We start from the raw sequence: 57,671 nt of genomic DNA, 5'->3' as shown, positions 1-57,671 counted from the left end.
TCATTTTTTCTGTCGCCTTTATTCGCTGACATTTTACGGTTAGCAGCCTCTTTTTCGTCGAGAATCATTGATAGTGAAACCCTGTTCTTTGCTGGGTCAGCTTCTATAACACGTACATCTACAACATCTCCGACACTCACAACATCAAGCGGATGCTCAACTCTTCTGTCAACACACATCTGTGAAATATGAACAAGTCCGTCCTGATGTACACCGATATCCACAAAAGCACCAAAATCTATTACATTTCTTACTGTTCCTTTAAGAATCATTCCCGGTTTTAAATCTTTCATATCAAGGACATCTTTTCTGAGTATTGGTTTTGGCATCTCTTCTCTTGGGTCTCTTCCAGGTTTCTCCAGTTCTTTTACTATATCTTCAAGTGTTATCTCACCAATGCCGACTTTTTCTGCCATTTCGTGGAGATTACTTATTTTTTTACCAAGTCCTATTAACTCACCTGAACTTATAGAGTTAATATTATATCCTAATATCTCAAGAAGTTTTGCTGCAGCATCATAACTTTCCGGATGTACACTTGTGGCATCAAGCGGATTATCACCTCCGCTTATACGCATGAAACCTGCACACTGTTCAAATGCCTTAGGTCCTAATTTTGCAACTTTTAAAAGCTGTTTTCTGTTAGTAAATCTTCCGTTAGTTTCTCTGTAATCCACAATATTTTTTGCAACAGCTTTTGATATTCCCGAAATATATTCAAGAAGTGATGCAGATGCTGTATTTAAATCAACGCCTACTTTATTAACGCTGTCTTCAACCACACCTGTAAGTGTTTCGCTCAGCTTTTTCTGGTTCATATCATGCTGATACTGTCCAACACCGATTGACTTCGGATCTATCTTTACAAGTTCAGCAAGCGGATCCTGAACTCGTCTTGCTATTGACACCGCACTTCTTTGTGCCACATCAAAATCAGGAAATTCTTCTGTCGCAAGTTTGCTTGCAGAGTACACTGATGCACCTGCTTCATTTGTTATTACATAATCTACATTTTTCAAATCGTACTCTTTAATCATATCTGCTATGATTTTTTCTGACTCTCTTGATGCAGTTCCATTACCGCATGAAATGAGCGTTATATTATACTTATCTATAAGTTTCTTAACTTCCTGCTTTGACTGTTCAACTTTATTGTGTGGCTCTGTAGGATATATAACTTTTGTATCAAGAACCTTTCCTGTAGCATCGACAACTGCAAGTTTGCATCCGGTTCTGAATGCAGGATCCCAGCCAAGTACAACTTTACCGGCAATTGGAGGCTGTAAGAGAAGCTGTTCAAGATTCTTACCAAATACCCTTATAGCTCCGTCCTGTGCCGTATCCGTGAGTGTACTTCTTATCTCTCTTTCTATGGCAGGTGCAATAAGCCTGTCATATGCATCGCTTACAACTTCTTTGATTAATGGTGTTGTATATTCATTATCTGATGTAAGCGTCTTTGTCTCCAGATACCTTAAAATTCTGTCAACAGGTGCCTCTATTTTTATAGCAAGGAACTTTTCTGCCTCACCTCTGTTTAATGCAAGTATTCTGTGTCCCGGAATTGTTGAAAGTGCTTCACTGTAATCATAATAATTCTCATATACAGACTCTGCATCAGCATCTTTGGCAACAGAAACTATCTTTCCTTCCTTGAAAGTTATATCTCTTATATATGTTCTGTAATCAGCGACATCTGAAATCTGTTCTGCAATTATATCAAGTGCTCCCTGTATCGCTGCCGCTGCATCCTCAACTTCTTTGCCTTCCTCGCTGCTTATATACTTCTGTGCTTCATCTTCAACAGGCTTGTCTGTATTCTGTGCAAGTATGAACTGTGCAAGAGGCTCAAGCCCCTTCTCTTTTGCAATCGTTGCACGAGTTCTTCTTTTCTGCTTGTACGGTCTGTATAAATCTTCCACAAGCACCATTGTCTGTGCATCTGTAATCTGTGCCTTTAACTCTTCTGTAAGTTTACCCTGTTCTTCTATGCTTGCTATTACCTGTGCTTTTCTATCCTCAAGATTGCGAAGGTATTTGAGTCTGTCATCAAGGTTACGAAGCTGTTCATCATTAAGTGAACCTGTAACTTCCTTACGGTATCTGGCTATGAAAGGAATCGTACATCCTTCATCTATCAACTTTACTGCCGCTTCAACCTGTGACGGCTTAACGCTTAACTCTTCTGCTATTTTCTTTGTGATTTCCATTCTCTGAATATTACTCCTTAAACATTGTCATTTTTATGTTATGTTTTCTTTTTTATTTTACCATTCTAAACGAAGTTTAGCAAGCTGTATTTATTTTTTGTTTTTTTATTATTTTTATTGTATATAACTTTCCATTAAATATTTTCACAAAAATATCCCGGCAGGAAAACATCTGATAACAAATGCCACCATTGCTTTCCTGTCGGGATAAAATTTAATTTTTCGATTTGTTTTACTGCTCTTCTTCCGGTACAAATACGCTGTAAATTGTCTTGATTGCATCTTCAAAATAGCGATTGCGTACACCAATAATGATATTAAGCTCGCTTGAGCCCTGATCAATCATCTTAATGTTAATCTTTGCCTTTGCAAGTGCTGAGAAAATATTAGCAGCAATACCTGAATTATTCTTCATTCCTCGTCCTACAACAGCGATAAGTGCAAGATCTGATTCAAGTTCTATCGAATCAGGATTTACTGCACGATGAAGCTGTGCAAGAACTTTCTGTTCTTTTTCAACAAATTCATCCTGATGAACAAATACTGTCATAGTATCAATTCCTGATGGCATATGTTCAAATGATATGCCATTATCTTCAAATACCTGAAGAACTTTTCTTCCAAATCCGATTTCTGAATTCATCATGTCTTTGTCGATGCTTATTGATACGAACCCCTTCTTACCGGCAATACCAGTAATTACACAATCCGGTCTGTTACATGTTGTCTCAACAATCATTGTACCCGGATCTTGTGGTGCATTTGTATTTCTGATATTAATCGGAATTCCTTCTTTTCTTACCGGGAAAATTGCTGATTCATGAAGAACGGAAGCACCCATGTAAGACAATTCTCTAAGTTCCCTGTATGTAATAACTTTGATTGGCTTTGGATTTTTTACTATTCTTGGGTCTGCTGCAAGGAAACCCGAAACATCTGTCCAGTTTTCGTACACATCCGCTTTGATAGCTCTTGCAACTATTGAACCTGTCACATCAGAACCACCTCTTGAAAATGTCTTAACTTTTCCGTTTGGCATTGCACCATAAAATCCCGGAATTACAGCATTTTCTGTAGCAGCAAGCTTTTCTGAACATACTTCATTAGTCTTTTCTGAATCGAATTCTCCATTTTCATCAAAACAGATTACATTTGCAGCATCAATAAACTGATATCCAAGATAATTTGCCATTATAATACCATTAAGGTATTCTCCTCTTGAAGCAGCATAATCTTTTCCTGCTTTTGCTTCAAAGTTTTTCTTGATTGTCTCGAACTGTTCTTCTAATGAAAGTTTGAGTCCAAGACCCTTTATAATCTCATTGTAACGCTCTTTGATTGCTTTTAACTGTTTATCGAAATTTTTTCCTTCTTCTGCTTCTGCATAACATTTATAAAGCATATCTGTAACTTTTGTATCCTCAGAAAAACGCTTTCCCGGAGCTGAAGGGACAACATACTTTCTGCTCTCCTCTTCTCTTATTATGTTACCGACTTTTTTAAACTGTTCTGCACTGGCGAGTGAGCTTCCGCCAAATTTTACAACTTTAATCATTGTTATTATTACCTTTCCATCTTCTTTTTATTTTTCTTATGCAACTATTTTTCAAACAATCTGTTTATTATTGTATGACCCTCAGCAATATAATTTCCACTTGCCTCGCCATCTTTTTCATTATATGACCATGTATTATTCTTTTTGTCTGTGCTGTCATATAACATATATGGAACAGGGTCAGAGACATGTGTTCTTATAGCCACCGGTGTAGGATGATCCGGAAGAACTAACATCCTGAAATCTTCTCCTGCCGCTTCCATCTTTTCTACAACACGTTTTATGATTCTCTTATCAAGGTTTTCAATTGCTTTTACTTTGCGTTCATAACTTCCCTGATGACCCATTTCGTCAGGTGCCTCAAGATGAATATATGCAAAATCACATCCTCCGTTTAAAAGCACATCAACTGCCGCGTCAGCCTTGCCCTCATAATTAGTATCAAGACCGCCGTTTGCCCCCTCTACTTCTATAACTTTCATGCCGGCACCGACTGCAATTCCTTTAAGAAGATCTACAGCGGAAATCATCGCACCTTTATGACCTGTCTTTTCTTCAAATGATGTGAGCATCGGTCTTGTGCCCGCACCCCAGAACCAGAGCGAATTAGCAGGATTAAGTCCACTTTTCATTCTCTCAACATTAATTGGATGATTGCTTAAAATATCATAGCTTTTCTTCATCATCTCTCTTAATTTATCATCTTTTGGAAGATACTGTCCTATTTTCTGTCCAAGTACATCATGCGGAGGAGTAAGGTCTACAACTTCGCCTTTATCCCATATTGTAAGATGTCTGTAACTTGTTCCCACATAAAACTTGTATATATCATTTTCAAGCTCTTTTCTTACTGCCTCAAGAAGAACAGCCGCATCTTCTGTTGAAATTTCGCTTGAGCTGTGGTCAATAATTGTCTTTTCTTCATATGGAAGCTCATCTGTTGAAACTGTAACTATATTACATCTTAACGCAACATCTGTTGTCTTCATGTCAACACCGATGCTTAATGCTTCAAGTGGTGAACGTCCTGTGTAATAATCCCTTGGATTATAGCCAAGAACTGATAAATTAGCTGTATCGCTTCCCGGTGCCATTCCATCAGGTATTGTATGTACCATTCCTATCTCTGACATCTTTGAATACTTATCCATTGTCGGTGTATCCGCATACTCAAGCGGTGTTTTTCCTCCAAGTTCAGGAATATCCTTATCTGCCATTCCATCGCCAAGAATAATTAAATATTTCATTTTTCTTCCTTTCCCGTGCAAGTATATGCACTGACGATAATTTTTATATAAACCATAAATTACAGTTAATCAGGCCGACAATTAAATTGTAGTCTCATCGATTCTTATTCTATGAATCATATCTATCTTTTTTGCTGCTTCAGCAAATGCTCTTTCTGACATAGGCTCTGTAATAAATCCAAACTCTCCGTCTATTCCATCTACAGTAACAGTCTGCACATTTCCAAATGCTGCATTTACTGCTGATAAATCTGAGACATTACCTTTTACTCTGACGAAGAACTTTCTTACTTCATCATCTGCATCACCAAGTTCAAGTTTCTCTACGCTCCATACTGTCATGACATTCTTGCCTTTATGCTTTACACAGTCTACAACGTCAGCTACAACAGCACTTGCCGTAGGAAGTTTTCCTGCTCCGGCACCAAAAAACATTACATTGCCGATAACATTACCATGAATATATATTCCGTTTAACACATCATTTACATTGTATAACGGATGTGTTGAATTAATCATAAATGGTGCTGTTATAGCATATACTTTGTCATTTTCTTTGCAGCTTGTAGCAAGAAGCTTTACTACATAGCCAAGTTTTTCTGCATACTTGAAATCTTTTGTTGTGATTTTTGTAATTCCCTCTGTACGGATTTCTTCAAATTTTACTGTTGAGCCATATGCAAGCGATGTAAGAATTGCAATTTTACGGCAGGCATCAAAACCTTCAACGTCAGCTTCAGGATTTCTCTCGGCATAACCAAGTTCCTGTGCTTCTTTTAATGTTTCTTCGTATGTACTGCCTTCTTTATCCATCTTTGTAAGGATATAGTTTGTTGTTCCATTAAGAATTCCTGTTATTTTTGTAATCTCATCCGCTGTAAGAGACTGGTTTAATGGTCTTATAATAGGAATACCGCCGCCAACTGATGCCTCAAACATAAAGTTAAGATTTCTTTTCTTTGCCATCTCAAGAAGTTCAGGTCCATGTGCAGCAACGAGTGCCTTGTTTGATGTACACACGCTCTTTCCTGCCTCAAGTGCTCTCTTTACAAATGTAAATGCCGGCTCAACACCGCCCATAACTTCAACAACTACTTCTATTTCAGGGTCGTTGATGATAACGTCCACATCATGTACTATTTTTTCCTGAATCGGATCACCCGGGAAATCTCTCAAATCGAGAACACTCTTTACTTCAATTTCTCTTCCTGCTCTTTTTGTAATAGAGTCTTTGTTTGTCTCTAATACTTCAACTACTCCGGAACCAACTGTTCCATAACCTAAAACTGCAATTTTAGCCATCTTAATTTCCTCTTTCTCATTATTTATTTCATCTTGTGCGATTACTCTCTGCTTAAAATTTTCAAATATCTGACACCTGAAAGCTGTTCTATCTGCTCTATCATCTTTGCTGAATCTCCCGTTGTCGGAAGTATATCAACACTTAACGTCAGCGAGGCAACACCATTTACAGGTATTGTCTGATGTATAGTAAGAAGATTAGCTTTATATTCTGCAATTGTCTTTAATACAACCGACAGAATTCCCGGCTCATCATCCATTGATAATACAAATGTTATTGTCTTGCCTTTTACATTATCTCTAAAAGGAAAAATATCGTCTTTATATTTATAATAAGAACTTCTGCTGATTCCAACCGATTCAGTAGCTTCAGCTATAGACATTCTCTTTGTCTCAATTATTTTGTTGACCTGTGCAACTTTGAGCAGAACTTCCGGCAGTGCCTTCTGTTTGACAACGTAATATTTACTGTCCTCAGTCATATCCTCATACCTTTCTGACATCAGTCATAATTCACAGGATGTCTTCCTACAAAAGACACATGTGTTTTGTTGTTCGTGTGTGAAACACATGTGTTTTTCACAGAAAGAATCTTATCATATTATTTATAACAATGCAACCTTATATGTGATTTTTAGAAAAAAAGACACATAATCTGATTGTACAGTATAGCCGGATACCGCATTCTCAGATTATGTGTCTTTATATTAATTATTATGATTCTCTTCCAAATACACTTGCCAGATATCTCATCTCATTAAGACGGTCATTATTAAGTGACCCTGCTCTCATTCTCCATTTCCAGTTATTTCCAAAGCTTGAAGGCATATTCATTCGTGCTTCATTTCCAAGCTTTAAAATATCCTGAACTGTAAATATTGCAAGACATGCAACACTTGAATATGCTGCACGGAATACGTTATCTACCATCCTTGCCCTGTCTCTTGTATCAAGATAATCAAAAGCATAGCCAAGCTCCCACTCATTGTGTTCGGTAAAATATCCCATAAGTGTTTCATTGTCATGTGTTCCGCCATACACTACGCAGTTATCACTGTAATTATATGGAAGATGCGGATTTTTTCTGTCGCCGCCAAATGCAAACTCAAGGACTTTCATTGAAGGATAATTGTTTTCTCTTAAAATCACATCAACCTCTGGAAGTGATACTCCTAGATCTTCTGCAATAATTTTTTTATCACCGATAGCTTCATTGATAACATCAAGAAGTTTCTGTCCCGGTCCCTGCTCATATGAACCTTGCCTTGCATCAGGCATATCAGCCGGAATTGTATAATATTTTACTATTCCTATAAAATGATCAATTCTTATAACATCATATAATTCAGCAGAATGTGCCATTCTGGCTCTCCACCACCTGAATCCGTTAGCTTCCATCTTATTCCAGTCGTAAAGAGGATTTCCCCATTTCTGTCCAAGTTCAGAAAAAGCATCAGGCGGAACCCCTGCAACTTTAACAGGCGTAAGATTCTCATCCAGCAGAAATTCACCTGCATCCGCCCACACATCTGAACTATCAAGCCCCATATAAATAGGAATATCTCCTATTATATCTACATTATTTTCATTGGCATATTCTTTGAGTTTTTTCCATTGTTTATCAAATTCATACTGGACAAACTTCCAGAATCCGATTTCGTCTGCAAGCAGTTCTTTATACTTCTGCATGCCCTTCTGTGTCCGGAATTTAATATCTTCATCCCAGTCCTGCCATGACTTCTGGTTAAAATGCCATTTGAGAGCCATAAAAAGTGCATAGTCATCAAGCCAGTATGCATTTGTTTTATTAAAATTATCAAACTTCTTATATTCCGGAAGTCCGGCAGCAAGTTTCACACGGCTTTCACTGAGTTTCTGTCTATAATTTTTGTATGCTTCATGCAAAACAGTGAACCTGTTATTGTAGACTTTTTCGTAATCCACATAATCGCCGCTGCCCCAGTCTATATCTTCATATATATTTCTGTCTAATATTCCGTCATCAGTCAACATCTCAAGATCCACAAAATATGGATTTCCTGCAAAAGCAGAATATGACTGATATGGGCTGTCTCCGTATGTAGTTGGTCCAAGCGGAAGCACCTGCCAGTATCTGTGTCTTGCCTGTGCAACAAAATCCACAAATTCATACGCTGTTTTTCCGAATGTTCCTATACCAAATGGCGACGGGAGGCTGCTTATATGCATAAGTATTCCCGCTGACCTTTCTATTTTACCTGAATTTTCCATGTTAATCACCATCCTGTGATATTAGCTGATTACTTCATATCTTCCGCCATCTGCTTTACAACAGCTTCCTCTTCCTCACTTAAAAGTTCTGTAACGTCAAGAAGAATTATAAGATTACCATCAACATTGGCAACACGAGGCATATATTGTGTCTGTGCATTAAGAGCAATCTCCGGCATAGGAACAATATTTTCAGGTTCAATATCGCCTATCTCAACTACCTCATCAACCTCAAGTGCAAGTTTAACATTTTTTGTATCAATAATAATTGTATTTTCGCTCACACCATTATCAACAAGTCCAAATTTCTTTTTGAGACTGTATACAGGTATCACCTCACTCCTTAAATTTACAATGCCTTTAATATACGGCATTGAATTTGGAACCGGAACAACCTGAATCTCTCGTTCTATTGACTGTACAAGATTAATGTCTACACCATACATTTCGTTACCGACTTTAAACACTACAGGTTTAATGTAATCTGACATAAAATACCTCCTTATCATGCTTTTGTATATGCATTATATTTTTAATCTGCTTTTTTACCTGTATTAACCCAATTAAGATATGCATTAATAAAAGGATTAATATTTCCGTCAAGAACGCTTTGTGCATTGCCTATATCTTTGTTTGTTCTATGGTCTTTTACCATTGTATATGGCTGCAAAACGTAGCTTCGTATCTGATTACCAAAATTAATATCCTTGACATCACCTCTGATATCTGATGTTTTTTCAGCATTTTCCTGCTGTTTCATAAGATACAGCTTTGCTTTGAGCATCTGCATAGCTTTATCCTTATTCTGGTGCTGTGAACGTTCATTCTGACACTGAACTACTATTCCTGTCGGAATATGTGTAATTCTGATTGCAGATGATGTCTTGTTAATATGCTGTCCACCGGCACCGCTCGAACGATAAGTATCTATTCTTAAATCATCATCATTAATCTCAATATCAACATCTTCATCAATATCAGGCATTACATCACATGATACAAACGATGTCTGTCTTTTTCCTGCCGCATTAAATGGTGAAATTCTTACAAGTCTATGTACACCATGCTCTGATTTTAAATGTCCATAAGCATTATCTCCGGAAACTTCTATTGTAACAGACTTAATTCCGGCTTCCTCACCTTCAAGATAATCAAGAGTCTGTGTTGTATATCCGTTAGCCTCTGCCCATCTTGTATACATTCTGAAAAGCATCTGACACCAGTCGCAGGCCTCTGTTCCGCCTGCTCCTGCATGCAATGTAAGGATAGCATTATCTTTGTCATACTCACCTGAGAGAAGTGTTTCAATCCTTAAATTTTCAAGTTTTTCTTCAAATGAATTAATTTCATTCTCAACTTCCGGAATAAGAGAAGCATCATTTTCTTCATCTGCCATCTCTATGAGTGTTTTGGCATCCTCAAGCTCTTGCTCAAGCTCATTGTATTTTTCAAATGAGCTTTTGAGCGTTTTTAATTCTTTCATGGCATGCTGTGACTTTTCTGTATTATCCCAAAAGCCAGGAGCCTCCATATCAGCTTCTAGTTCTTCTATTCTTTTCTTTTTATTTTCTAAATCCAATGACTTTTTTATCTGTTCCATTGGCTTTTCAAATCCCGAAATCTTATATCTGAACTGGTCTAATTCTACCACAATTACTCCTTTTTTCCGATTATGCCTGTCTTCCGCAACAGTTTTTATATTTCTTTCCACTTCCACATGGACAAGGATCATTCGGATATATCTTCTTTTCTACTCGTTTTACAGGACCTTTTACAGATGGACCATCATCCTTATTAGTTCCTGTTACTTTGGCAACCTGTTCACGTTCAACTTTCTGTTCAACCTGAATATGCATAAGAAGTCTTACTGTATCTTCAGTAATTCCCTGTGTCATGGTATCAAACATGTCGTATCCCATCATCTTGTACTGGATTACAGGATCCTTCTGACCATATGCCTGAAGTCCGATACCCTGCTTTAACTGATCCATATCATCAATGTGATCCATCCACTTACGGTCGATAACTTTAAGAAGAACTACACGCTCAATCTCTCTTATCTGTTCTGGTTCTGTAAATAATGCTTCTTTATCTTCATAAAACTTTACTGCCTGCTCTTTCAGACTGTGAAGAAGCTCATTTTTATTCTTTATTGTATCATTGTATTCAACCGGTGCAAGAGGTATCGTTGGAAGAAGAAGTTCGTTGATTTCTTTATAATCCCACTCTTTTGCATCTTTATCATCATTGATACAGCAGTTTACAACACTTTCAACAAAATCTGTAATCATCTTGAGAACTGAATTACGCATGCTCTCACCATTGAGAACTCTGTTTCTTTCTGCATAGATGATTTCACGCTGTTCGTTCATTACCTGGTCATACTCAAGAAGATGGCTTCTTATACCATAGTTATTAGTCTCTATCTTCTTCTGTGCACTCTCAATTGCATTACTTAACATCTTATGCTCAATCTGTTCGTCTTCACCGACACCGAGCTTGTTAAATACATTCATAAGACGTTCCTGTCCAAACAAACGCATAAGATCATCTTCAAGTGAAATATAGAATCTTGATTCACCCGGGTCACCCTGACGTCCGGCACGTCCACGCAGCTGGTTATCGATACGTCGGCTCTCATGTCTTTCTGTACCAATAATCTTTAATCCGCCTGCTGCTCTTGCCTCATCATCAAGTTTAATATCAGTACCACGGCCAGCCATGTTTGTCGCAATTGTAACTGCACCATGCTTACCTGCCTCTGCTACAATCTCAGCTTCCTTTTCATGGAACTTGGCATTAAGTACATTATGAGGTATTCCTTTCTTTCTTAACATCTCACTTACAAGCTCTGATGTCTCGATTGTAATTGTACCTACAAGTACAGGCTGCCCTTTTTCATGTGATTCTATAACAGACTGCACAACTGCATTAAACTTGCCTTTCTTTGTCTTGTATACAGCATCATCATAATCAATTCTCTGAACCGGCTTATTTGTCGGAACTTCAACAACGTCCATGTTATAAATTTCACGGAATTCCTTTTCTTCTGTGAGAGCAGTACCTGTCATACCTGCCTTTTTCTCAAACTTATTAAAGAAATTCTGGAATGTAATAGTTGCAAGTGTCTTACTTTCTCTCTTAACTTTTACATGCTCTTTTGCCTCAATTGCCTGATGAAGACCATCTGAATAACGGCGTCCCGGCATAATACGTCCTGTAAATTCATCTACAATCATTACCTCATCGTCTTTGACAACGTAATCCTTATCTCTGAACATAAGATTATGTGCACGAAGTGCAAGCGTAACATTATGCTGGATTTCAAGATTTTCAGGATCGGCATAATTATCTATATGGAAGAACTGCTCAACTTTATGAATACCCTGTTCTGTAAGATTGACAACTTTATCTTTTTCATTGACGATAAAATCACCATCTTCTTCTATCTCTTCCTGCATGATAGCCTGCATCTTTGTCATCTCGCCCTTATACTCACCTCTTACAAGCTGACGAGCAAGTACATCACACAATTCATAAAGCTTTGTTGACTTGCCGCTCTGTCCTGAAATAATAAGCGGTGTTCTGGCTTCATCGATAAGAACTGAATCGACCTCATCGATAATACAGTATTTAAGCCCTCTAAGAACTATCTGTTCTTTGTAAATAGCCATATTATCACGAAGATAATCAAATCCTAATTCGTTGTTAGTAACATATGTAATATCACATGCATATGCTGCTCTTCTTTCATCATCTTTCATATCATGAAGAACAATACCAACACTGAGGCCAAGGAACTTGTGAATCTGACCCATCCACTCAGCATCACGCTTTGCAAGATAATCATTTACAGTTACAACAAGTACGCCTTCTTCTGTCAAAGCATTAAGATATGCCGGAAGTGTTGATACAAGCGTTTTACCTTCACCTGTACGCATCTCTGCTATACGTCCCTGATGAAGAATAATACCACCGATAATCTGGACTCTGTAATGCTCCATTCCAAGCACTCTCTTACCAGCCTCTCTGACAACAGCATAAGCTTCCGGAAGAATATCATCAAGTGTCTCGCCTTTTGCAAGCCTTTCCTTAAACTCTTTTGTCTTTCCTTTTAACTGCTCATCGCTTAATGCACCCATAGCATCACGGTAGCTTTCTACCTTATCTACAATTGGATATATTCGTTTTAATTCATGTTCGCTGTGTGTACCAAACAGCTTCTGCATTAATCCCATTCCATAATCTCCTTAAAATGCAATATTATTAAACTCAAATTATTCATAATTGTAACACCAAATAATAATATAAGCAAGTAGAACGCCTTATATATGCGACATATCTCAATTATGTTTTTAAAAATTTTGTCGAATTTTTTAGTAAAAGTTCAAAAGCCGGATGTTATATTTTCTGTATAGTACAGCAACATAACATCCGGCCAGCTTAAATCATATTAAATTGTCATGTTAATTAATCAAGTTCAGGCTCTATCAATCCGTATGTATTGCCTTTTCTCTTGTAAACAACGTTGACTTCTTCTGTCTCTGAATTGAAGAATACGTAGAAATTATGTCCGAGAAGTTCCATCTGTACGCATGCTTCTTCAGGATCCATCGGCTTGATTCCAAATCTCTTAGTTCTGATAATCTTTACATCATCTTCATCATCGTAATCCTTGTCCACAAATTCCTGTGCAAAAGCTGCCGCATTCTGCTGCTTTGAAACTATCTTGTTCTTATATTTCTTCAGCTGACGCTCAATAACTTCTTCAACGAGGTCAATTGATACATACATATCACTGCTGACCTGCTCGCTACGGATTATATTTCCTTTCACCGGTATAGTAACTTCAATCTTCTGTCTTTCCTTCTCAACGCTAAGTGTTACATTAACTTCTGTTTCAGGAGCAAAGAATCTGTCAAGCTTGCCAAGCTTCTCCTCGACTGCTGATTTCAAACCCTCTGTTACATCGATATTCCTTCCAGTTATAATAAAACGCATGATGTCCAACTCCTTTATTAATAGATTATCAAGATACGACGGCACATTAATCTGTCACCTTATATCCTTATCTTCAATATTATTAGCCGTTCCTCATCTGATGTGATTATTATAACATAATTTCAGATATTAGCAAGTAAATTCTTGCAATTTATACTTTTTTCATTTATTAATTGTTCAACATTCCATTTCAAGCCACTACTAGACAATCATTATTTTTGTCAAGCAAAATACGGCTATTTTTTTGTCCAAAAACACGATTTATGATTTATTAACAAAACATTTATTCTCCTGTTACCAACATAATCCACAATGTGGATTGTGTATATTTTTTGTGGATAATGTGCATAACTTGGTGCATAACTTAAAATTTGGATAAAATGAGGGTTATTCAGTGTGGATAACTTCTGTATATTTTGTAGAATGATGTCAATAGATTTTTATCATTTTTTTAATTTGTATTATTTTTTCGTCATGATGCACAAGATTGATTTTGTCAATATGCTTATGCCTACATTTTTTATAAAATATTTCTGATTGACTTAATATCTGCTTGTAAAAAATAGTTTTGCAGTTTATTCTAATATTCAGAAAATAAATATTTTACGGAGAATGTGGATTATGAAACAGACTGTTGTTATAACAGGGGCATCAAGAGGAATTGGCAGGGCTGTTGCACTTGCTTTTGCTGAAAAAAGTGCTTCTAAAAATGATCATGAAGAATATAATATTTTTGTTAATTGTGCAAAAAACAGTGAATTGCTTGAAAATGTAAAGAAACAAATAAGAGATTTGGGTGTATGCTGCGAAAGCTTCACTGGCGACATAAGTGACTATAACACTGCTATGGAAATGTTTGATGAGGTTCACCGGCATTTTGGTAATGTTGACATTCTTGTTAATAATGCCGGTATTTCTATTATCGGACTGTTTCAGGATATGACAAGAGACGAATGGGACAGAATCATGAATGTAAATGTCGGTTCTGTATATAACTGCTGCCATTTTGCAATCCCGGACATGATTAATGCAAAATCAGGAAGAATCATTAATATTTCTTCTGTATGGGGAAATGCAGGTGCAAGCTGTGAAGCCGCATATTCTGCAACAAAAGGTGCTGTCAATTCTCTCACAAAAGCACTTGCAAAAGAACTTGCCCCAAGCGGAATCTGCGTAAATGCAATTGCATGTGGAGCAATAGATACTGATATGAACTCCTTTTTAAGTGACGAAGACAAGCTCAGTCTTTTTGAAGAAATCCCGGCAGGAAGAATGGGAAGACCAGACGAAGCCGGAAAGCTTGCTGTTATGCTTGCTGATGCACCTTCTTATCTTACAGGACAGATAATAACACTTGACGGAGCCTGGATATAACAGGCTCCGTCGTAATTCACACATTATTTTCAGAATTTTCTTCTCTCAATTCCCGCTTTACGATAATATTCGGATTTATCTATATACATATTATGTTCTGATTCTGTCAGTAACTTATCAAGACCCTCATAGAAATTTTCTCTCCACGCAGCACCAACTGCCATAAGTGAATTGCTTTTCTTCGAACATTCTTTTAACTGCTCTGTTTTTTTATATAAATCATCTTCTGTAATTTCAGGACATAATACGAGAAATTCATCTCCTCCTATCCTGAATATTCCATAATCACTAAATATTTTTTTTAAACAATCACTGGCACGAAGAATCAGTTTATCTCCCGCTTCATGTCCTTGTGTGTCATTAACATTTTTAAGTCCTGTAATGTCACAGTAGACTGCACCGATACATTTATTCTTATCAAGACGTTTCACAAACTTTTCAACAAGAAATCTGTTGCCAAGTTTTGTAAGTGCATCTTTATAACTCATATTCTCAAGCTGCATTAAAAGATTTCTTCTCCTGATACATGAAGAAATAAAATATCCTACTATCTGAAGCATATTATGTGCATACTCCATATATTTTTGAGGAGGATTGTCAACACCGTAAAATCCACTTATTTTTCCATCTGTATAAAGAGGCACGGCAACAAGTGCCTTGATATTCTGCCGGCTTAATATATCATACACATCGGCCTCTTCTACCTTTAATTTATCAATATCAGCTATTACAATGTCCTTATCTTTGCCAAACATATCATACCAGCCTCTGCATATATCCGGCTCAAGATTCTGAAGACTGTCTTTTTCAGGTTCCACGCCGTCTGCACACCACTCATATGTGTTATTATCAAAGTCTTTCTCGTCTTTCTCAACAATATAAACACGGTCGGCATTTAACGCTTTCCCCATATATTCAAGTATAATATCAATTTCCTCATCAGGTGATGTTGCCTGAAATGCAACACGTATGCCATTATTTACGACAAGTTCAAGATCTCTGTAGTTGTCAACCATTCCTTTCTGCTGCTCCTCGAATGTAACATCAAGTGCAAGCTCAGCACGGCATCTTCTTCCTTCGTCCTCGATAATTGTATCTTTTAAAATAAAATGTTTGTTGAGAATCGGATTAAAATAACGCCATTCCTTAAACTGTCCAACTGATAAATCTTCATTGTTACAGATTTTGCACGGACTTGATGAGTTTTGCAGAATTTCATAACATTTTTTACCGACAACTTCATCAACACTTTTAAATCCATATATATTTAATGCTTTTTTATTCATGTATATAAGCTCATGTGTATCAATATCAGCTACATACATACATTCATCCATATTTTCAAAAAATTCCCAAATTTTTTTCATACTAACGCACCATCGCCCTATCAATATTTATAACCGCATAACAGTTATCATCATAAATTTTTATATATGAGTTGATTTTTTTCTTTAAAACATCATCAGAGATTTCAAAATCATATGGAACTACCACGTCAAACATCAGCTTTTTCATCATCGGTCCTCTCATAACCCTGAAATCATGCATTGAAAGCCTTGCATCTATTGTACTGATAATCTGATTTGTTATTTTTCTCAATTCGTTAATCTGTTCATCATCAGTTATAACCGGGTCAAGATGTATTGAAATATCGCATCCCAGATTATTTTTCACACGTTTTTCTGCTGTATCTATAATCTCATGTGCATCAAGCATATCCATGTTGTATGGAAGTTCTGCATGAAGTGACGCGAATCTTCTTCCGGGACCATAATCATGAACAATCAGATCATGCACACCTATAACATGTTCATCTTCTTTGACTGTATCTTCAATTTTATGTGCAAGTTTCTCATCTGCCGGCTGCCCAAGAAGCGGCTGCAAAGTATCTCTTGCTGCCTGTACGCCCGCAACAAATACAAATATGGCAACTATTGTTCCCGCAATACCATCTATATTAATTCCTGTAATTTTCCATAATAAAAGTGATAAAAGAACAACAGCTGTTGCAACGCAGTCTGAAAGACTGTCTGTGGACGTTGCAAGCATAGCTGCCGAATCAAGTCTTTTTCCAAGTGAACGGTTAAATAAAAACATCCATGTTTTCATCAGTATCGAACCAACAAGTATTATTACCGATAAGATGCTGAAATACATCTCATCAGGATTAAATATCCGTGCAACAGAACTTCTGAAAAGTTCAACACCCATTACTATAATTGCCGCCGCAACTATAAGACCCGATATGTATTCTATTCTTCCATGTCCAAACGGATGCTCAGTATCTGCGGGCTTTCCTGAAACTTTAAATCCTATAAATGTAACAATTGATGAGCCTGCATCTGACAGATTGTTAAACGCATCTGCTGCCACTGATACTGCACCTGTAATAATTCCTGCCAGAAATTTGAGTAAAAATAAAATTATATTGCATGTAATTCCTACAATTCCTGAAAGCATGCCATATTTTTGCCTTACAACAGGATTGTCGGTATCATTGCTGTTTTTTATAAATATTTTCAACAACAGTTCTGTCATAGCTCTACCTCAAAGTATTTTTTCATAGTATAATATGTAATGTTACATCAATCGTGAAGAAATTAAAAGTATTTTTTGACGTTTTGTGGTGTATGAATTATAATTATGAATAAAAACAAGGAGGCCAAATCCTCTGCTCCTGCATAGGGCAGTCGCATTTTGCTTCGCAAAACAAGGAGGCCAAATCCTCTGCTCCTGCTTGGGGCAGTCGCATTTTGCTTCGCAAAACAAGGAGGCCAAATCCTCTGCTCCTGCTTGGGGCAGTCGCATTTTGCTTCGCAAAACAAGGAGGATTTTATGATTTTTGAAACAGCTTCACCTGAAAGCACCGGCATACCTTCTTATGCTGTTAAAAATTTTCTGACACGGCTTGAGAAGCAGCAGCTTCCTCTTCACAGTGCAATTATTATGCGTCATGGAAAAATATGTGCTGAAACTTATTATGCACCATATAATAAAGATTCTCTTCACCGCATGTTTTCAATTACCAAAAGTTTTGTTTCTATGGCAATAGGATGTCTTGCAGAAGAGGGCAAACTTAAACTTGATGATAAAATTGTTGACTATTTTCCGGAAAAGCAGCCAGAAAGCGGAACTTACAAATACACAGCAATGCTCACTATCCGTGACATGCTGAAGATGAAAACATGTCATACAAAGACTACTTATAAAAATCCAGGTGTTACAGACTGGGTCGGCTCATTTTTTACAACTAAACCAACTCATGTTCCCGGAACTGTTTTTTCATATGATACTTCTTCAACACATGTACTTGGTGCACTTGTTGAGAAATTATCGGGAATGACTATTCTTGATTACCTGAGAAGCAAGGGGCTTGACGAACTTGGCTTTTCTAAAGATGCCCATATTCTTACAGACCCTCAAGGCATTGAGATGGGCGGTTCCGGAATGTGTGCATCTTCAAGGGATATTCTTCTTATGATGATGCTTATAAAAGGTGATGGTGCTTTAAACGGCAGGCAGTATTTTCCAAAAGACTATGTCAAAGCTGCAAAAAGCCTCCAGAGCGATACATATGGAAAACAGGGCACGTTTGAAGAAATGCAGGGTTACGGATACCAGATATGGCTCACCAGAAACGGTGGTTATGTTTTATTTGGAATGGGAGGACAACTCGCATTATATGTTCCTGATAAAGATATTTTTATGATTACAACTGCCGATGCACAGGGGCGTCAGGGCGGTGTACAGCTTATCTATGATGCATTCTGGGATGAGATTTATTCTGCAATTGACAGTGATTCTCTTCCCGAAAATAAAAAAGCACATGATGAACTTATAAAATACTGCGAAAGCCGCACTGTAATGAATATTACCGGCAGCAGCACAAGCAGCCTTGAGTGTGATATAACAGATAAAATTTATATATGTGATGAAAATGCATGCGGTGTTAAGAGCATACAGTTAAACATAGATAAAACAACTCACACAGGCCATCTTTCTATAAAAAACAACGATGGCATCCAGGTTATTGATTTCGGAATGTGTACAAATGAATATGGCATTTTCCCTGGATATGACCTTGAATATGCTGCATCAGCCGCATGGCGTATGGAAGATTATCTTCTTATAAAAATACAGATTATTGACAGTGCTGTCGGTAATCTTTATATCGGGCTGTCTTTTAAGGATTCATACCTAACTGTTATGATGCGTAAAACAGTTGAAGATTTGTTTAACGAATATGATGGTATTTTCAGCGGAAGAACAATGTAAACTGTAAAAACGGGCTGCACACTTTCTAAGTGTGTCAGCCCGTTCATAATACATATTCAAGCATCTGCTTTATTCTTATATCATACGTGTGTAATTCTTTTACCTTTTTATGTCCGTTTTCGGCAATCTGCTTTCTTTCGTCCTCATGCTCAAGATAATAAAGAGCTTTTGCCTGCATATCGGAAAGGCTGTCATAAAATACAATATCTTTTCCATTCTCAAAAAATGATAAAAATTCCGGCTGGAAATTAGTCAGAAGAAATCCACCCGCACCAAGCACGTCCCACACACGCAGCGGAATTCCGCTTCTAATATTTCTTATCGTAAAATTCATATTGATTTTACTTGCAGCAAACACTTTCGGCATATCATTAAAATAACTGACCGTTCCACGAATAATTACATTTCTTAGCCTGTCCTTTGCCGGGTCATCTGTATACAGGTCAACCTTTGCAGCCTTTGCAAGCAGATTAAGACACTCTATTCTTTCTGTCTGTGCCATTTTATAGCCCAGGAATGTATTGGTAAATATAAGTTTTATATCGGAAAAGCTGTTTTCATCCTGCCTGAAATCCACACACTCAGAAAGTTCTGCAAGAATATCTGGCGTCAGTATTCTGTCAAAAATGTTATCGCCGAAAATATCAAGCTGTGCCCGAAACGCCGAGTCAAAATATCCTCTTAAATAAGGTGGAAGGCTTTCATAAATATCATCATACGAATTCTTGTCATACAATCCTCCGACAAATGAAATATCGGAGCTGAATTTTTCCTTCTCGTCCGGTTTGGTATTTTCAAGCAGATGCTCAAGTCTTTCCGAATCCACTGCAAGCGGGAGATAATATACGTGATTAAGCTCCATTGCCTTAAATTGCATATAATTAAACTTGTCAAATATAAATATGTAATTGCACGGATTGTATACAGAATCGTGATACATCGTAAGCATCGGACTGTCTACAGTCCATGAAATATACTTTTTCCCTGCTTTCATGCAGGCACCCGAAACTTCCTGAAAATAATTTACCGAAAATACAATGTCATATCCAGCAAATTTTTCAGCAAGCATATTTTCTATTTCTTCCTGTTTTTCACGCACAAAATCGACAGCATTAAATACGTGCACTTCATGCCCTGCACGTTCTAATGCTGCCTTTATGTCTTCCTGATTAAATACTTTCCATTTGTACAATAAGAATCTCACTTTTTAAAGCTCCGTTTTCTATGGGTGATTTACAATATTTACAGGAGTTTCGCCTGCACATACTTTTTTGAAATTACTCCATATTGTACCATATATTTTGTCAAATGTCTGTACTGTAAGACCACCTATATGAGGAGCTAACACTATTTTTTCTGCAAGTTCGCCGTCATTTTTCATTGCCTTAACTACAATATTGTCTTCTTTTACAGGCTCCGGAGCAAGAACATCAAGTCCTGCCGCCGCAATCTGACCGCTTTTTAAAGCTTCCAGAAGTGCCTCATTTTTTACAACTTCACCTCTCGCTGTATTTATAAGTATTGAACCTTTTTTCATCATTGCAAAACGCTCTTCGTTCATATACTCAAATGTTTCCTTATTTGACGGAATGTGAAGACTTACAATGTCACAGTTTTTTAAAATATCATCCACACTCATGTATGTTACGTTATATTCTTTTTCTTGTGAAGGCGATAACGGATATCTCTTGTTATAGCTTACACGACATCCGAATGCATTCAGAAGCTTTGCTGTCTCAATGCCAATATCGCCCATTCCTATTATTCCCACATGCATACTTCCAAGCTCGGAAATTCCCTCCATGCTCCAAGATGCTTTTGCTTCAATCTGTCTTCCCTCAAGCACGCGGTTATGTCCTGTAACGGCATGTCTTAAAACCATGAGCATAAGCATTACTGCCTGTTCCGCAACAGCGGTCTTGTTGGCACCTCTGTTATTACATACATAAATATGCTTTTCGTCTGCCGCTGCAAGGTTTATTCCTTCGTAACCTACGCCCTCGGAATGAATAATTTTAAGATTCGGCATCGCTTCTATAAGTTCTTTTGGAACAGGCGTAATGGCATCAGCCAGTATCGCATCGGCATCACCACCCATTTCAAGAAGCTTTGCCGTATCTTTTTCATATCCTGCAAAAACATACTCCCAGTCTTTTGAAAGATTACTGAAATCTGTAAATCTCTCCACTCTGTCACGGAGTGTCATAAACATAATTTTCATATTTTTTTAAGTTCACCGCTCTCAATTATTTTTTTGATAATTCCGACCATTTTTTCATTCTGGTCCATTCTGCCAACTGTAATTCTACTATAATCGAAATTACCTCTTATAATCAAGCCATATTTTTTACATTCTTCTGCAAATTCAGCAGCATTGTATCCTGTATTCACATAAAGGAAATTTGTCTCGGAAGGATATACGTAAAATCCCATTTTTGTAAATTCATCAGTAAGATATTTTCTGCCCTCAAGCATTGCTGCTTTTGTCTTTTTGATATATTCTTCATCGTCAAGTGCAGCCATTGCTCCTGCAAGTGCAACCCTGCTTCCTGTAAATACACTTGTGCATTTCTGGAGAATCGCATGCATTTCCTTATTACACATTGCATATCCTAATCTAACGCCTGCAAGACCATATAATTTTGAAAATGTTCTCGCAACAACAACATTTGTATCATCGCTGATTTCAGAAACCATACTCTTTACATCAGGATTGCTTGAAAGCTCGATATAAGCTTCATCAACAACAATGATTATATCTTTCGGAACTTTATGTATAAACTCTTTTAATTCTTCACTGTCAACAACCGTACCTGTAGGATTGTTCGGATTACATATGCAAATCATCTTTGTCTTATCAGTGATTGCGTTATACATTGCTTTTAAATCAAATTTCAAGTCTTCTGTGAGAGGAAGGACTACAGGTGTTCCGTCATTTCGGATTACTGCTCCCGCATATGCTCCAAATGTAGGCTCACAGAATATTACTTCATCGCCTTTTTTGATAAATACTTCTCCCAGAAGCGATAAAATTCCACTCGCACCGACTGCAATAACTACATTATCGCCGCTGTCATCAAATCCATTCATAACACCGATTTTCTTTCTTATCTCAATACAGAATGGGTCAGGATAAATATGTACTCTTCCGACTTCCTTTGCCATTGCCTCAATTGCTTTCGGCGAAGGTCCGAACTGGTTTTCATTAGAAGCAAGTTTTAAAATATCTTCAGGTACGATTCCATATTTTTTTTCAACACTTTCTGCTGTATCTCCCGGTATGTATGCAGGTATATTCTTAATTCCGTCTTTTACTAAATCTTCTAAGCTCATAATAATCCTCCTTGTTTTATAAGGAAAATACGTCTGCCCTTGCAGGAGCAGAGGATTTACCCTCTTTGTTATAAAAGGCTGCCGCACTTATGTGTGGCAGCCCTCATGTCATGCCTTTAGTTACTATTAATTATTATCTTTTATTCTGCTGCCTTGATGAACTTGAGAAGAATCTGACCGGCTGAATCAAATGAGTAACCTGTGTATTTTGGATTTAAGAGGCAGATTGTCTTATTTGTTGCAAGCGGTGCAACATATGCCTTGTCTGTTACAAGAAGCTTTTCTGCATCATGCATTATAGTATTTCTCTTTGTCTCATCAAGTTCTGCTGTCGCATCCTCACAAAGCTTGTCATAATCAGCGTCTTTAATTCCTGCATCATTAAGTCCGGATGTTGATGTCCACATAAGCAGATAATCCATTGCATCATCATAATCGGCTGTCCAGTTATGTCTTGTCATATCAAAGTTTCCTGATTTTCTCTCTGATACACATACCTGTGATTCCATACCGTTAAGTTCAACATTAATGTTAAGTGCTGACTTTAACTGTGCCTGTATTGCCTGTGCAATAAGTTTATCCTGTTCATTATTAGGATAGTTGTATGTAACAGTAGGGAAACCTGCTCCGTTAGGATAACCTGCCTCGGCAAGAAGTGATTTTGCCTTTGCAATGTCCTCTGTTACCATCTCTCCTGATTCATCACTGAATTTCTTACCTGTTCCGAGATTAGAAAGCATGTATTTTGCAATAAACTGTGTTGATGCCTCGTAGTCATCACCGACTGTCTTACAGATTTCTGCTCTGCTAAGTGCCATAGATATTGCTCTTCTTACCTTATCGTTGTTAAATGGTGCCTTTGTCACGTTGAAAAGTATAAATCTTGTTGTGATATTAGGCTGTAATACCAAATCGCTCTTGCCCTGGTACTCTGACATTACATAAGCCGGAAGATTTGTTGCAAAATCAACTTCGTTTGTCTTATAAGCTGAAACTGCTGCTGTCGCATCATCTATAAACTTAACTGTAATATCTTCAAGATATACCTTATCAGCATCATAATAGTTAGGATTCTTCTTTAACTTATAATACTGGCCCTGTACATATTCGGTCATGTAAAATGCACCATTTGCAAGGTTTGTCTTAGGGTCTGTATACCATGTCTCATTTTCATTTGTTGCAATTCCTGCCTTTGAAGGATAACAGCACTGCATTGCAATGAGCTTTAAGAAATATGAACAAGGTTTTACAAGTTTGAATTCAATTGTGTAATCATCAGGTGCTGTAACACCGACATTATCTACAGATGCAGTTCCTGCATATGCTTCTGTGGCTCCCACAATCGGGCTTAACATATCCGCATATATTGATTTTGATGTCTTTCCATCAAGTGAACGCTTGATTGTGTTTACAAAATCGGCTGATGTTACTGCTGAACCGTCACTCCATTTTGCGTCTTTTCTAAGATGGAATGTCCAAGTAAGTCCATCCGAACTTTCCTCGTATGACTCAGCCATCGCCTTACTTACCTTACCATCTGAATCATATGTTACAAGCGGTTCGAGACAAAGTCTTGAATACTGGATAAACATACCGAGTGCAACACCCGCAGGGTCTAAGTCACCTTCGGTATTACCTCCCTGAATTGTAATAGATTTTGTTGAAGCTGATGTGCTTCCTGCACCGCCGCAGCCTGTAAACATTGTCATTGTGGTTACGACTGCCAGCACTACTGCTGCCATTTTCTTAAAAAAACCTTTTCTCATATTAATTCCTCCTTTTTTGTTCGGGGTATCTATTAACAGCCTTATGGCGTGTTAATCAATTTGTTTTATGCCGGCACAAGTGTGTGCACAATATTTTGACACTGCAATTATAAATAATCAAAACAGGCAACCTTTCTGTCTCCAACATTTACCATGATTGGCGGTCCTGCGAGACATTCTTCTCTGCATCTCGGACACCTTGATGCAAAAGGACAGCCTGTCGGCATATCAAGAGGGCTTGGTATTTCGCCCTTTAACATGATTCTCTTACTTTCCCTTGCCAGCTTAGGGTCAGGAATAGGAGCGGCTGACATAAGTGCTTCCGTGTATGGATGAAGCGGGTGATTATACACTTCATCGGCATCTCCGAATTCTACGAGATGTCCCAGATACATAACTCCTATTTTATGGCTTATATGTTTTACCATTCCCAGATCATGGGCGATAAACAAATATGAAATTCCCTGTTCGTCCTGAATCTTTTCAAGAAGATTAATTATCTGTGCCTGAATTGAAACATCCAGTGCTGATATAGGTTCATCGCAGACTATAAAATCAGGATTTAATGCAAGAGTTCTTGCAATTCCAACTCTCTGTCTCTGACCTCCCGAAAACTCATGCGGATATCTTCTGATATGGTCGGGCTTTAATCCAACGAGTTCAAGAAGTTCATAAACCTTTTCTTTTCTCTCAGCCTTTGTATACATGTTATGGATTACCATAGGTTCTTCGATAATGTCACCGATTGTAAATCTCGGATTAAGACTCGCATATGGGTCCTGAAATATCATCTGCATGCTTTTTCTTAAATTGTGCATTTTTTTGTTACTGAGTTTCGTTATATTCTGTCCGCGGTAAAATATTTCTCCGCCTGTAGGCTCATATATTTTCATAATTGTTCTGCCGAGTGTTGATTTGCCGCAGCCGCTCTCACCGACAAGACCTACTGTTTCGCCTTCCATAACATCGAGTGAAATTCCGTCAACAGCCTTAACATATTGGCTCATATGGATATAACCTCTTTTTGCGAGGAAATATTTTTCAAGCTCTTTTACACGAATAATCGGTGTATTTTCCTTTACATTTTCTGTCATAAGCCCTGCCTCCGTTTCTTTGTCCCTGATTTAAGCTTTTTGATTTTTAAGTATTATAATCTCTGCCAATCATCCATTCACTGCTGCTGACTGTTCCTGAACAATTTTGTCTGCACTGTCTTTGCAATATTCCCAGCAGCTGCAATATTGGTCTTCTGAAAACTGCGTCCTGCATGGCATATAATCCTTACAGATTTTCATTGCCTTACTGCATCTTGGCATAAACGCACAACCCGAATTAAGCTTTAACAAATCAGGCGGTGTTCCCGGAATCGGGATAAGTGACTGACGTTCACCGTTTGTATGAGTTCCTATACTTCTTAAAAGTCCCATTGTGTATGGGTGCTTAGGATTATAAAAAATCTCATCTGTTGTTCCGTGTTCAACAATCTGTCCGCCGTACATAATGTTAATTTTCTGACAAAGTGTTGCAACTACGCCGAGATCATGTGTTATCATAATAATCGCTGTTCCCGTTTCCTCGGCTATCTGTTGTAAAAGTTCCAATATCTGGCTCTGAACTGTAACATCCAGTGCCGTTGTAGGTTCATCTGCAATAATCAGCTTAGGATTGCATGAAAGTGCAATCGCTATGATAATTCGTTGTCTCATACCACCTGAAAACTGGAACGGATACTGGTCGATTCTCTTTTCCGGACTTGGTATTCCGACTTTTTTCATAAGCTCTATAGCTCTTTCTCTCGCTTCCTTTTTACTGCACTTTGTATGTCTTAAAATCTGTTCCTCAATCTGTGTTCCGACTTTCAATATCGGATTTAAGAATGTCATCGGGTCCTGAAAAATCATTCCTATATCATTGCCCCTTATTTCCTGCATTCTTTTTTCATATGCTTTTTTATTGTTTTTGTATTTTTCGCTTATTGGAGAAATCTCCTCACCATCAAATATAATGCTGCCAGATACGATTCTTCCGTTGTCTGCCAAAAGTCCCATTAAGGAAAGCATTCCGACACTTTTTCCGGAACCGGATTCACCGACAATTCCTAATATTTCTCCTTTTTCAAGACTGTAATTGACATTTCTTACTGCCTTTACAATTCCCTGTCCTGTTTTAAATTCTGTTGTCAGATTTTTTATTTCCAAGAGTTTCATAGGCGTGCCTCCTTATCTCTTTCCCTTAGGATTTAATGCTGAGTTCAAACCTTCACCGATGAAGTTAAGGCTGAAGATTGTTACACAAATAGCCGCTACAGGAAACAGCATCTGATATGGGAAAATCTCAAGATATGTTCTTGCATCCTGTGCCAGTGTACCGAGACTTGCCATCGGTGCCGAAATACCTACACCTACGAAGCTAAGAAAAGCTTCCATAAATATTGCCTGAGGTATCATAAGTGTTACTGTTACAATAATTGTTCCGAGTGAATTGACAATCAGGTGTTTAAATAAAATCCTTCTGCTATTCGCTCCCAGAACAAATGCGGCAAGTGCAAATTCCTGTTCTTTTAATGTAATAATCTGTGACCTTACCATTCTTGCCATTGAAATCCAGCCTGCCACGCAGACACCAATAATAATGCTTCGCACATTTGAACCGAATATCAGCATTATGAGGATTATGTAGAGAAGTTCAGGTATTGAATAAAGAATATCCGTAAGTCTCATCATCCACATATCAACACGTCCTCCGACGTATCCTGCGATACCACCGTAAATAACACCGATTATCGTATTAATAGCTGCTGTAACAATACCAACCATAAGACTGATTCTTGCACCATAAAGAACTCTTGTAAAAAGGTCTCTTCCGAATCTGTCTGTTCCAAACCAGTGTGCTGCACTGGGACGCTGGTTCATTATTGCTGTATCCATTCCGTCATATGAATATGGGGAAATCATCGGTCCGAATATTGCCATAAGTGCAATTATTAAAAATATTACAAGTGCAATCATTGCTCTTTTATTTTTTACGAACCTCTCACAGACATCTTTAAAAAAGCTCTTGCTTTCAATGGCGATAAATTCATCATTCTTTTCGTCTGGGTCTATCGGTTCAAAATATTCTGATTTATTTAACATGGCACTTACCTCCTACTTTGAAAGTTTTATTCTAGGATCAACAACAGCTGATATAATATCAACCAGAAGATTGCATACAATAATCATCGCACCGATAAAAATTGTCATTCCCATAATAATCGTATAATCTCTGTTGGAAATCGCATTTACAAACTCGCGTCCGATACCTGGAATAGCAAATACATTTTCAATTACAAAACTACCTGTAAGAAGGAATGCTATCATTGGACCTGCGATTGTAATTACAGGTAAAATCGCATTTTTCAAAATATGCTTAAAAGTAATAGTGCTCTTTTTAAGACCTTTCGCCTTTGCCATTACCACATAGTCCTGATTCATTGCTTCGCTGTAGCTTGACTGTACAAGTCTTGAAATCTGTGAAATCGGATATGCCGACATCGCAAGAACAGGAAGTATATAATGTCTCGGTGTTGTAAGTCCCGTTGCCGGAAGCACTTTCAGGTAAACACCAAATACAAGCATTAAAAGAATCGCAAATACAAAGTTTGGAATACTTACACCAAGTGTAGTTCCGGTAAGAAGAATACCTCTCACCCATTCTTTTTTCGTTGCTGCCATCCATATTCCCATTGCAACTCCTACAATAAGTGAAAATACAAATGCACTTAATCCGAGTGAAACCGTATTCGGAAGTCCCTGTGCAATAATTGTATTTACTGAAACACCTGTCTTTTTGTAAGACACTCCCAAATCTCCATGTAAGAGATTCTTCATATACAGTAAATACTGCTGGTCAAGCGGCTTATCCAATCCATATTTTGAATTGAGCTGTGCAAGTGCCGTAGCTGAAATATTGTCTGATGAAAACGGATTGCCGGGCATCAGTCTTGTCAGAAAAAATGTTATTGTAATAAGAACAAACAGGGTAACTATTCCTAACCCCAGTCTTTTTAAAATATACTTCAGCATAATTTTCTCCTCCTTTTTTCTTTTCTGAATTAGTATAAAAAAAGACCCTGTTGTTTTTTCATTCAACAGCGCCTTTGCTATATTCCTCTTTTTCTTTTTTATTCAATTGTAAAATTCCATTTATGTATATAGTTGATACAAGTATAAGTGAACAGAAATCTGAAACACTTGAACTGTATAAAACTCCATTCAGTCCCAAAAATCTTGGAAGAATCAACAATGCCGGAATTAAAAATAATCCGTTCCTGCTGATTGAAATAAATGTTGCAACCTTTGGTTTTCCTATTGCCGAAAAGTACATCGAAGCCAATGTCTGAAATCCCAAGAATAGCATAAACATCTTTGATTTTCTCATTGCCATTGCTCCATATTCGGCAAGTTGGGCATCGCCGCTTGAAAATATTGCAAATAATGTTTTCGGTACAATCATCATCAGAAGCCATACCACCGTGCATATCACAAATGCAATTGCCTGACCAATCAATGCTGCATTTCTTGTCCTTTTGTACTGTTTTGCTCCATAATTGTAACTTATTATTGTAGATATTGCATTGTTCATTCCCAGTACAACCATAAGTGCAATGCTCTCAACAGTATTTACTACTGACAGTGCTGAGATTGCTAAATCTCCTCCGCCGGCTCCCATCTCATTATTACCATATATCATAAGTGAATTATTGGTTATGAGATTATTTACAAGACCAAAGCCCTGAAAAACTGCCGGTGCTGCACCAAGACCTGCAATTTCAAGCATCTTTTTAAATCTGACACTTTTTAATCCTGCCCATCTTAGTACACTTTTTTTCCTTGTAAAATACAAGGCACTTACCGTGGCTCCCACAACCTGGCTTAAAGCTGTCGCGGCTGCGGCTCCCTGTAATCCTGCATTGAATACTATGATAAAGAGTGCATCCAGACCAATATTTAGGAGTGCTCCTATCATTGAAACAACCATCGAATACCTGACATTTCCTTCTGCTCTTATTGCTCCTGCAAGTCCGAGATTCATAATCTGGAAAAACTGCCCAATTGCTATAATTCTTAAATAATCAACCGCCGGATTATGAAGTGCTGAACTTTCCCTCGCTCCACATAAAGATATAAGCTGACTGGCGAATATGAAGAAAAATAATGTAACAATAAATGCAAGTATGGCTCCCATTGAAACAATATTCGTAAAAGCTTCGTCTGCTTTGTCTTTTTCTTTTCTTCCAAGTGATAAGGAAATAAGTGCCCCGCCTCCTATAGTAAGAAGAACGGTAATTGCTGAGGTTACATTGTTTAACGGAAACATAAGTCCAATTGCTCCCAATGCATTTCTTCCAACAAACTGACCTACAAATAATCTGTCAACCACATTATATAATGCAGTTGTTATATTGCCGCATATTGCCGGAATCGACATAGAAACAATTAAGGGAAATAATTTTTTTGTACCGAGTGCATTAACCCTTTCACCCGCTTCCATGTCATCACCTCACTTTTTTGTTTTATGCTTTTGTTTTGCATGAGCTTATATTACACACGTATAATCATTTTGTCAATATGTATTTTTATACTTCATACACAACTTTAGTGTTTTTTGATTTTTATTTAACATAATTAGGTTATTTTCCATTTTCACCATATTATATTAAGTTATATATGATTTTAATTGTCTTTAAAACTTTCTTTAACGCGTTAAAACAGTATCTTGACTTTTATACATGTATAATTTAAACTCTTTTATATAAAGCAGATGGACAGCTTTTAACAGCTTCTGCTGCTGATATAAAATAATATAAAATAAGAAAGGACTGACTGCTATGAAAGTACAGGTATTAGTAAGTAAACCAAAAAGTTTGGACATAACTCTTAATGAAATGATGGAAAAATGGCATATGCTTGAATTAATTCCCGGTCTTGAATGTCATTTTTATACTTATGACAAATCTCTTACATCTGAAGAAATAAGCAATATTATTGATTCAGATACCGAGGCCGTAATCGGCGTTTATTTAAGGAAAGACCTTATCACTGAGGATTTCTTTATTAAACATGCAAAGCTTAAATATATGGCCGGAATGGCTCACGGATATGAGGAATTTGATGTTGAACTTACACACAAATACGGTGTTACGATAACCAATACAGCCTATGGTGCTTCTACAATCGCAGAATTTGCATTTGCTCTTCTTCTTGATATATGCCATAAGGTTGAACTTCACAGCAGCTATGTTAAGACACATGACTGGGTAAATGATCCATCTCCACGTTACATGTTCGGATTGAGTGACCAGATAGAACTTAACGGTATGACTTTCGGCATCATCGGTCTTGGAAAAATAGGTTATCATGCTGCACTTATTGCAAAAGGCTTTGGTATGAATGTTATTTCTTTCAACAGACATTTAAAAACCGGTGCCGAATATGATTTTATAGAGCAGGTAAGTCTTGATCAAGTTTTGTCACGCTCGGATGTAATATCGCTTCACACACCTCTTACCGATGCAACTAAAAACATTATTAATAAAGAAAGCATTGCTAAAATGAAAGACGGCGTTATATTAATAAACACATCCCGTGGTGGTCTTATAAATGAGGATGACCTCGTTAATGCCTTAAATTCAGGCAAAATTTATGCCGCCGGTCTTGATGTCATAAGTGAGGAGCCCCCACGCCATGACCTTGGAATCCTTCACTGTGAAAACGCTACGATAACAGACCATATCGCATACCTGCCAAAGACATCAAGACTGCGTTCAGTTTCGGTTGCCATATCTAATTTCAAGGCATATCTCGACGGCTGTCCTACAAGTGTAATCAATAAATAGTACAATGTTCTCATTTTACAATGCATCATTGACACCATATATCATCAGTGGTATACTAATACTAAATTAGTATAAGAATTGGAGAGTATCATGTCAAAAGGTGAAGAAACAAAAAACAGAATTCTTTTTGTGGCAAGAGATTTATTTTATGAATATGGATTCCATAAAACAACTGCCCGCATGATTTCTGAAAAAGCCAATACTAATCTTGGACTTTTGAATTATTACTTTAAAAATAAAAACGAGATGGGACTTATAATATACAGCAGTATCCGTGACAGGTTTGATGAACTTATCGCAGAATATTTTCCTGATATGGACGAGCTTACGCTGTTCCTGTTCTCTAGTACACTTGAACTTTATCTTTGTATTACAAATGAAAAATATGGCAATTTTTTTCATGAATTTATCGGTGGTGAACCAAAAAACAGACGTTTTATCCAGGAACATATCTCCGATGTATTCTGCCGCTATTCTTCAGAATATGCACAGACACCGGAATATACAATGCTTGCAACAATAAGTATATCGGCCATCAAACCTGCCGTTGTAGATTACGTTCTCAATCACAAAGGTGAGATTAAGACAGATACCTATTTAAGATATTATCTTGAACAGCAGCTTCACTTCCTTGGTCATAACAAAAGTGAAGCTGACTCATATATTGAAAAAGTTCATAAGTTTTATATAAGTGTTGCACCACGTTTTACACCGGTTATGACACCACTTGTTTAAAAACAAAAATGAAAGGACCTTTACACAGATGTTCATGTTACTTAAAAAGTTATCCACATCACGCATTATTGCTCTTGGATTTGCTATTGCAATACTTACAGGCTCAATACTTCTTATGCTGCCATGCAGTGTACGACCGGGCGTGCATCTTGAATATATAGACTCGCTTTACACATCAACAAGTGCTGTCTGCGTAACCGGACTTGTAAGTGTTGATGCCAAAGATACATTTACTCCTCTTGGACAATTTTTCCTTGCTATGCTCATTCAGATTGGCGGTCTTGGTGTTACTGCCATCGGTGCCGGAATTATCATTGCCATGGGAAAAAAAGTTAATATGAAAGGACGAAGCCTTATCCGTGATGCTCTTAATGTTGATTCCGGAAAAGGCATGATTATATTTATCCGCGATATTTTTATGACAACAGTTTTTTTTGAGCTGGTCGGTGCCATGTTAAGTTATATTGTATTTTCTAAGGATTATCCGCCCGTTGAGGCTCTCGGAATAAGCCTGTTCCACTCAATTGCGGCATTTAACAATTCCGGATTTGATATTCTTGGCAATTACCGGAGTCTTACAGGATATTATGATAATTTTACACTTAATATTATAACTTGTGTGCTCATATTCTTTGGAGGTATCGGTTTTCTTGTAATCCGTGAATTAAGAATTAAACATTTTCACTGGAAAAAGCTCTCTATGCATTCGCGTGTTGTAATTTCAATGAGTCTGTTCCTTATTGTTTCAGGTACACTTCTCATTAAGACAACTGAAAATATTTCATGGCTTGGTGCTTTTTTCCTTAGTTTTTCAACAAGAACAGCCGGTTTTTCAACATATCCACTCGGTAACTTTTCATCAGCCGGACTTCTCGTTGTGATTATACTTATGTTTATAGGTGCATCTCCAGGTTCAACCGGCGGCGGTATAAAGACGAGCACATTTTTTGTTTTATTGCAGGGAATCAAATCTGCAGCTACAAACAAATCTGAAAAGGCTTTTCACTATGCTGTTCCAAAAAATGCTTTCAGCAAAGCTGCAATTATAACAGCTATCGGAGCTGCCATAGTTCTTACCGGAACTTATATTATGCTTGTTTTACAACCCGAGCTTTCTTTTATAGATGTATTTTTTGAAGTAACAAGTGCATTCAGCACATCAGGATTATCAACAGGAATAACTCAGCAGTTAGGAATGGGGGCAAAGCTTCTTTCAATTATAATAATGTATGCCGGTCGCCTAGGTCCGCTAACGATTGTAACAGTATGGTATTTCAGCAAAGGTGAGCGTGTTTCTTACCCGGAAGGAAATATATCTGTCGGCTAAAACTGACGCATCTTTGGCAGTCCATAACATGCGAATACGGCTCACAGCCTACATAAACTTAGATACAAGGAGATTTATAATTTTATGTTTAAGAAATCAAAAAGTAATACAACTTCATACGGAATTGTCGGAATCGGTAGATTTGGATATGCTCTTGCTATTGAGCTTGCAAAAGAAGGCAATGATATTCTCATAATTGACTGCGATGAAGAAAAAGTTGCAGAGCTTCGTGAATATACTGAAAATGCATTTGTCGTTAAAAATATAGATAAAAAATCACTTCAATCCACTGGTATACAGAATTGTGATGTTGCTGTCGTGTGTATCGGCGAACAGCTCGACACTTCAATACTTACAACTCTTAATCTTGTATCAATGGGAATTCCACATGTAATTTCAAAAGCCAAAAGTGCTGAACATGGTGAGATTCTTGAAAAACTCGGTGCTGAAGTTGTATATCCGGAACGCGATATGGCTATAAGACTTGCCAACCGTCTCATTACTTCAAGTGTAATCGATTTTGTACAGCTTAGTGAACAGATTAATGTTTCAAAGATGAAAATTCCTGCCAATGCTATCGGAAAAAGTGTAATTGATCTCAATCTGCGTTCACGTTTTAACCTGAATATTATTGCAATTGAAAAAAGCGGTGTTGTTTCCAACACCGTTGACCCTCATTATACTTTCCAGAAAGATGACGTATTATATATATGTGGCGGACGTGACAGTCTCACTCAGTTTTCTGACTGGCTTTACAAATAATATTATTTTCAATCTTTTGTGCTGTTTTGCAAAAGCTTTCGAGTTCTTCTTCACTTATATTTTCGCAGAATACTTCGTCAGCCATAGCAAATATATCTATTACATCTTCGGCCTTTTTCCTTCCGTTATCTGTAAGTGATATAATAAATGAACGTCTGCACTCTGGATTGCTTTCACGAACAATCAGGCCGGCAGAAACAAGCCGGTCAATTGTTCTTGACATTGTTGTCACATCAAGGAAACATGCATCTGCAAGTTCTCTTTGATTCATCGGTCCCGACAGATATAACTCCCTTAAAATTCTCGGCTGTCCCTGCCCGACTGTGAGACCTATTTCTATAAAATACGGTCTTAAAAAATTTCTTCTTGAAAGCTCTATTTTAAATAATATATTTTTGATATCTTCATGTTTCATAAAGTAAAAACCTCTTTTTATATTTAATATATTGCATCTTCAATACCCAATTGTCTATATCCACATTATTATATAACTTATTTTATTCAAGTTCAAACTGCCCTGTATACAATCTGTAATATCTTCCTTTTTGCTCCAACAGTTCCTCATGGCTTCCACGCTCAATAATTTCACCTTTTTCAAGCACCATAATTGCCTTGGAATTCCTTACTGTAGAAAGCCTGTGTGCTATTACAAAGACTGTCCTGCCCTCCATAATGGCATCCATGCCTTTTTCGATAAGTCTCTCTGTTCTCGTATCAATTGAACTTGTTGCCTCATCAAGAATAAGTACAGGCGGCTTTGACACAGCGGCTCTTGCAATCGCAAGGAGCTGTCTCTGTCCCTGTGAAAGATTGCTTCCATCTGAATAAAGCATTGTATCGTATCCATCAGGCAGTCTTTTTATAAATGAATCTGCATTGGCAATTATTGCTGCCTGTCTTACTTCTTCATCTGTCGCAAAAAGATTTCCATATCTTATATTATCAGCAATTGTGCCTGTAAAAAGATGTGTATCCTGTATTACCATTGAAAGTGAATGACGTAAATCATCTTTTTTTATCCGCCTTATATCTATTCCGTCATAATAAATTGTTCCTGATGATATTTCATAAAATCTATTAATAAGATTGACAATCGTAGTCTTTCCTGCACCTGTCGAGCCGACAAAAGCAATCTTCTGACCCGGCTTTGCATAAAGCGATATTTTATTAAGTATCGTTTTTTCGGGTGTATATCCAAATACAACATTATCAAAACGTACATCACCCTTTAATTCGATATATTTATATGTGTCATTTTCAGGCACTTTCCATGCAAATATTCCTGTTTTTTCTTCACATTCACTAAGTGAATTATCCTCATTACGTCTGACATTACACAATGTGATATTTCCCTCATCAATCTCAGGTTCTTCATCCATCATGTCAAATATACGCTCAGCACCTGACAATGCCGACAACAGAAAATTTATCTGCTGTGTAAACTGGTTAAGCGGCATGGCAGACTGTCTTACATATACAAGATATGCAGAAAGACTTCCAAGATCCATAATTCCTTTTATTGTAAATATTCCTCCGACGCACGCTGATACTGCATAATTAAGATATGAAAGACTGACTATAACAGGTATCATAAAACCTGCATATGTCAATGCACTTGTTGATTCTTTCCTGAAATTTTCATTTAATCTGCAAAATTCCTCAAAATCTTTTTCTTCATGGTTAAATACTTTTTCCACTTTCTGTCCGGCAGTCATTTCCTGAACAAAACCATTTATTTTACCAAGTTCTTCCTGCTGTCTGTTAAAATATTTTTTACTGTGCTTTCCGTTGTATTTTATAAAGATAAACATAATGATTAGAAATATGACTACTATCATTGAAAGTCTTATACTTAAAACCATCATCATGGTAATTGTTCCAAAAAGCATCATGAAACTCTGGATAATCATTGCAAAACTATTATTCATAGCCTCCTGTACTGTATCTACATCATTGGTGAAACGGCTCATAAGTTCACCATGTGTATGTGCGTCAAAATATTTCAAAGGAAGCTTTTGTGTATGATTAAATAAATCCTTTCTGATTTCCTGAATTACTTTCTGAGATGTCTTTACCATAAGCCTGTTATAAAAAAGCGTCGCCATTGCACCACAAAGATACATGATACCCATTCCTGCCACAGCTTTAAAAAGCCCATGCATATCTCCCGGAGTAATGAATTTATTGACAACTGGTTTTATAAGATATGTACCCATTATATTAGCACCTGCACTTATAAACACAAGGACCGCTACGGATAGAAATGCCCATTTGTGCATTCCAAGATATGCAAAAAGATGTTTTAACGTTTTCTTTGTATCTTTTGGTCTTTTATATCCTACATATTTTGCCATTATAAATCAGCTCCTTCCTTCTGGGATTCATATATTTCCTGATAAATCGTATTTTCTGCAAGCAGGCTTTCATGTGTTCCGATTCCGTTTACCCTGCCTTTATCAAGAATAATAATCTGGTCTGCATGACGTACTGATGAAATTCGCTGTGCAATTATAATCTTTGTCATGTCAGGAAGTTCCTTAGCAAGTCCTTCCCTGATTTTTGCTTCTGTCGCAGTATCAACCGCACTCGTTGAATCATCAAGAATAAGCACCTTAGGTTTTTTTAATATTGCTCTTGCAATACAAAGTCTCTGTTTCTGTCCACCTGAAACATTAACACCACCCTGTTCAATCTTTGTCATGTATCCATCAGGCAGTCTGTCAATGAATTCATCTACACACGCAATGTGGCACGCTTTGTCAATTTCTTCCATAGAAGCATTATCATCACCCCATTTTAAATTTGAAAGCACTGTTCCTGAAAACAGAGTATTTTTCTGAAGAACAACTGAAACTGCATCACGCAAATGCTTCATAGGATATTTTCTGACATCAACACCATCTATTTTTACAGTTCCTTGTGTTACATCATAAAGTCTGGGGATAAGCTGTACAAGCGTTGTCTTCGCAGAACCTGTCTGACCTATAATTCCGACTGTCTGCCCCGGCTCTATTTTAAAAGAAACATCAGAAAGTACATACTCTTTTGCTTCTTTTTTATATTTAAACCATACATTTTCAAATTCGATTCCACCCTTTTCAACGCTTATATCCTCGGCAGACTCATCAGTCATATCAATTTTTTCATCTATTACCTCAACGATTCTTGCACCAGACGCAAGGGAACGTGTCATCATAAGAAATACATTGGACATCATCATAAGTGAATTGAGTATAAGCAGTACATAACTTAAAAAACCTGTAAGTTCACCGATTTTTAACTGTCCCCTGTTTACAAGATGGCCTCCGAATAAGAGAAGTGCCAGAATTGTACCATACATTACAAATTGAAATGATGGCATATTAAGTACTGAAATTCCAAATGCTTTTTCGGATTCATTTTTAAGATTAAGATTCGCCTCTTCAAATTTAGCTGTCTCATAATCTCCACGGACGTATGATTTAACTACTCTTACTGCTGTAAGATTTTCCTGAATCGTTCTGTTAAGCAAATCTATCGCCGACTGCATCTTTGAATATAGCGGACGGACATTCAATATTATTGCAACAAGCAGAATTGCAAGAACCGGCAGTGCGACAAAAAATACAAGTGCCAGCTTTGAATTAATGCTGAATGCAATTCCTGTGGCAAATATAAGCATAACAGGGCTTCGTCCAAATGGTCTCATACCTGTTGACACTGAATTCTGAATATTTGTAACATCACTTGTAAGCCTTGTAACAAGTGATGATACCCTGAAATGGTCTATATTTGTAAATGAATATGACTGTAATTTCTCATATTCAGCCTTTCTTAAATTAGCACCAAGTCCCTGACCCGCAAGTGCAGAAAATCTTGAGCTCCCTATTCCAAAAAATAAAGCCGCAGCAGCACAGCAGACCATCTGTATACCTTTCTTATAGATATACATCTCGTCTGCATTAGCCACTCCGGTGTCTATTAAATCTGCCATTATAAGCGGAACCATAAGTTCAAGTACCACTTCAACAGCAATACAAAATAATGCCAGATAAGCATATTTTTTATATTGTTTCATGTAAGAAAAAATTCTTCTTAACATTAGTTGCACCTCCAATTGTTGTATATGCAACTATTGTATTGTCAATATTTTTAGATGTCAAGCTCCTTTTTTTTATATTTTTTTAAATCAGACCAGTCACCTTTCTTCCCTGTAATAATTTTCACCAAGTGATTCAGGAATATGATCTTTTCCTGTTTTTCTTATGCTTGTAATTATAATAACTATGCTTGTTACAATATATGGACACATATCATATATAAATGGATTAAGCCCCGGAATTGCAATATAAAGCCTCATTATCATAAGTGCACCGAATATTATGCTGCAAAAAATTGATTTTAACGGATTCCATGCTGAAAAAATCACAAGAGCAACAGCAAGCCAGCCATATCCGCTTATGCAGCCATGAACCCATACTCCCGAATTTGTTACCATACACATATACATTCCGGCGAGTCCACACAAAGCACCTCCAATAACAGAGGCAATATAGCGGTATTTTGTCACTGAAACACCTGCCGCATCAGCTGCATATGGGTTCTCGCCCACTGCTGTCAGCTTTAATCCAATTTTTGTCTTTTTAATTATGAAAAAAGCCGCCAAAGCTGCTGCAAGTGAGAAATATACCATTCCATTGTATGAAAACAGTAATTCACCAATAACCGGAACAGAAGATAAACCCGGAATATGTATTCCCGAAAATACAGCTTTTGTTTCATCTGTAACGCTGATATATCCGCCTGCTCCCTGACCCATAAGTTCACCAAAAAAATTGCCAATGCCTGTTCCCATAATTGTTATGATAAGTCCGACAACATTCTGGTTTACTCTCAACGATATTGTCATAAATCCAAAAAGTGCTGACGTTATCATACCGCTTAACGCTCCTGCAATAAATGATACTGCTGCCACCCCAAAACCTGACAGACCTAATTTTTCTGCAGCAACGGCACCAGCCAGCGAGGCAACGGCACCAATATACATTGTGCCTTCCACACCTAGATTAATATTTCCCGATTTTTCTGTAATTATTTCGCCAACTGTTGCAAGAACAAGCGGTGCACCGGCAAGAACTGCCGCAATAAGAAAATTAATAATCATATCTGCCTCCTTTATCATTTATCGCGGATGATTTCCTTCCTGACATAAATGAAAATGAAACTTTGTATTTTATGAAAAATTCACAGCCTAACATAAACAAAAGTATTATACCTATCATTATATTGGCAAATGATGATGGAATAAGATATACCGTCTGAAGATTTCCGGCACCACGGTTAAGAATTGCTATAAACGCCGACATTATAAGAATTCTTACCGGTTTCATATCTGCCATCCAAGCAACCATAATTGCTGTAAATCCGACTCCTCCGGCTGTTGATTCTGACAATGTTCCGTCTGCTCCTGCAACCTGAAGAAATCCTGCAAGTCCACATAACGCTGCCGACAAAAACATCGTCCGTATCATGACTTTTGATGCGTTAATGCCTGCATATCGTGCTGTCTCCATCGAATCGCCTATAACTTTAATCTCATATCCATGCTTTGTTTTCTGTATATAAAAATAATAGAGAACAAGCATGACAAGTGCAATTATCCAGCCAATATGTACTCCAAACACTCTTGGAAGCCTGCTATAAAAGTCAAGCATTCTTACCTTTGGAAAATTATTTGCAGCATCCTGCCAGCTCCTTGTATTCTGAAGCATGACTATCAGCTGTGTTGCAATATAATTAAACATAAGTGTAAGCAGTGTCTCATTTGTCTTAAATTTTGCCTTAAATACTGCGGGTATCATGCCATACAGTCCTGCCATAATAATTGAAGCTGCTGCCATAAGCGATAATAAAACCCACTGCGGAATTGACCTGCCAAAAATAAATGACACAGCTGTAGCCGCTATGCCACCTATAAGTATCTGTCCCTCTCCACCTATATTCCAGAATTTCATTCTAAATGCAAGTGACAGACCTGTCGCTGTTATAACTAGCGGAATAGTTCCCTTTACTGTTTCTCTTATAAGAAATTCTTTTCCAAATGCACCTTTTAACATTACAGCAAATACATTAAACGGATTAAAATGCATGCATAAAAGCAGAATACTTACCACAATAAAAGAAAACACAAATGCAATCACACGTATAATCAATGAATGAGCATCCGATATATATGGTCTTTTTATTATTCTTGCAAATCGTTGTTTTTCTTTTTTATTTTCCATTTTATATCACCTGCCCTTTCGTATCTGTCATTAGTGAACCCAGATAATCTTTTGTAACTGTTCTTGCATCAGTAATTCCGGCTATCCTATGGTCTGCCATAACCATGATTCTGTCTGACAATGCCATTAAAACATCCAGGTCTTCTCCTACAAATATTATTGCTGTTCCTCTTTTTCTTTCTTCATCAAGAAGGTTGTAAATCATATATGATGAATTAATATCAAGACCACGCACCGGATATGAAACTATAAGCACATCTCGCCCTGCCTCAATTTCTCTTCCAAGAAGCACCTTCTGGACATTGCCCCCGGATAACATTCTCACCGGCGTATGAATACCGGGAGTTGCAATATCAAGCTTTTTAATAAGATATTTTGCTATATCAGCAGCCTTTTTCCTATGCAAAAATGCACCGGCTTCATCTTTATATGATTTTAACACCATATTATCTACCATATCCGATGAAGCGATAAGTCCCATTCCAAGCCTGTCTTCCGGAACGAATCCAAATCCTGTTTTATTTTTTCTTCGCCATTCCGGTTTTTTATTGGTTATATCAAAATTTCCTTCTTCGGCATAATATTTTATTTTTCCTGATGTAACTTCACGTATGCCGTCTATACACTCACAAAGTTCTTTCTGTCCGCTTCCTGATATTCCCGCAATTCCAAGTATTTCTCCTGATTTTAAATCAAATGAAACATCTGAAAGACCAACCGTTTTATCATCAGAAAGACAGCTTATGTTGTGCACTGAAAGAACTGTTTTTTTCTTTTCGTAAGATGTACGTGCAATCTGCAATGTGACTGTTTTTCCTACCATTTTACAGGCAAGCTCATTTTCGTCTGTTTCACTTGTCTTTAATGTATCTATGTAACGTCCTTTACGCATAATGTATACATTATCAGAAATATCAAGAACTTCCTGCAATTTATGTGTAATGATTATTATTGATTTGCCGTCTTTTTTCATTGAGCGGATTACATTAAAAAGACTGCTGCTCTCTTGTGGTGTAAGAACTGCCGTTGGCTCATCAAGTATTAGAATCTCAGCACCTTTTATTATTGCTTTTATTATTTCTACTGTCTGTTTTTCGGAAACTGACATATCGCATATTTTTTTGTCCGGATTTACTGTAAATCCATACTTTTTTGCCACATCAGTTATTCTCTTACGGATATCTGCTTTATTTTTATATTCTTTATCCGAAAGGGCAATCTCAATATTTTCTACTGCATCCATAGAAGAAACTAACTTAAAATGCTGATGCACAACTCCAATTCCAAGCCTGTCTGCATCTTTTGGTGAACGTATTTCAACTCTTTTATTTTCATAATAAATTGAACCGCTGTCAGGATAATATATTCCGCCAATCATATTTATAAGCGTTGTCTTTCCAGAACCGTTTTCACCCAGAACCGCCATTATTTCACCTCTGTGAAGTGTAAGATTTATTTTGTCATTAACCATTACGGCTCCAAATGATTTGCATAAATTTTTTGTCTCTAATACAACTTCCATAGCCATTCTGCCTTTCTTTGCAAAGTAATAATTTTATTTTTTAATATCTATCCCCTGCAAAACCTCTCCAAATGTAGGTGATGATTTGGGTTCTATATAGACTTCTCCTGCTTTTACAAGCTCTTTTCCACTTTGATTATAAAGTGGACCACAAAATACATGTTTAGTACCGTTTTCAAAGCCTGCTGCCGCATCCGCCACTGCATTTTTTACTTTTTCTGCCGTATCAGAATCAAGCAGCGAATAATTTATATCTGCAAGATAAATCATCCCATTTTCAAGCGTTCCTGTATAGTCAGCAGGAATCTTTGACGGCGTTCCGTCAAGTATATTCTGGACCACCATTATCAGATAAGATGATGTATCCCATCTTACAGAAGTAAGAACAGCATTCGGTGCTGCACTGCTCATATCACTGTTGTATGGTATGAAAAATGCACCATTTTCCTGACATGTAACGGCACCAGCCGTTGAATCTGCATGGTGGCTTATAACATCACATCCTGAATCTATAAGCGATTTTGTTGCCTGACCTTCAAGTGCAGGGGCATACCATTTATTAAGATATGTCGCACTTACTTCAATATCCGGATTAACACTTTTTGCTCCGAGATAATATGCATCAAGTCCATTATTTACTTCTGTGTAATCCATTGCACAGACATATCCGATTTTGTTTGTTTTTGTAGTAAGACCTGCAACTACTCCTGACAGATAACGCACCTGTGCAATGTCGCCAAAATAATTGTGAACATTTGAAAGTCCGCTTGATGCAGCTTTAACGCCGCTGAAATGACAGAAAACTACATTCGGATACTCGAAAGCAACCTCTAACAGGTAATCTTCATGTCCATGCGACGTTGAAAATATAATCTGACATCCATCCTCAGCAAGCTCACGAAATGCAGTTGCAGCCTCCGCTGTATCAGGTACATTATATTTATTTATAATCTGCGATTTGTCTATCCCTAATGCTGCTGCCATTTTCCATGTTGAACTATCATGCGTATATGTGTATCCCTGGTCACTTGGGTCGGAATAATGTACAAAACCAATTTTTAAATCTTCTTTATTTACTTTTACACCCTCTGTCACCCCCGATGCCTTGCTGCCTGAACATCCGGTCAGGATAAATGCAAATATAAGCATGATAAATATTAAAATATTAATTTTTTTCATATTCTCTCCATTTCTGCCAGGGATTCTGGCTAATTTGTCCTCCTATATGACAAAAAAAGCCTGCATATATTTATGCAGACTCCTTTGTCTTAATATTTATAAACTTTTTATTTTGTCTGGTCCTTCCAGTCTTCAAGAAGTTCTGCTGAATCAACAACAAGTCCAAGATGAAGCGATATGATTCTTAAAGCTGCTTCTTCAAGATGTTCACTACCTCTTGTAAGATCTCTTGGAACTACTATTCTGAAATCTCTGTTTGCACCATCAAATGCCGTATTTAATACACAGCAGTCTGTCATACAACCTGTGAGGACAATTCTTTTTATTCCCATATTTCTTAAAAGCATTTCAAGATCAGTAGGATAAAATGCACTCAGTCTCTTTTTTGTACTTACAATCAAATCTTCGTCATGTACATCTATAGAGAATTTATTCCACTTTGTACCCTCAATTGCATGCTCTGCTATATTAGGAATTTCACCGACTGTAATAGGAAATACAAGTCTCCATGCTGATGGATTAAGTTTTTCATCAACTCCGCCTTTTCTTAATACTGAACGCACATGAATTATAGGAATGTTAAGTGCTCTTGCCTCTTCCATGAATTTGTTAAGCGGTTCTATAATCTGTCTTCCTCTTGGAGAAGGGCATGGACAATCAGGGTCTGTTGAAAGATGACCTTCGTGCATATCTATTGTTATAACTGCTGTTCCCTCCTTTTCAAGAAATATATCATGAATATTCTCAGGAACATCTTTTCTTACATTATCAAAATAAGCTTTCATAATTGTTAATCTCCTTTATTTTCTATATTTGTGCAGTAACTTTTTTATTACTTCATTATTGTTCAGACTTCTCAAAAAGTGGACGAAGAAGTGTATTATTTAAAAGATTTAATATTATAAGTAAAATAATACCGACAAGCATTGGCTGTGTTACAATACTCTGAACTGCCGATGGAAGCATTGCTGTAAAATCTGCAGGAAGGAACATACATCCAATTGCAATTATATAAGGAACTGCTGCTGTAATTACGTTCATATCATCCCACTCAACATCTTTAAGATGCTGTACTCCACTGAATGCAATCATACCGAAAAGAATTACTGTTGCACCATTTAACACAGGTGATGGTATTACAGCGATAAGCATACCAAGCTTAGGGAAGAAACCAAGTAAAATTGCTATTATACCCATAACAAGTGTTGCAAAACGGCTGCCCACGCCTGTTGCTCTTATAATACCTACATTTTCAGGATATGTTGTTGTCGGACATCCACCGACAAGTGTACCGACAATATTGCCGACTGCAAGTCCGAATATACCACCGTTTGCCCTGTGTTCATCAACCTGCTGTCCATCCCAGCCTGCGATGAGGCTGTACATTCCAAGTGCCTCTGATACTGAATGAAGATATGCAAGAAGCATAAGTATTACAACACCGACATTCACACCAAAACCATATGGCATAATCTTTGGAAGTCCTACAAGTTTTGCCTGTGCAACTGAACTGAAATCAATGTGTCCGAATATTGCATAAAAGATTGTTCCTACTATGATTGCCCATAAAAGAGCACCTCTCTTCATAAGACCTTTCTTTCCAAAAAGCATAAATCCTGCTGCAACTACAATTGTTATAACTGCTGAAAGAAGATTTACCCAAGGATAATAAGCAGTTCCTGCTGTTCCGAAACATCCCGGTATTGCAATCTCTGCAAGCTGTGTACCAATAATTAACATTAATGTACCAAATACAAGTGGTGATGTAAGTATTTTTGTAAGTTTACCAATTACACCAATATTACCAATAGGTATTGATAATACTGCAACTACTATTCCTGCAATTAACATTGAGCCATAAGCTGTTCCAAGTCCATATGCAGCACCTGTTGTAAGTATTGCTGACATAAATACTGCCGTTGGTCCGTGAACTGCCGGAAGTTTTAATATAAATATTGACTGAAGTATTGTCACAAGACCTGCTGTTATGAAACATGACTGAACCATATATCCAATATCAGCAGATGTAAGTCCGCACGCAGCACCGATAATTCCCGGAACTGCAAGTAAAAATGTTATACCCATAAGATGCTGTACTGCGAATAATAAAAGTTCGCCAACCGACATCTTCTGGTTAATGCCTACCGTCAATGGTGATTTTTCATTTTCCATTTTAATTCATCTCCTCAATTAATCTGAATCCGTTAAATCATCAAGTTCTTGCCGGCTTGAATACTTTTTATGATAAAACGAATCTCTCTGGCTATCGCTGCAGTCGCCAAATTTCCGTGCAATTACGGACTTTAGCTCGTTGCCTGCGTAAAAAAAGAGACAACGTGTCCTTTATAGGGACTCCGTTGTCTCTTGATGTCTGAATAATACTATTTTATATAGTAATTTTCAATGTGCATACTGCATATATTTTGCCTCTTTTAATGCACAATATGCACATCAACCATCATCTTCTTTATCATTTGTGTTTTTATGACTCTATTTTTTTAAAAATAAATCATATATCTTTACTGCATTATAAAGCTGATTGGTAACTTCAGCATTCTTTATAGAGCAGCCAAGCTGCTCTTCAATTTTTTCAACTCTTTTTATCATAGTATTTCTGTGTATATAAAGATTCTGTGATGCCTGCGAAACATTCTGTCCGCACTTTAAATATTCTCTCAGCGTATCTATAAGATTCTGATTGTTCTTCTTATCATAAATAAAAAGCGGATTAAGAATTTCTTTTACATAATCATCTATTTTTGATGTGTCATCAATGTAAAATAAAAGCTGATATATCCCAAGTTCTTTATAAAACATTACTCCGCTTTTGTTTATTGTCTTTCTTGCAATTCTTGACTGGTCATAACTTTTCTTTAATCCTTCTAACCCCTGTGCAATCTCACCTATACCTATACGCACATGTACATGTTTATTTTCCTTTATAAATATGTTATATATTGTACGTATAGTATTTACAATATCTTTTTCTTCTGTATTATCAGCGGAGATAATAAAAGCCTGCCGGTTATATTGATTAAGATAGTTAATCTTTCCAAAATACCGCTCAAAAAGACTTATCATTTTCCGCATAACACGGTCATTATGATATGCCTGATTCTCTGTCTGTAGATATTTTTCATCAAATTTATAATCAATAACTGCCACGGCTTTTTTTCCAAGCAATCCATATTTTTCCATAGATTGGCGATATGCCGAATCGTCATGATTTATCTCACCTGATAAAAGTCTGTCAAGAAATTCACTATGCATGCGTTCTTCAAGCCTGTCATTGGATACAAGCATAGATACACTTCCTATAACCCTTGAAAGCTTTGTCTCCCACGGTGCCGCAAAAACCGCAAAGCCTCTTTTCACAGCCTCGTCTATCGCAGCCTGTGGAATTGATGCTATATGCTCAGGATTAATAAGCATAATAATACATGCTGCTCTTCCATCCGCCGCCTGTATTACTATATCCGTAAGAAATTCATCTGTTATCTTTAAGCCTACGCCACTCATAAGAATAACATCTCCTCCGACAAGCCATTCTCTTATACTTACAGTCTGTGCAACATTTGGCCATGAAACGCCTCTGTCAAGACCATTCTCACCGCTTACAAGCTCAAAGTCTTTGAATGTATCAAGTTTTAATAAATCTCTTACATATATCATCTTCTCATTCCCATTCCACAACTCATACCTGAATCTTCATCAGGAATCTCAGATATATATCTTGCGTTAAACTCCGCATTAACTTCCGCGATTTCTTTAACTCCGTCTATATAATCCCTGAAAAATTCAAGCAGATCAATCCCGCTGCTCTCGCATCCTTCTGTCTCTTCCCACTGCTTCACAAGCTGGATTCTTTCTGATTTTGTTGTGTCTTTTATTAATGTGCTTTTCATGACTGCTCCTTTATTATTTTTAATATTGTTGATTTTTACTTTCCCCTCTGACTCTTGTTGAAACTGTTCTTGTAAGCGGAATCATCTTTATATCAACTCTTCCATCAATTTTTCTTGTAATAAGTGTTCCTCCACGCTGTATATAGCTTTTTGATATGCCATTATAGCCAAGACAGTCTATAGACATTCCATATGTCAGCCGTATCCCTTTATATGTCAACGACAGTGTATTAAGGTGGTCATGTCCACAAAACATCCATTTTATGATGCCGTTTTCCACAGCCTTTTTAAAAAAGTCACCATTTTTATATGATATACCAAAATATTCATCTTTTTCGGCTATGCTTCCGTGCTCATAGACTACACTTTTATCTCCAAGCTTCATCTTCTCGTAAGCTTCCTTAAATTCCCTCACAGGCATATGGAAAAATGCCATCGCTTTTATATCCGGATTTATTTTTTTCAGTTTGCTTAATCTGTTCATGCACCACTCAGTCTGGTCCTCATGTATACAGTCAAATCCGCTGAAAAACCAGCCGTCGCCATACATATTGGAATCAAGCATAACAAGCGGCATAAGCACATTTTCCTGTTTGTCAGTAAGATTTATAAAGAAATTGCCAACGCCAAATATATCTTTTCTTCCTTTTGAAAAGATACAATATTTTCCTTTTGTAAAAACATCTGCAAGCTGCTCACGACCACATTTTGCACCCATCTCACAGTCATGATTGCCAAACACAAGTGTATAAGGAATCTTAAACCTATCTATAAACCTTATAAATCTCTCCGCCTGCTTTTTATTGTTCATAGTACCCGCCTTTAGTAAAAACGGAAATATTGTATCTCCCGTAAAAACAATAAGGTCAGGTGAAGTTCTATTAATTATCTTTGTTACGGCATCAAGTGCCATCTTATCTTTTTTATGCGAAAATAATCCAAATCCGAGATGCAAATCTGTAAGCTGCAATATCTTATAATCCCTGTTTTCAGGAATTTCCAGCAAAAAAGTCTCTTCGTCTTTCTGTCTGAATCCATCACCGCAAAACATATCTCATTCCTCCTTAACTTAACGGAATCAAAGCACCTATTGCTGAAATAACAGTTGATACAACCATAAGCACCTGAAACGGAACTGTTCCAACGACACCGCAGATAGGGCTGCTTCCTGCTTTCTTTCTTGACTTTCCGTATGTAAGAACGAGCATGATACTTACAAGTACCACAACGCCGCTCATAATTCTCGTCAAAATAATAAAACTGTTAACGCCAAATATCGCAAATAAAATACACGGAATAGTAGCTGCAAGCCAGCTCACTCTGTTGCCTATGCCTGTCTGCTCATGCACAACATCTCTTAATGCCAGTGTATTAGACCAGAAAGTAGTCAGAAGTGCAAATAATGAAAATATTCCCGCAAGAATCATAGCCCAGCTGCCAATACTTTCTCCAAGCTGCATATATGCAAGTTCTTTGTCAAGTGTTCCTTTTGTTCCCATAAGTACAGACATGGTTACAACAAGTACAAAAACAGATGAAAGTGCAAATCCTATAAAAATAGATTTGCGAATCTTTTTTGCATCACCATCAAGCCCCTTTACGACCTGTATAACTGCCTGATTGGCTGATGTTGCAAACACAACCATGCTGTATAATGCCAGAAGATTATTCCAATGAAAATCAGCTGTGTAAAATGAATTAAGCGGATGCATAAATGTAGCCACAGTCATAACTGCAACAATTCCCATAAGAAGAATTACTGCATACTTCTGTGCTATTCCGACTGCTTTCATTCCGATAAAAACTACTATTCCTGCAATTACATAATATATAACCTGTGCAGCCGCAAACGGAATACCAAACCAGTTAACAAAAATCTGTGCACCGCCGTTAATATTGCCGCTTATGCCTATCATAATTGCAATCCCGTATACCGCAAATATAATCCAGCTGAATACCTTTTTCATCTTTCCGTGAAAAAGTTCACCCTCAAAGCTCTTTACAAGCTGGACACCTCCATTATTGTATGAAAGCTCCGCTATTATTAAATGAAGAATAACATTGATACAATATGCGATTACCACCATCCACACAACATCAAGCATGCTATTCTTTGTCGCAAGATACGGAACTGCAATTATTCCCGTTCCGATACTGTTTCCAACAATCATGCTGACTGCCTCAAATGTAGTAAATCTGGCTTCTGAATTTATCTTCATAGGCACCTCCGTCACTATATTTTTATACTCACTTTTTATAGTAACTGCATTATACATCATATCAATGTTATTTTCAATGTATAAAATATATATTATTAAATATAAAAAAACCCGAGAGACAAAGTCTCCCGGGCAATTAATTATATCAAGCTATGATTACTCAATGATTGTAGCAACAGCACCTGAACCTACTGTACGTCCACCTTCACGGATAGCGAAACGGAGACCCTGCTCCATAGCTACTCTGTGGATAAGTTCAACTGTCATTTCTACGTTATCACCAGGCATGCACATTTCTGTACCAGCTGGAAGTTCGCAAACACCAGTAACATCAGTTGTTCTGAAGTAGAACTGTGGTCTGTAGTTGTTGAAGAATGGTGTATGACGACCACCTTCGTCCTTTGTTAATACGTAAACCTGAGCTGTAAACTTCTTGTGTGGTGTAACTGAACCTGGTTTACAAAGAACCTGTCCTCTTTCGATTTCATCTCTCTGAACACCTCTAAGAAGAGCACCGATGTTATCACCAGGCATAGCCTCGTCAAGGAGCTTACGGAACATTTCGATACCTGTAACAACTACCTTACGGATTTCATCTGTAATACCAACGATTTCAACTTCCTCATTAATGTGGAGAACACCTCTCTCTACTCTACCTGTAGCAACTGTACCACGGCCTGTGATAGAGAATACGTCTTCTACTGGCATAAGGAATGGCTTATCTGTATCTCTTACTGGATCTGGAACATACTCATCAATTGTATGCATAAGTTCAAGAATCTTGTCACCCCATTCGCTGTTAGGATCTTCAAGAGCCTTAAGAGCTGAACCCTGGATGATTGGTGTATCATCTCCTGGGAAACCATACTCGTTAAGGAGTTCTCTGATTTCCATATCAACGAGTTCAAGAAGTTCTGGATCGTCAACCATATCACACTTGTTCATGAATACAACGATATATGGAACACCTACCTGACGAGCAAGAAGGATATGTTCTCTTGTCTGAGCCATAACACCATCAGTAGCAGCAACAACGAGGATACCAGCATCCATCTGAGCTGCACCAGTGATCATGTTCTTAACGTAGTCAGCATGTCCTGGACAGTCAACGTGTGCATAATGTCTCTTCTCTGTCTCATACTCAACGTGAGCTGTAGAGATTGTGATACCTCTTTCTCTTTCTTCTGGTGCCTTATCAATATTCTCGAAAGCAACAGCTTCACCTGTACCAAGTCTCTCATGAAGAGTCTTTGTAATTGCAGCTGTAAGTGTTGTCTTACCATGATCTACGTGACCAATAGTACCAATGTTACAATGTGGTTTAGTTCTTTCAAATTTAGCCTTTGCCATTGTTTAAAATCCTCCTTAAATTTATAACCTTAATGGTTTTCTCATAGCTGAAATCTATTATATTTCATTTTGAAATATTTTTCAACTATATTTTTATATTAACTATATAAAGCTTGATTACTTGCTTCTTGAAGCAATAACTTTATCCTGAACTGACTTAGGAGCCTGTTCATATTTATCGAAGAACATAGAGTAGTTACCACGACCCTGTGTCTTAGAACGAAGGTCTGTAGCATAACCAAACATCTCTGAAAGTGGAACGAATGCTTTAATCATCTTACCACCACTGATATCTTCCATACCTTCGATACGTCCTCTACGTGAGTTGATATCACCGATTACATCACCCATGTATTCTTCCGGCATTGTAACTTCAACCTTCATGATAGGCTCAAGAAGGGCTGGAGCTGCCTTAGCCATAGCATCCTTGAATGCCATAGAACCAGCGATATGGAATGCCATTTCTGAAGAATCGACTTCATGGTATGAACCATCGTAGATATCTGCTCTAAGTCCGAGAACTGGGAATCCAGCTAAGATACCTGAATTAGCAGCTTCTCTGATACCATCAGCAACTGAAGGGATATATTCCTTAGGAATAGCACCACCAACTACTGAAGACTCGCAGAAGAGTACTGGAGGTTCGTTAATTAATACTGTATTCTTAGTCTCAACATCAAACTTATCAACGTTAGCTTCAAGTGGTGAGAAACGTACTTTACAGTGACCATACTGACCACGACCACCTGACTGCTTAGCATACTTACTATCAACATCAACTGCCTTAGTAAAGCATTCTCTGTAAGCAACCTGAGGTGCACCTACGTTAGCCTCTACCTTAAACTCACGAAGAAGTCTGTCAACGATGATATCAAGGTGAAGCTCACCCATACCAGCGATGATTGTCTGACCTGTCTCCTGATCTGTATGAGCACGGAATGTAGGATCTTCTTCAGCAAGCTTTGCTAAAGCTTCACCCATCTTACCCTGGTCATTCTTTGTCTTAGGTTCGATAGCAAGCTCGATAACTGGCTCTGGGAACTCCATAGACTCTAAGATAACTGGATGTGCTTCATCACAGATAGTATCACCTGTTACTGTAACTTTAAGACCTACTGCAGCAGCAATATCTCCTGAGTAAACCTTTTCAATTTCTTTTCTCTGGTTGGCATGCATCTGAAGGATACGGCCAACTCTTTCTTTCTTATTCTTATTAGAGTTAAGTACATATGAACCTGCGTTTAATGTACCTGAATAAACTCTGAAGAATGCTAACTTACCAACGAATGGGTCTGTCATAATCTTGAATGCAAGAGCTGAGAATGGCTCTTCATCTGAAGACTTTCTTGTAACTTCGTTACCGTCCTCGTCAACACCTGTGATATCTGGGATATCTGTAGGAGCTGGCATATATTCGATAACTGCATCAAGAAGTTTCTGAACACCCTTATTCTTGTAAGCTGTACCGCAAAGACAAGGAATAGCTGTACCTTCAATTGTACCTTTTCTTAAAGCAGCCTTTAACTCTGGAATTGTAAGTTCCTCATCATTAAAGAACTTCTCCATAAGGTCTTCATCAAGTTCAGCACACTGCTCTACGAGCTTGTCATGATATTCCTGAGCCTGATCCTGTAAATCTGCAGGAATCTCGCCTACCTGAATATCATCACCCTTATCTCCGTTGAAAATGTATGCTTTCATCTCGAATAAGTCGATGATTCCCTGGAAATCATCTTCTTTTCCGATAGGAATCTGTACAAGAACTGGATTCTTTCCAAGTTTTGTAATAAGCTGATTGCATGATCCAAAGAAATCTGCACCCATCTTATCCATCTTGTTCATGAAAGCCATACGTGGAACATTATACTTATCAGCCTGACGCCATACGTTCTCTGACTGTGGTTCAACGCCGTTCTGGGCATCGAATACACCTACAGCACCATCAAGTACTCTAAGAGAACGCTCAACTTCTACAGTGAAGTCAACGTGACCCGGAGTATCGATAATGTTAATACGATATTCTGGCTGTGTCTTATCTGGCTTACCTTCTTTTTCAGGTGTCCAGTGACATGTTGTAGCAGCTGAAGTGATTGTAATACCTCTTTCCTGCTCCTGGGCCATCCAGTCCATAGTAGCAGTACCTTCATGAGTATCACCAATCTTGTGGTTTACACCAGTATAATAAAGGATACGCTCTGTTAATGTTGTCTTACCAGCATCAATATGAGCCATAATACCAATATTTCTGGTTCTCTCCAATGGATATTCTCTTCCAGCCATCGGTAATTCCTCCTATTATTATTAGAATCTGTAATGAGCAAAAGCCTTGTTTGCTTCTGCCATCTTGTGCATATCTTCTTTCTTCTTTACAGAAGCTCCTGTATTATTAGCAGCATCAAGAATCTCGTTAGCGAGTCTTTCTTCCATAGTCTTCTCGCCTCTTGCACGAGAGTATGAAGTCATCCAACGAAGAGCTAAAGCCTGTCTTCTATCTGGCTTTACTTCGATAGGTACCTGATATGTGGCACCACCGATACGTCTAGCCTTTACTTCGAGAACTGGCATGATGTTGTTCATAGCCTCTTCAAATACTTCAATAGCAGGTCTTTCAGTCTTAGCTGCGACTCTGTCAAATGCTCCGTATACAATCTTCTGTGCTACTCCTCTCTTACCATCAAGCATAATGTTGTTGATAAGCTTAGTAACCACTTTATTATTGTAAATAGGATCTGCTAATACATCTCTTTTCTGAGTATGTCCTTTACGTGGCACGGTTCTTCCCTCCTTAACATAGTGTTGCCAAAAATAGTCATTATAATAACAAATATTGCCATTATAAAGCTATTTTGCAGCTTTTCATTAATTCATCGGTACTCACAAATATTTTATGTGTTCGTGCTTAAGTATATATTAAACCTGCAACCTTCGGATTAATCTAACTCCGGCACTAAATTTAAATATTAATGTGAATAAATCTGTGCTTTTACAAAGCAAATTATAGGATTCTAATTACTTAGCGTCCTTAGGTCTCTTAGCACCGTACTTAGAACGGGCCTGTCTTCTCTTAGCTACACCTGCAGTATCAAGTGTACCTCTGATGATGTGATATCTTGTACCTGGTAAATCCTTTACTCTACCACCTCTGATAAGAACAACGCTATGTTCCTGAAGATTGTGGCCTTCACCTGGAATATAAGATGTAACTTCGATACCATTTGAAAGACGAACTCTGGCAATCTTTCTAAGAGCTGAGTTAGGCTTCTTTGGTGTTGCAGTCTTAACAGCTGTACATACACCTCTCTTCTGTGGTGCAGATACGTCTGTAGCCTTCTTCTGAAGAGAGTTATAACCCTTCTGAAGAGCTGGTGCTGTAGACTTCTTAACAGCAGATTTTCTTCCCTGTCTTACTAACTGGTTAAATGTAGGCATTCCTTTTTCACCTCCCGGAATTAGAATAATTGTTGGTTGCATATTCAGTATAGTCTGAATAAAAAATGCTAATCTGACACACAAAAAAACAGCATGTCACATTCGCACGCTTTATTATTATATAATCTGATATGATAAGTGTCAAGCATTTTTTAATATTTTATATAGGCAGACTAACAAACAGCCGGACACTTATCATGCCCGGCTGCCAATGTCATTATTTATTATTCTTCTGTCTCTGTAACAGTTTCTTCTGTGATATTGATTTCTTCGTTGTCATCTGTATCAACTGCGGCTGCATTTTCAAGCTCTTCTTCCTGCTCATCTAATGCTTCCTGCTCCTCATCATATACAAGACCTGTATCAAGTTTGATATCCTGATATCTCTTCATTCCTGTACCGGCAGGGATAAGTTTACCGATGATAACATTTTCCTTGAGACCGATAAGTGGGTCAACCTTGCCATTAATAGCGGCATCAGTAAGAACCTTTGTTGTCTCCTGGAATGAGGCTGCTGACATGAATGAATTAGTTGCAAGCGATGCCTTAGTAATACCAAGAATAATTGGTGTTCCTGTTGCTGGCTGCTTACCTTCTTCTTCAAGTCTTTCATTAACCTCTGTAAATTCGATTGTATCAACCTGTGAACCAGGAAGGAAATCTGAATCTCCTGCTGATTCAATAACAATCTTCTTCAACATCTGGCGTACAATAAGTTCGATATGTTTATCGTTGATTTCAACACCCTGAATACGGTAAACTTTCTGAACTTCACGAATCATGTAATCCTGAACTGCACGTACACCAAGAATTCTTACTATATCATGAGGATTTTCAGAACCTTCTGTAATTTCCTCACCCTTTGCAACAATCTGGCCTTCTGTAACTTTTACTCTTGTATCTCTTGATACTGGATAAGCTTTTGAATTGCCTTCGTCATCTGTGATAACAATATCTGTCTTCTTATCAGTCTTTGCAAAACTTACAACACCACCGAACTCTGCAAGTACAGCAAGTGTCTTTGGCTTTCTTGCCTCGAAAAGTTCTTCTACTCTAGGAAGACCCTGTGTAATATTATCACCGGCAACACCACCAGTATGGAAAGTTCTCATAGTAAGCTGTGTACCAGGCTCACCGATTGACTGTGCTGCAATAATACCAACAGCTTCACCAACCTGTACTGTCTGACCTGTTGCCATGTTAGAACCATAGCACTTAGCACATACACCGATATGTGAACGGCATGTAAGAATTGTTCTTATCTTAACATGTTCAACACCTGTCTTAATGATTTCTTCTGCACGCTTAGATGTTACAAGGTGGTTAGCACCAAGTATAAGCTCACCTGTCTTTGGATCAACAATATCTTCTGCAAGGAAACGTCCTGTAATTCTTTCCTGAAGTGATTCAAGAACATCAGCCTTTGCATCGCTGTCTGCTGTTGCTTTCTCATTTACAAACTCATAAACGTACATACCAGGTATTGCTCTGCCTACGCTGCAATCATTTTCACGAATAACGAGATCCTGTGAAACGTCAACAAGACGTCGTGTAAGGTAACCTGAATCGGCTGTACGAAGGGCTGTATCTGAAAGACCTTTACGGGCACCATGAGCTGAAATAAAGTATTCCAGAACATCAAGACCTTCACGGAAGTTTGACTTGATTGGAAGTTCGATAGTGTTACCTGATGTATCTGCCATCAAACCACGCATACCTGCAAGCTGTTTAATCTGCTGGTTAGAACCACGGGCACCAGAATCGGCCATCATGAAGATGTTGTTATACTTATCAAGACCGGCAAGAAGAGCATCCTTAAGACGTTCATCAGTTTCCTGCCATACCTTGATTACATTCTTATGACGTTCTTCGTCAGTAGAACGACCTCTGTAATAGTTCTGTGTAATCTGTTCAACTTTCTTTTCTGCATTGGCAATAAGTTCTTTCTTAATAGGTGGCACTGTCATCTCTGAAATAGAAACTGTCATTGCTGCTCTTGTAGAATACTTATAACCTGTTGCTTTAATATCATCAAGAACTTCTGCTGTTGTAGTAGTTCCGTGTGTGTTAATTACATGCTGTAAAATATCCTTTAACTGCTTCTTACCTACATGGAAATCAACTTCAAGAACAAGTGCGTTTTCAGGCTTTGTTCTGTCAACATAACCTAAATCCTGTGGAAGAATTTCATTGAAGATAAATCTTCCGAGTGTTGATTCAACGTTACCTGAAACCTTCTCGCCATTGATTTCTCTTGTTACATGAACCATAATCTTTGAATGAAGTGTAATTACTCCATTTTCATATGCAAGAATAGCCTCGCTTATATCCTTAAAATACTTACCTTCACCTTTAGCACCCGGTCTTTCCTGTGTAAGGTAATAAATACCAAGTACCATATCCTGTGAAGGAACGGCAACCGGACCACCATCAGATGGCTTTAAAAGGTTATTTGGTGATAAAAGCATAAAACGACACTCTGCCTGTGCTTCAACTGACAATGGAAGATGCACGGCCATCTGGTCACCATCGAAATCGGCGTTGAACGCTGTACAAACCAATGGATGAAGCTTAATAGCCTTACCTTCTACAAGGATTGGCTCAAATGCCTGAATACCAAGTCTGTGAAGTGTAGGAGCACGGTTAAGCATAACCGGATGTTCTTTAATTACATCCTCAAGTACATCCCAAACATCATTTTCAAGATGTTCTACGCTCTTCTTAGCCTTCTTGATATTTTCTGCAAGACCGCGTCTTACAAGCTCTCTCATAACAAATGGCTTGAAAAGCTCGATTGCCATTTCCTTTGGAAGACCACACTGGTAAATCTTGAGTTCAGGTCCTACTACGATAACTGAACGTCCTGAATAGTCAACTCGCTTACCGAGAAGGTTCTGACGGAAACGTCCCTGCTTACCTTTAAGCAGGTCAGAAAGTGACTTTAATGCTCTGTTACCAGGTCCTGTTACAGGACGACCATTTCTTCTGCCGTTATCAATAAGGGCATCTACAGCCTCCTGAAGCATTCTCTTTTCGTTTCTTACAATAATCTCCGGTGCACCAAGTTCCATAAGACGTGCAAGACGATTATTTCTGTTGATAATTCTTCTATATAAATCATTAAGGTCGGATGTAGCAAATCTACCACCATCAAGCTGTACCATAGGTCTTAAATCCGGTGGAATTACAGGTACTTCTGTAAGAATCATCCACTCAGGCTTTGTTCCGGCATTGATAAATGCCTCCATAACCTCAATACGCTTAATAAGTCTTGCTGCCTTCTGAGATGTTGTATTACTTAATTCTTCTTTAAGTTTTGCTGCCTCTTCTTCAAGATTAACATTCTTTAAAAGTTCAAGAATTGCTTCAGCACCCATACCGACACGGAATGTATTTCCGTACTGGTCGTAAAGTTCTCTGTATTCCTGCTCTGTAAGAATCTTCTTGAACGGAATATCTGTTGTTCCTGGATCAAGCACAATATAAGCTGCAAAATACAGTACCTTTTCAAGGTTCTTAGGACCGATATCAAGAATTAAATCCATACGGCTTGGAATTCCCTTGAAATACCAGATATGTGAAACAGGAGCTGCAAGGTGAATATGTCCCATACGGTCTCTACGCACACTTGCCTTTGTTACTTCAACGCCACACTTATCGCAGACAATACCTTTATCTTTGATTTTCTTATATTTACCGCAGTGACATTCCCAGTCCTTACTAGGTCCAAAAATTCTTTCACAGAATAAACCGTCACGTTCCGGTTTTAAAGTTCTGTAGTTGATAGTCT

The 57,671-nt window shown here is 37.6% G+C and carries 45 protein-coding genes (2 of these 45 cut by a window edge); 6 read left to right on the top strand and 39 right to left on the bottom strand.

Annotation, left to right across the window (positions count from 1 at the left end; translation table 11 throughout):
• From H8S01_RS12040 to hpf, 10 genes are all read right to left on the bottom strand, one after another.
• Window positions 1–2,210 carry the 5' portion of a Tex family protein gene (locus H8S01_RS12040; protein WP_186837328.1) on the bottom strand. The gene continues 91 nt to the left of window position 1, outside the view, so 2,210 of the gene's 2,301 nt are visible here — the first part of the coding sequence; its start codon is at window positions 2,208–2,210; the stop codon falls past the left edge of the window.
• Between the two features lie 232 nt (window positions 2,211–2,442).
• Window positions 2,443–3,765, bottom strand: coding sequence for an aspartate kinase (locus H8S01_RS12035; RefSeq protein WP_186837327.1), 1,323 nt, complete (start codon window positions 3,763–3,765; stop codon window positions 2,443–2,445).
• A 44-nt stretch (window positions 3,766–3,809) separates the two neighbouring features.
• On the bottom strand, window positions 3,810–5,012 hold the full coding sequence (locus tag H8S01_RS12030) for a cofactor-independent phosphoglycerate mutase (RefSeq protein ID WP_186837326.1): 1,203 nt from the start codon (window positions 5,010–5,012) through the stop codon (window positions 3,810–3,812).
• 81 nt (window positions 5,013–5,093) lie between these two features.
• On the bottom strand, window positions 5,094–6,314 hold the full coding sequence (locus tag H8S01_RS12025; protein WP_021865290.1) for a homoserine dehydrogenase: 1,221 nt from the start codon (window positions 6,312–6,314) through the stop codon (window positions 5,094–5,096).
• A gap of 41 nt (window positions 6,315–6,355) precedes the next feature.
• Window positions 6,356–6,796, bottom strand: a complete 441-nt coding sequence (locus H8S01_RS12020) for an ACT domain-containing protein (RefSeq protein WP_021865291.1) — start codon at window positions 6,794–6,796, stop codon at window positions 6,356–6,358.
• 232 nt (window positions 6,797–7,028) lie between these two features.
• On the bottom strand, window positions 7,029–8,564 hold the full coding sequence (gene malQ / locus H8S01_RS12015) for a 4-alpha-glucanotransferase (RefSeq protein ID WP_186837325.1): 1,536 nt from the start codon (window positions 8,562–8,564) through the stop codon (window positions 7,029–7,031).
• A gap of 29 nt (window positions 8,565–8,593) precedes the next feature.
• Entirely contained in the window at window positions 8,594–9,055 is a 462-nt protein-coding gene (locus H8S01_RS12010) for a chemotaxis protein CheW (protein WP_186837324.1), read from the bottom strand.
• Between the two features lie 41 nt (window positions 9,056–9,096).
• Window positions 9,097–10,215, bottom strand: a complete 1,119-nt coding sequence (gene prfB, locus H8S01_RS12005) for a peptide chain release factor 2 (RefSeq protein WP_186837323.1) — start codon at window positions 10,213–10,215, stop codon at window positions 9,097–9,099.
• A 19-nt stretch (window positions 10,216–10,234) separates the two neighbouring features.
• Window positions 10,235–12,802 (bottom strand): preprotein translocase subunit SecA, encoded by a 2,568-nt coding sequence (gene secA, locus H8S01_RS12000; protein WP_021865295.1) that lies wholly within the window; start codon window positions 12,800–12,802, stop codon window positions 10,235–10,237.
• A gap of 232 nt (window positions 12,803–13,034) precedes the next feature.
• The gene (gene hpf / locus H8S01_RS11995; protein WP_021865296.1) at window positions 13,035–13,565 is read right to left on the bottom strand and encodes a ribosome hibernation-promoting factor, HPF/YfiA family; all 531 of its coding nucleotides are present in this window, start codon (window positions 13,563–13,565) and stop codon (window positions 13,035–13,037) included.
• Window positions 13,566–14,183: 618 nt separating this feature from the next.
• Between hpf and ymfI the strand changes: the two genes are divergently transcribed.
• Window positions 14,184–14,939: an elongation factor P 5-aminopentanone reductase gene (gene ymfI, locus H8S01_RS11990; RefSeq protein WP_186837333.1), complete on the top strand. Its 756-nt coding sequence runs from the start codon at window positions 14,184–14,186 to the stop codon at window positions 14,937–14,939.
• A gap of 29 nt (window positions 14,940–14,968) precedes the next feature.
• Here ymfI and H8S01_RS11985 read toward each other — a convergent pair whose 3' ends face one another.
• Both H8S01_RS11985 and H8S01_RS11980 read right to left on the bottom strand, forming a co-directional pair.
• Window positions 14,969–16,306 (bottom strand): diguanylate cyclase domain-containing protein, encoded by a 1,338-nt coding sequence (locus H8S01_RS11985; protein WP_186837322.1) that lies wholly within the window; start codon window positions 16,304–16,306, stop codon window positions 14,969–14,971.
• 1 nt (window position 16,307) lies between these two features.
• Complete coding sequence (locus H8S01_RS11980) at window positions 16,308–17,477, bottom strand: cation diffusion facilitator family transporter (RefSeq protein ID WP_021865299.1); 1,170 nt, start codon at window positions 17,475–17,477, stop codon at window positions 16,308–16,310.
• A 297-nt stretch (window positions 17,478–17,774) separates the two neighbouring features.
• On the opposite strand from H8S01_RS11980, the gene H8S01_RS11975 reads away from it, so the two are divergent.
• The gene (locus H8S01_RS11975; protein ID WP_186837321.1) at window positions 17,775–19,214 is read left to right on the top strand and encodes a serine hydrolase domain-containing protein; all 1,440 of its coding nucleotides are present in this window, start codon (window positions 17,775–17,777) and stop codon (window positions 19,212–19,214) included.
• 43 nt (window positions 19,215–19,257) lie between these two features.
• Here H8S01_RS11975 and H8S01_RS11970 read toward each other — a convergent pair whose 3' ends face one another.
• The 9 genes from H8S01_RS11970 to H8S01_RS11930 form a co-directional block, all read right to left on the bottom strand.
• A complete protein-coding gene (locus tag H8S01_RS11970) occupies window positions 19,258–20,418 on the bottom strand; it encodes a CgeB family protein (protein WP_186837320.1) in 1,161 nt (386 codons plus the stop codon).
• A gap of 18 nt (window positions 20,419–20,436) precedes the next feature.
• Complete coding sequence (locus H8S01_RS11965; protein WP_186837319.1) at window positions 20,437–21,435, bottom strand: 2-hydroxyacid dehydrogenase; 999 nt, start codon at window positions 21,433–21,435, stop codon at window positions 20,437–20,439.
• Window positions 21,432–22,547 carry a histidinol-phosphate transaminase gene (gene hisC / locus H8S01_RS11960; protein WP_186837318.1) on the bottom strand — a complete coding sequence of 372 codons (1,116 nt, stop codon included), beginning with the start codon at window positions 22,545–22,547 and terminating at the stop codon, window positions 21,432–21,434. Before hisC ends, H8S01_RS11965 begins: the two co-directional genes overlap by 4 nt.
• A gap of 140 nt (window positions 22,548–22,687) precedes the next feature.
• Window positions 22,688–24,313, bottom strand: coding sequence for a peptide ABC transporter substrate-binding protein (locus tag H8S01_RS11955; RefSeq protein WP_021865304.1), 1,626 nt, complete (start codon window positions 24,311–24,313; stop codon window positions 22,688–22,690).
• Between the two features lie 107 nt (window positions 24,314–24,420).
• The gene (locus H8S01_RS11950) at window positions 24,421–25,407 is read right to left on the bottom strand and encodes an ABC transporter ATP-binding protein (RefSeq protein ID WP_021865305.1); all 987 of its coding nucleotides are present in this window, start codon (window positions 25,405–25,407) and stop codon (window positions 24,421–24,423) included.
• Between the two features lie 69 nt (window positions 25,408–25,476).
• Complete coding sequence (locus H8S01_RS11945) at window positions 25,477–26,520, bottom strand: ABC transporter ATP-binding protein (protein WP_021865306.1); 1,044 nt, start codon at window positions 26,518–26,520, stop codon at window positions 25,477–25,479.
• A 12-nt stretch (window positions 26,521–26,532) separates the two neighbouring features.
• Window positions 26,533–27,447 carry an ABC transporter permease gene (locus H8S01_RS11940; protein ID WP_186837317.1) on the bottom strand — a complete coding sequence of 305 codons (915 nt, stop codon included), beginning with the start codon at window positions 27,445–27,447 and terminating at the stop codon, window positions 26,533–26,535.
• A gap of 12 nt (window positions 27,448–27,459) precedes the next feature.
• Complete coding sequence (locus H8S01_RS11935) at window positions 27,460–28,377, bottom strand: ABC transporter permease (protein WP_186837316.1); 918 nt, start codon at window positions 28,375–28,377, stop codon at window positions 27,460–27,462.
• A 58-nt stretch (window positions 28,378–28,435) separates the two neighbouring features.
• A complete protein-coding gene (locus tag H8S01_RS11930) occupies window positions 28,436–29,845 on the bottom strand; it encodes an MATE family efflux transporter (protein WP_186837315.1) in 1,410 nt (469 codons plus the stop codon).
• Window positions 29,846–30,182: 337 nt separating this feature from the next.
• Here H8S01_RS11930 and H8S01_RS11925 point away from each other — a divergent pair, with 337 nt between their 5' ends.
• The 4 genes from H8S01_RS11925 (at window position 30,183) to H8S01_RS11910 (ending at window position 34,014) form a co-directional block, all read left to right on the top strand.
• On the top strand, window positions 30,183–31,190 hold the full coding sequence (locus tag H8S01_RS11925) for a 2-hydroxyacid dehydrogenase (protein WP_186837314.1): 1,008 nt from the start codon (window positions 30,183–30,185) through the stop codon (window positions 31,188–31,190).
• Window positions 31,191–31,280: 90 nt separating this feature from the next.
• The gene (locus H8S01_RS11920) at window positions 31,281–31,925 is read left to right on the top strand and encodes a TetR/AcrR family transcriptional regulator (protein WP_021865312.1); all 645 of its coding nucleotides are present in this window, start codon (window positions 31,281–31,283) and stop codon (window positions 31,923–31,925) included.
• 34 nt (window positions 31,926–31,959) lie between these two features.
• Window positions 31,960–33,252 (top strand): TrkH family potassium uptake protein, encoded by a 1,293-nt coding sequence (locus H8S01_RS11915; RefSeq protein ID WP_243204368.1) that lies wholly within the window; start codon window positions 31,960–31,962, stop codon window positions 33,250–33,252.
• Between the two features lie 84 nt (window positions 33,253–33,336).
• A complete protein-coding gene (locus H8S01_RS11910; protein WP_021865314.1) occupies window positions 33,337–34,014 on the top strand; it encodes a potassium channel family protein in 678 nt (225 codons plus the stop codon).
• Here the strand turns inward: H8S01_RS11910 and H8S01_RS11905 are convergent.
• The 18 genes from H8S01_RS11905 to rpoC form a co-directional block, all read right to left on the bottom strand.
• Entirely contained in the window at window positions 33,983–34,429 is a 447-nt protein-coding gene (locus H8S01_RS11905; RefSeq protein ID WP_186837312.1) for a MarR family winged helix-turn-helix transcriptional regulator, read from the bottom strand. The two genes, H8S01_RS11910 and H8S01_RS11905, sit on opposite strands and share 32 nt — an antisense overlap.
• A gap of 82 nt (window positions 34,430–34,511) precedes the next feature.
• Window positions 34,512–36,368: an ABC transporter ATP-binding protein gene (locus H8S01_RS11900; protein ID WP_186837311.1), complete on the bottom strand. Its 1,857-nt coding sequence runs from the start codon at window positions 36,366–36,368 to the stop codon at window positions 34,512–34,514.
• The gene (locus H8S01_RS11895) at window positions 36,368–38,095 is read right to left on the bottom strand and encodes an ABC transporter ATP-binding protein (RefSeq protein WP_186837310.1); all 1,728 of its coding nucleotides are present in this window, start codon (window positions 38,093–38,095) and stop codon (window positions 36,368–36,370) included. Before H8S01_RS11895 ends, H8S01_RS11900 begins: the two co-directional genes overlap by 1 nt.
• 96 nt (window positions 38,096–38,191) lie before the next feature.
• The gene (locus H8S01_RS11890; RefSeq protein WP_186837309.1) at window positions 38,192–39,157 is read right to left on the bottom strand and encodes an ABC transporter permease; all 966 of its coding nucleotides are present in this window, start codon (window positions 39,155–39,157) and stop codon (window positions 38,192–38,194) included.
• Entirely contained in the window at window positions 39,147–40,277 is a 1,131-nt protein-coding gene (locus H8S01_RS11885; protein ID WP_186837308.1) for an ABC transporter permease, read from the bottom strand. The genes H8S01_RS11890 and H8S01_RS11885 overlap by 11 nt, the downstream gene beginning before the upstream one ends.
• Window position 40,278: 1 nt before the next feature.
• On the bottom strand, window positions 40,279–41,799 hold the full coding sequence (locus H8S01_RS11880) for an ABC transporter ATP-binding protein (RefSeq protein ID WP_330605603.1): 1,521 nt from the start codon (window positions 41,797–41,799) through the stop codon (window positions 40,279–40,281).
• A 33-nt stretch (window positions 41,800–41,832) separates the two neighbouring features.
• Window positions 41,833–42,978, bottom strand: a complete 1,146-nt coding sequence (locus H8S01_RS11875; protein ID WP_186837306.1) for a BMP family ABC transporter substrate-binding protein — start codon at window positions 42,976–42,978, stop codon at window positions 41,833–41,835.
• 107 nt (window positions 42,979–43,085) lie between these two features.
• Entirely contained in the window at window positions 43,086–43,763 is a 678-nt protein-coding gene (locus tag H8S01_RS11870; protein ID WP_021865322.1) for a cysteine hydrolase family protein, read from the bottom strand.
• 55 nt (window positions 43,764–43,818) lie between these two features.
• Window positions 43,819–45,150, bottom strand: coding sequence for a uracil-xanthine permease family protein (locus H8S01_RS11865; protein ID WP_186837305.1), 1,332 nt, complete (start codon window positions 45,148–45,150; stop codon window positions 43,819–43,821).
• Between the two features lie 318 nt (window positions 45,151–45,468).
• On the bottom strand, window positions 45,469–46,650 hold the full coding sequence (locus H8S01_RS11860; protein WP_186837304.1) for a PucR family transcriptional regulator: 1,182 nt from the start codon (window positions 46,648–46,650) through the stop codon (window positions 45,469–45,471).
• The gene (locus H8S01_RS11855; RefSeq protein ID WP_021866005.1) at window positions 46,647–46,883 is read right to left on the bottom strand and encodes a hypothetical protein; all 237 of its coding nucleotides are present in this window, start codon (window positions 46,881–46,883) and stop codon (window positions 46,647–46,649) included. The genes H8S01_RS11860 and H8S01_RS11855 overlap by 4 nt, the downstream gene beginning before the upstream one ends.
• A gap of 19 nt (window positions 46,884–46,902) precedes the next feature.
• The gene (locus H8S01_RS11850) at window positions 46,903–47,934 is read right to left on the bottom strand and encodes a metallophosphoesterase (RefSeq protein ID WP_186837303.1); all 1,032 of its coding nucleotides are present in this window, start codon (window positions 47,932–47,934) and stop codon (window positions 46,903–46,905) included.
• 13 nt (window positions 47,935–47,947) lie between these two features.
• The gene (locus H8S01_RS11845) at window positions 47,948–49,102 is read right to left on the bottom strand and encodes an aromatic amino acid transport family protein (RefSeq protein ID WP_021866007.1); all 1,155 of its coding nucleotides are present in this window, start codon (window positions 49,100–49,102) and stop codon (window positions 47,948–47,950) included.
• A 156-nt stretch (window positions 49,103–49,258) separates the two neighbouring features.
• Complete coding sequence (gene tuf / locus H8S01_RS11840) at window positions 49,259–50,452, bottom strand: elongation factor Tu (protein ID WP_186837302.1); 1,194 nt, start codon at window positions 50,450–50,452, stop codon at window positions 49,259–49,261.
• Between the two features lie 117 nt (window positions 50,453–50,569).
• Window positions 50,570–52,732, bottom strand: coding sequence for an elongation factor G (fusA, locus tag H8S01_RS11835; protein ID WP_186837301.1), 2,163 nt, complete (start codon window positions 52,730–52,732; stop codon window positions 50,570–50,572).
• A 21-nt stretch (window positions 52,733–52,753) separates the two neighbouring features.
• Window positions 52,754–53,224 (bottom strand): 30S ribosomal protein S7, encoded by a 471-nt coding sequence (rpsG, locus tag H8S01_RS11830; RefSeq protein ID WP_186837300.1) that lies wholly within the window; start codon window positions 53,222–53,224, stop codon window positions 52,754–52,756.
• Window positions 53,225–53,461: 237 nt separating this feature from the next.
• Window positions 53,462–53,881 carry a 30S ribosomal protein S12 gene (rpsL, locus tag H8S01_RS11825; protein WP_021865637.1) on the bottom strand — a complete coding sequence of 140 codons (420 nt, stop codon included), beginning with the start codon at window positions 53,879–53,881 and terminating at the stop codon, window positions 53,462–53,464.
• Between the two features lie 224 nt (window positions 53,882–54,105).
• Window positions 54,106–57,671, bottom strand: the 3' portion of a protein-coding gene (gene rpoC, locus H8S01_RS11820; protein WP_186837299.1) for a DNA-directed RNA polymerase subunit beta'. 121 nt of this gene lie beyond the right edge of the window; only the last 3,566 of its 3,687 coding nucleotides appear in the window; its start codon lies beyond the right edge, outside the window — the gene reads right to left on this strand; the stop codon is at window positions 54,106–54,108.

Origin of the sequence: Lachnospira hominis (ex Liu et al. 2021) (assembly GCF_014287955.1) — a bacterium.
Lineage (GTDB): Bacteria > Bacillota > Clostridia > Lachnospirales > Lachnospiraceae > Lachnospira > Lachnospira hominis.
The sequence above is the reverse complement of the archived record's forward strand: the minus strand, read 5'-3'. Positions and strand labels throughout refer to the sequence as shown.

Bases quoted from the DNA above. Each gene is read 5' to 3' on its own strand.
- secA (WP_021865295.1), bottom strand. From the start codon at position 12,802: ATGGGATTAATGCAGAAGCTGTTTGGTACACACAGCGAACATGAATTA.
- H8S01_RS11870 (WP_021865322.1), bottom strand. From the start codon at position 43,763: ATGAAAGCTTATTTTGATAATGTAAGAAAAGATGTTCCTGAGAATATT.
- H8S01_RS11850 (WP_186837303.1), bottom strand. From the start codon at position 47,934: ATGTTTTGCGGTGATGGATTCAGACAGAAAGACGAAGAGACTTTTTTG.
- H8S01_RS11940 (WP_186837317.1), bottom strand. From the start codon at position 27,447: ATGTTAAATAAATCAGAATATTTTGAACCGATAGACCCAGACGAAAAG.
- H8S01_RS11935 (WP_186837316.1), bottom strand. From the start codon at position 28,377: ATGCTGAAGTATATTTTAAAAAGACTGGGGTTAGGAATAGTTACCCTG.
- fusA (WP_186837301.1), bottom strand. From the start codon at position 52,732: ATGGCTGGAAGAGAATATCCATTGGAGAGAACCAGAAATATTGGTATT.
- H8S01_RS11885 (WP_186837308.1), bottom strand. From the start codon at position 40,277: ATGGAAAATAAAAAAGAAAAACAACGATTTGCAAGAATAATAAAAAGA.
- H8S01_RS11925 (WP_186837314.1), top strand. From the start codon at position 30,183: ATGAAAGTACAGGTATTAGTAAGTAAACCAAAAAGTTTGGACATAACT.
- H8S01_RS11890 (WP_186837309.1), bottom strand. From the start codon at position 39,157: ATGATTATTAATTTTCTTATTGCGGCAGTTCTTGCCGGTGCACCGCTT.
- hpf (WP_021865296.1), bottom strand. From the start codon at position 13,565: ATGCGTTTTATTATAACTGGAAGGAATATCGATGTAACAGAGGGTTTG.
- H8S01_RS11865 (WP_186837305.1), bottom strand. From the start codon at position 45,150: ATGGAAAATGAAAAATCACCATTGACGGTAGGCATTAACCAGAAGATG.
- H8S01_RS12025 (WP_021865290.1), bottom strand. From the start codon at position 6,314: ATGGCTAAAATTGCAGTTTTAGGTTATGGAACAGTTGGTTCCGGAGTA.
- H8S01_RS11895 (WP_186837310.1), bottom strand. From the start codon at position 38,095: ATGTTAAGAAGAATTTTTTCTTACATGAAACAATATAAAAAATATGCT.
- H8S01_RS11910 (WP_021865314.1), top strand. From the start codon at position 33,337: ATGTTTAAGAAATCAAAAAGTAATACAACTTCATACGGAATTGTCGGA.
- H8S01_RS11905 (WP_186837312.1), bottom strand. From the start codon at position 34,429: ATGAAACATGAAGATATCAAAAATATATTATTTAAAATAGAGCTTTCA.
- H8S01_RS11980 (WP_021865299.1), bottom strand. From the start codon at position 17,477: ATGACAGAACTGTTGTTGAAAATATTTATAAAAAACAGCAATGATACC.
- H8S01_RS11880 (WP_330605603.1), bottom strand. From the start codon at position 41,799: ATGGAAGTTGTATTAGAGACAAAAAATTTATGCAAATCATTTGGAGCC.
- H8S01_RS11860 (WP_186837304.1), bottom strand. From the start codon at position 46,650: ATGATATATGTAAGAGATTTATTAAAACTTGATACATTCAAAGACTTT.
- H8S01_RS11915 (WP_243204368.1), top strand. From the start codon at position 31,960: ATGTTACTTAAAAAGTTATCCACATCACGCATTATTGCTCTTGGATTT.
- H8S01_RS12010 (WP_186837324.1), bottom strand. From the start codon at position 9,055: ATGTCAGATTACATTAAACCTGTAGTGTTTAAAGTCGGTAACGAAATG.
- malQ (WP_186837325.1), bottom strand. From the start codon at position 8,564: ATGGAAAATTCAGGTAAAATAGAAAGGTCAGCGGGAATACTTATGCAT.
- H8S01_RS11975 (WP_186837321.1), top strand. From the start codon at position 17,775: ATGATTTTTGAAACAGCTTCACCTGAAAGCACCGGCATACCTTCTTAT.
- H8S01_RS11920 (WP_021865312.1), top strand. From the start codon at position 31,281: ATGTCAAAAGGTGAAGAAACAAAAAACAGAATTCTTTTTGTGGCAAGA.
- H8S01_RS11965 (WP_186837319.1), bottom strand. From the start codon at position 21,435: ATGAAAATTATGTTTATGACACTCCGTGACAGAGTGGAGAGATTTACA.
- rpsL (WP_021865637.1), bottom strand. From the start codon at position 53,881: ATGCCTACATTTAACCAGTTAGTAAGACAGGGAAGAAAATCTGCTGTT.
- hisC (WP_186837318.1), bottom strand. From the start codon at position 22,547: ATGAGCTTAGAAGATTTAGTAAAAGACGGAATTAAGAATATACCTGCA.
- H8S01_RS11845 (WP_021866007.1), bottom strand. From the start codon at position 49,102: ATGAAGATAAATTCAGAAGCCAGATTTACTACATTTGAGGCAGTCAGC.
- H8S01_RS11875 (WP_186837306.1), bottom strand. From the start codon at position 42,978: ATGAAAAAAATTAATATTTTAATATTTATCATGCTTATATTTGCATTT.
- H8S01_RS12020 (WP_021865291.1), bottom strand. From the start codon at position 6,796: ATGACTGAGGACAGTAAATATTACGTTGTCAAACAGAAGGCACTGCCG.
- H8S01_RS12030 (WP_186837326.1), bottom strand. From the start codon at position 5,012: ATGAAATATTTAATTATTCTTGGCGATGGAATGGCAGATAAGGATATT.
- H8S01_RS11945 (WP_021865306.1), bottom strand. From the start codon at position 26,520: ATGAAACTCTTGGAAATAAAAAATCTGACAACAGAATTTAAAACAGGA.
- H8S01_RS11950 (WP_021865305.1), bottom strand. From the start codon at position 25,407: ATGACAGAAAATGTAAAGGAAAATACACCGATTATTCGTGTAAAAGAG.
- H8S01_RS11900 (WP_186837311.1), bottom strand. From the start codon at position 36,368: ATGGCAAAATATGTAGGATATAAAAGACCAAAAGATACAAAGAAAACG.
- H8S01_RS11930 (WP_186837315.1), bottom strand. From the start codon at position 29,845: ATGGAAGCGGGTGAAAGGGTTAATGCACTCGGTACAAAAAAATTATTT.
- H8S01_RS11955 (WP_021865304.1), bottom strand. From the start codon at position 24,313: ATGAGAAAAGGTTTTTTTAAGAAAATGGCAGCAGTAGTGCTGGCAGTC.
- H8S01_RS11985 (WP_186837322.1), bottom strand. From the start codon at position 16,306: ATGAAAAAAATTTGGGAATTTTTTGAAAATATGGATGAATGTATGTAT.
- H8S01_RS11855 (WP_021866005.1), bottom strand. From the start codon at position 46,883: ATGAAAAGCACATTAATAAAAGACACAACAAAATCAGAAAGAATCCAG.
- H8S01_RS12035 (WP_186837327.1), bottom strand. From the start codon at position 3,765: ATGATTAAAGTTGTAAAATTTGGCGGAAGCTCACTCGCCAGTGCAGAA.
- tuf (WP_186837302.1), bottom strand. From the start codon at position 50,452: ATGGCAAAGGCTAAATTTGAAAGAACTAAACCACATTGTAACATTGGT.